Origin of the sequence: Parabacteroides sp. TM07-1AC (genome assembly GCF_003480915.1) — a bacterium.
Taxonomy (GTDB): domain Bacteria; phylum Bacteroidota; class Bacteroidia; order Bacteroidales; family Tannerellaceae; genus Parabacteroides; species Parabacteroides chongii.
Window position 1 is genome coordinate 519044 of the sequence record NZ_QUKD01000001.1, and the last position, 57671, is coordinate 576714.

Annotated in this window: 50 protein-coding genes (1 of these 50 cut by a window edge); 23 read left to right on the top strand and 27 right to left on the bottom strand. The window is 44.9% G+C overall.

Going from position 1 to position 57671, the window contains the following annotated elements; all coding sequences use genetic code 11:
• Positions 1-70: 70 nt before the first annotated feature.
• The 4 genes from DXD68_RS02195 to DXD68_RS02210 all read left to right on the top strand — a co-directional run bounded on the left by DXD68_RS02195 (position 71) and on the right by DXD68_RS02210 (position 5328).
• Positions 71-1084, top strand: a complete 1014-nt coding sequence (locus tag DXD68_RS02195; RefSeq protein ID WP_122360101.1) for an N-acetylmuramoyl-L-alanine amidase — start codon at positions 71-73, stop codon at positions 1082-1084.
• A gap of 98 nt (positions 1085-1182) precedes the next feature.
• Positions 1183-2424, top strand: coding sequence for an anaerobic sulfatase-maturation protein (locus DXD68_RS02200; RefSeq protein WP_122360102.1), 1242 nt, complete (start codon positions 1183-1185; stop codon positions 2422-2424).
• A gap of 6 nt (positions 2425-2430) precedes the next feature.
• On the top strand, positions 2431-3963 hold the full coding sequence (locus DXD68_RS02205; protein ID WP_122360103.1) for a TldD/PmbA family protein: 1533 nt from the start codon (positions 2431-2433) through the stop codon (positions 3961-3963).
• 45 nt (positions 3964-4008) lie between these two features.
• Positions 4009-5328, top strand: coding sequence for a TldD/PmbA family protein (locus tag DXD68_RS02210; protein WP_122360104.1), 1320 nt, complete (start codon positions 4009-4011; stop codon positions 5326-5328).
• 90 nt (positions 5329-5418) lie between these two features.
• Here DXD68_RS02210 and DXD68_RS02215 read toward each other — a convergent pair whose 3' ends face one another.
• Positions 5419-6420 (bottom strand): malate dehydrogenase, encoded by a 1002-nt coding sequence (locus DXD68_RS02215; protein ID WP_122360105.1) that lies wholly within the window; start codon positions 6418-6420, stop codon positions 5419-5421.
• 182 nt (positions 6421-6602) lie between these two features.
• On the opposite strand from DXD68_RS02215, the gene DXD68_RS02220 reads away from it, so the two are divergent.
• The gene (locus DXD68_RS02220) at positions 6603-8417 is read left to right on the top strand and encodes a YgiQ family radical SAM protein (RefSeq protein WP_122360106.1); all 1815 of its coding nucleotides are present in this window, start codon (positions 6603-6605) and stop codon (positions 8415-8417) included.
• A gap of 109 nt (positions 8418-8526) precedes the next feature.
• Here the strand turns inward: DXD68_RS02220 and DXD68_RS02225 are convergent, their stop codons facing one another.
• Positions 8527-10974, bottom strand: coding sequence for a S9 family peptidase (locus tag DXD68_RS02225; RefSeq protein WP_122360107.1), 2448 nt, complete (start codon positions 10972-10974; stop codon positions 8527-8529).
• A 121-nt stretch (positions 10975-11095) separates the two neighbouring features.
• On the opposite strand from DXD68_RS02225, the gene ispE reads away from it, so the two are divergent.
• Both ispE and DXD68_RS02235 read left to right on the top strand, forming a co-directional pair.
• Entirely contained in the window at positions 11096-11905 is an 810-nt protein-coding gene (ispE, locus tag DXD68_RS02230) for a 4-(cytidine 5'-diphospho)-2-C-methyl-D-erythritol kinase (RefSeq protein WP_122360108.1), read from the top strand.
• Complete coding sequence (locus tag DXD68_RS02235) at positions 11902-12477, top strand: class I SAM-dependent methyltransferase (protein WP_122360109.1); 576 nt, start codon at positions 11902-11904, stop codon at positions 12475-12477. Before ispE ends, DXD68_RS02235 begins: the two co-directional genes overlap by 4 nt.
• 36 nt (positions 12478-12513) lie before the next feature.
• Here the strand turns inward: DXD68_RS02235 and DXD68_RS02240 are convergent, their stop codons facing one another.
• Positions 12514-13092, bottom strand: coding sequence for an RNA polymerase sigma-70 factor (locus tag DXD68_RS02240; protein WP_122360110.1), 579 nt, complete (start codon positions 13090-13092; stop codon positions 12514-12516).
• Positions 13093-13244: 152 nt separating this feature from the next.
• Between DXD68_RS02240 and DXD68_RS02245 the strand changes: the two genes are divergently transcribed.
• The 4 genes from DXD68_RS02245 to DXD68_RS02260 all read left to right on the top strand — a co-directional run bounded on the left by DXD68_RS02245 (position 13245) and on the right by DXD68_RS02260 (position 21095).
• Entirely contained in the window at positions 13245-14267 is a 1023-nt protein-coding gene (locus DXD68_RS02245) for a FecR domain-containing protein (protein WP_122360111.1), read from the top strand.
• A gap of 192 nt (positions 14268-14459) precedes the next feature.
• Positions 14460-17798 carry a SusC/RagA family TonB-linked outer membrane protein gene (locus DXD68_RS02250; protein WP_122360112.1) on the top strand — a complete coding sequence of 1113 codons (3339 nt, stop codon included), beginning with the start codon at positions 14460-14462 and terminating at the stop codon, positions 17796-17798.
• Positions 17799-17811: 13 nt separating this feature from the next.
• Entirely contained in the window at positions 17812-19338 is a 1527-nt protein-coding gene (locus DXD68_RS02255; protein ID WP_122360113.1) for a SusD/RagB family nutrient-binding outer membrane lipoprotein, read from the top strand.
• Between the two features lie 194 nt (positions 19339-19532).
• The gene (locus DXD68_RS02260; RefSeq protein WP_122360114.1) at positions 19533-21095 is read left to right on the top strand and encodes a TlpA family protein disulfide reductase; all 1563 of its coding nucleotides are present in this window, start codon (positions 19533-19535) and stop codon (positions 21093-21095) included.
• Positions 21096-21211: 116 nt separating this feature from the next.
• Here DXD68_RS02260 and DXD68_RS02265 read toward each other — a convergent pair whose 3' ends face one another.
• The 14 genes from DXD68_RS02265 to rpmB all read right to left on the bottom strand — a co-directional run bounded on the left by DXD68_RS02265 (position 21212) and on the right by rpmB (position 31963).
• A complete protein-coding gene (locus DXD68_RS02265) occupies positions 21212-21592 on the bottom strand; it encodes a RidA family protein (RefSeq protein ID WP_122360115.1) in 381 nt (126 codons plus the stop codon).
• A 12-nt stretch (positions 21593-21604) separates the two neighbouring features.
• Positions 21605-22357 (bottom strand): 23S rRNA (guanosine(2251)-2'-O)-methyltransferase RlmB, encoded by a 753-nt coding sequence (gene rlmB, locus DXD68_RS02270; RefSeq protein ID WP_122360116.1) that lies wholly within the window; start codon positions 22355-22357, stop codon positions 21605-21607.
• 55 nt (positions 22358-22412) lie between these two features.
• Positions 22413-22838: a hypothetical protein gene (locus tag DXD68_RS02275; protein ID WP_122360117.1), complete on the bottom strand. Its 426-nt coding sequence runs from the start codon at positions 22836-22838 to the stop codon at positions 22413-22415.
• 63 nt (positions 22839-22901) lie between these two features.
• Positions 22902-23249, bottom strand: coding sequence for a DUF1622 domain-containing protein (locus tag DXD68_RS02280; RefSeq protein WP_122360118.1), 348 nt, complete (start codon positions 23247-23249; stop codon positions 22902-22904).
• 58 nt (positions 23250-23307) lie between these two features.
• On the bottom strand, positions 23308-24090 hold the full coding sequence (locus tag DXD68_RS02285) for a hypothetical protein (protein WP_122360119.1): 783 nt from the start codon (positions 24088-24090) through the stop codon (positions 23308-23310).
• 67 nt (positions 24091-24157) lie between these two features.
• The gene (recN, locus tag DXD68_RS02290; RefSeq protein ID WP_122360120.1) at positions 24158-25822 is read right to left on the bottom strand and encodes a DNA repair protein RecN; all 1665 of its coding nucleotides are present in this window, start codon (positions 25820-25822) and stop codon (positions 24158-24160) included.
• Between the two features lie 9 nt (positions 25823-25831).
• Positions 25832-26749, bottom strand: a complete 918-nt coding sequence (locus tag DXD68_RS02295; RefSeq protein WP_122360121.1) for a DUF4835 family protein — start codon at positions 26747-26749, stop codon at positions 25832-25834.
• Positions 26746-27948 carry a bifunctional phosphopantothenoylcysteine decarboxylase/phosphopantothenate--cysteine ligase CoaBC gene (gene coaBC, locus DXD68_RS02300; RefSeq protein ID WP_122360122.1) on the bottom strand — a complete coding sequence of 401 codons (1203 nt, stop codon included), beginning with the start codon at positions 27946-27948 and terminating at the stop codon, positions 26746-26748. Before coaBC ends, DXD68_RS02295 begins: the two co-directional genes overlap by 4 nt.
• Before the next feature lie 111 nt (positions 27949-28059).
• The gene (locus DXD68_RS02305; protein ID WP_122360123.1) at positions 28060-29211 is read right to left on the bottom strand and encodes an iron-containing alcohol dehydrogenase; all 1152 of its coding nucleotides are present in this window, start codon (positions 29209-29211) and stop codon (positions 28060-28062) included.
• Between the two features lie 5 nt (positions 29212-29216).
• A complete protein-coding gene (locus DXD68_RS02310; protein ID WP_122360124.1) occupies positions 29217-29990 on the bottom strand; it encodes a 3'-5' exonuclease in 774 nt (257 codons plus the stop codon).
• A 10-nt stretch (positions 29991-30000) separates the two neighbouring features.
• A complete protein-coding gene (gene dnaN, locus DXD68_RS02315) occupies positions 30001-31125 on the bottom strand; it encodes a DNA polymerase III subunit beta (RefSeq protein WP_122360125.1) in 1125 nt (374 codons plus the stop codon).
• Positions 31126-31347: 222 nt separating this feature from the next.
• Positions 31348-31500 (bottom strand): DUF4295 domain-containing protein, encoded by a 153-nt coding sequence (locus DXD68_RS02320; RefSeq protein WP_005638125.1) that lies wholly within the window; start codon positions 31498-31500, stop codon positions 31348-31350.
• 16 nt (positions 31501-31516) lie between these two features.
• Entirely contained in the window at positions 31517-31705 is a 189-nt protein-coding gene (gene rpmG / locus DXD68_RS02325; protein WP_005642977.1) for a 50S ribosomal protein L33, read from the bottom strand.
• A gap of 18 nt (positions 31706-31723) precedes the next feature.
• The gene (gene rpmB / locus DXD68_RS02330; protein ID WP_005638129.1) at positions 31724-31963 is read right to left on the bottom strand and encodes a 50S ribosomal protein L28; all 240 of its coding nucleotides are present in this window, start codon (positions 31961-31963) and stop codon (positions 31724-31726) included.
• A gap of 261 nt (positions 31964-32224) precedes the next feature.
• Between rpmB and DXD68_RS02335 the strand changes: the two genes are divergently transcribed.
• The 6 genes from DXD68_RS02335 (at position 32225) to DXD68_RS02360 (ending at position 39028) form a co-directional block, all read left to right on the top strand.
• A complete protein-coding gene (locus DXD68_RS02335) occupies positions 32225-32827 on the top strand; it encodes a nitroreductase family protein (RefSeq protein ID WP_122360126.1) in 603 nt (200 codons plus the stop codon).
• A 15-nt stretch (positions 32828-32842) separates the two neighbouring features.
• Positions 32843-34192: a dihydrolipoyl dehydrogenase gene (gene lpdA / locus DXD68_RS02340; protein ID WP_122360127.1), complete on the top strand. Its 1350-nt coding sequence runs from the start codon at positions 32843-32845 to the stop codon at positions 34190-34192.
• Positions 34192-34935 carry a biotin/lipoate A/B protein ligase family protein gene (locus DXD68_RS02345; RefSeq protein ID WP_122360128.1) on the top strand — a complete coding sequence of 248 codons (744 nt, stop codon included), beginning with the start codon at positions 34192-34194 and terminating at the stop codon, positions 34933-34935. The genes lpdA and DXD68_RS02345 overlap by 1 nt, the downstream gene beginning before the upstream one ends.
• 113 nt (positions 34936-35048) lie before the next feature.
• Entirely contained in the window at positions 35049-36425 is a 1377-nt protein-coding gene (locus tag DXD68_RS02350) for a dihydrolipoamide acetyltransferase family protein (RefSeq protein WP_122360129.1), read from the top strand.
• 18 nt (positions 36426-36443) lie between these two features.
• Positions 36444-38474 (top strand): thiamine pyrophosphate-dependent enzyme, encoded by a 2031-nt coding sequence (locus DXD68_RS02355; protein WP_122360130.1) that lies wholly within the window; start codon positions 36444-36446, stop codon positions 38472-38474.
• Between the two features lie 11 nt (positions 38475-38485).
• On the top strand, positions 38486-39028 hold the full coding sequence (locus tag DXD68_RS02360) for a flavodoxin (protein ID WP_122360131.1): 543 nt from the start codon (positions 38486-38488) through the stop codon (positions 39026-39028).
• 100 nt (positions 39029-39128) lie between these two features.
• On the opposite strand, the gene DXD68_RS02365 is transcribed toward DXD68_RS02360, so the two are convergent.
• From DXD68_RS02365 to DXD68_RS02390, 6 genes are all read right to left on the bottom strand, one after another.
• Positions 39129-40679 carry an alpha-L-fucosidase gene (locus DXD68_RS02365; protein WP_199715354.1) on the bottom strand — a complete coding sequence of 517 codons (1551 nt, stop codon included), beginning with the start codon at positions 40677-40679 and terminating at the stop codon, positions 39129-39131.
• Positions 40680-40775: 96 nt separating this feature from the next.
• Positions 40776-41147 carry a YbaN family protein gene (locus DXD68_RS02370; RefSeq protein WP_122360133.1) on the bottom strand — a complete coding sequence of 124 codons (372 nt, stop codon included), beginning with the start codon at positions 41145-41147 and terminating at the stop codon, positions 40776-40778.
• A 2-nt stretch (positions 41148-41149) separates the two neighbouring features.
• Positions 41150-42124, bottom strand: a complete 975-nt coding sequence (gene fmt / locus DXD68_RS02375; RefSeq protein WP_122360134.1) for a methionyl-tRNA formyltransferase — start codon at positions 42122-42124, stop codon at positions 41150-41152.
• A gap of 4 nt (positions 42125-42128) precedes the next feature.
• On the bottom strand, positions 42129-43913 hold the full coding sequence (locus tag DXD68_RS02380; RefSeq protein WP_122360135.1) for a chloride channel protein: 1785 nt from the start codon (positions 43911-43913) through the stop codon (positions 42129-42131).
• A 1-nt stretch (position 43914) separates the two neighbouring features.
• Entirely contained in the window at positions 43915-45315 is a 1401-nt protein-coding gene (locus DXD68_RS02385; RefSeq protein WP_122360136.1) for a sugar transferase, read from the bottom strand.
• Between the two features lie 2 nt (positions 45316-45317).
• Positions 45318-45878 (bottom strand): L-threonylcarbamoyladenylate synthase, encoded by a 561-nt coding sequence (locus DXD68_RS02390; protein ID WP_122360137.1) that lies wholly within the window; start codon positions 45876-45878, stop codon positions 45318-45320.
• Positions 45879-46087: 209 nt separating this feature from the next.
• Here DXD68_RS02390 and recJ point away from each other — a divergent pair, with 209 nt between their 5' ends.
• The 4 genes from recJ to DXD68_RS02410 all read left to right on the top strand — a co-directional run bounded on the left by recJ (position 46088) and on the right by DXD68_RS02410 (position 52416).
• Positions 46088-47812 (top strand): single-stranded-DNA-specific exonuclease RecJ, encoded by a 1725-nt coding sequence (gene recJ / locus DXD68_RS02395; RefSeq protein ID WP_122360138.1) that lies wholly within the window; start codon positions 46088-46090, stop codon positions 47810-47812.
• 9 nt (positions 47813-47821) lie between these two features.
• Positions 47822-49777, top strand: coding sequence for an ATP-dependent DNA helicase RecQ (locus DXD68_RS02400; protein ID WP_122360139.1), 1956 nt, complete (start codon positions 47822-47824; stop codon positions 49775-49777).
• Positions 49778-49843: 66 nt separating this feature from the next.
• A complete protein-coding gene (locus DXD68_RS02405; protein ID WP_122360140.1) occupies positions 49844-51148 on the top strand; it encodes an ABC transporter permease in 1305 nt (434 codons plus the stop codon).
• Positions 51149-51156: 8 nt separating this feature from the next.
• The gene (locus tag DXD68_RS02410; RefSeq protein ID WP_122360141.1) at positions 51157-52416 is read left to right on the top strand and encodes an ABC transporter permease; all 1260 of its coding nucleotides are present in this window, start codon (positions 51157-51159) and stop codon (positions 52414-52416) included.
• A 393-nt stretch (positions 52417-52809) separates the two neighbouring features.
• Here DXD68_RS02410 and DXD68_RS02415 read toward each other — a convergent pair whose 3' ends face one another.
• Positions 52810-53727: a ThuA domain-containing protein gene (locus DXD68_RS02415; protein ID WP_122360503.1), complete on the bottom strand. Its 918-nt coding sequence runs from the start codon at positions 53725-53727 to the stop codon at positions 52810-52812.
• Positions 53728-53863: 136 nt separating this feature from the next.
• Between DXD68_RS02415 and DXD68_RS02420 the strand changes: the two genes are divergently transcribed.
• Positions 53864-54589, top strand: a complete 726-nt coding sequence (locus DXD68_RS02420) for an SDR family NAD(P)-dependent oxidoreductase (protein WP_122360142.1) — start codon at positions 53864-53866, stop codon at positions 54587-54589.
• Between the two features lie 96 nt (positions 54590-54685).
• On the top strand, positions 54686-56338 hold the full coding sequence (locus DXD68_RS02425) for an amino acid permease (RefSeq protein ID WP_122360143.1): 1653 nt from the start codon (positions 54686-54688) through the stop codon (positions 56336-56338).
• Between the two features lie 3 nt (positions 56339-56341).
• On the opposite strand, the gene DXD68_RS02430 is transcribed toward DXD68_RS02425, so the two are convergent.
• From DXD68_RS02430 to DXD68_RS02440, 3 genes are all read right to left on the bottom strand, one after another.
• Positions 56342-56731, bottom strand: a complete 390-nt coding sequence (locus DXD68_RS02430) for a GtrA family protein (RefSeq protein WP_122360144.1) — start codon at positions 56729-56731, stop codon at positions 56342-56344.
• A gap of 113 nt (positions 56732-56844) precedes the next feature.
• The gene (locus DXD68_RS02435) at positions 56845-57567 is read right to left on the bottom strand and encodes a LytR/AlgR family response regulator transcription factor (protein WP_122360145.1); all 723 of its coding nucleotides are present in this window, start codon (positions 57565-57567) and stop codon (positions 56845-56847) included.
• A gap of 8 nt (positions 57568-57575) precedes the next feature.
• On the bottom strand, positions 57576-57671 hold the end of the coding sequence (locus DXD68_RS02440) for a sensor histidine kinase (RefSeq protein WP_199715356.1). The gene runs 951 nt beyond the window's last position; only the last 96 of its 1047 coding nucleotides appear in the window; the start codon falls outside the window, past its right edge; it ends in the stop codon at positions 57576-57578.

Consider the following 57671-nt stretch of genomic DNA (forward strand, 5'->3'; position numbering starts at 1 on the left):
TCTTTTTCTTTTTCGACATTTCTGTTATTCAACATCTTTTTTTATCTTTACCGCATTATAACCGGAAAACATGTTCGCAAGAAAAATAACACTCATACTATCAACTTTAGTTGCACTCTTTATTTTCAACGCCTCTCTCATAGCACAAGAGAAAGCATTTCCTAAGAAAGGAGAAGGAGTTACCCTTTTCTTGAAACGTCATAACCGTGTCGGAAAAGAGTATCACGATGAATTTATCAAATTAAACAAGACTAGACTCGGCAGTGGAAACTCGCTTAGAATGGGCGTTAAATACCATTTGCCGCCGTTAAAGGGCGCGGCGGCTACAACAACGAAAAAGCCTAATTACGAGCCCTTATTCGGCAAGGAATTAGCTCAATATCAAGTCACCTCCTCCGAGTTGAAAGGCTGTTGCTTCTACTTGATCAGCGGACATGGCGGTCCCGACCCCGGTGCTATCGGTAAAATGGGCAACGTAGAACTCCATGAAGATGAATACGCCTACGATGTCATGCTGCGCCTCGCCCGCAACCTGATGATGAAAGGAGCCAAAGTGCACATTATCATCCAGGATGCCAAAGACGGCATCCGCAATGACCGCTTCCTGAACAACACCAAGCGTGAAACATGCATGGGCGCCCCGATCCCGTTCAACCAGGTACGCCGCCTCGAACAACGGAGCGAAAAGATCAATTCTTTGTTCAAAAAAGATAAAGAACTTTACAAACGCGCTATCTTCATGCATATCGACAGCCGTAGTAAAAGTCATCAGACAGATGTTTTCTTCTATTATCAGGATAAAAACTCCGAAAGCAAGCATTTAGCAAAGACCATGAAGTCTACTTTCGAGCATAAATATAACAGACATCAGCCGGGACGTGGATTTACAGGAACAGTAGGCCAGCGCGGATTGTATGTTTTAAGAAAAACAACTCCCCCTTCTGTATTTGTGGAACTGGGAAATATACAAAACAGCTTCGACCAAAAACGGTTTATTCTCAGTGATAATCGCCAGGCTTTGGCAAACTGGCTGTGCGAAGGTTTTGTAACCGATTACAAACGTTACAAGAAAAAGCTGAAATAAATGCCTTGATAATGAATTATTAGCCTCTGAAATGCCGATTAATCCGCAGATTAATCGTACCTTTGTGTAATTTTATTGTTGAATCGTTTTAAATAACCATGAATAATTCTTATATATCTCCTTTTGCTAAACCCGTTTATGTGATGTTGAAACCTGTCGGCTCGGTGTGTAACCTGGCGTGCGATTATTGCTATTACCTGGAAAAGGGAAAGCTCTATCCGGAGGTAAAGAATCACATCATGAGCGAGCAGCTGCTGGAGAAATTCATCAAAGACTATCTGGAATGTCAGACGATGCCCCAGGTACTTTTCACCTGGCATGGCGGCGAAACGCTGATGCGTCCGATCAGCTTCTACAAAAAAGCGCTCGAACTTCAACGGAAATACGGTCGCGGCCGTCAGATCGACAACTGTATCCAAACGAACGGAACACTGTTGACAGATGACTGGTGTCGTTTCTTCAAAGAAAATAATTTCCTGGTCGGCATCTCGATCGACGGTCCGCAAGAGTTCCATGACGAATATCGCCGGAACCGGCAGGGTCTTCCCTCCTTCTACAAGGTGATGAAGGGAATCGAACTGCTGAAAAAACATCAGGTAGAATATAACGCAATGGCGGTGGTGAACGACTACAACGTTGATTTTCCACTGGAGTTTTATAACTTTTTCAAGGAAATAGATTGCCATTTTATCCAGTTCGCCCCTATCGTCGAACGATTGGGATTCCATCAGGACGGGACGAAACTGACCTCTCCGGAACAACAGGACGCCAATATCAAACTGGCTCCTTTCTCTGTCGATTCCGGAAAATGGGGCGATTTCCTCTGTGCCATTTTCGATGAATGGCTGAAGGAAGATGTGGGCAATTATTATATCCAACTGTTCGATGCGACGCTCGCAAACTGGGTCGGAGAACAGCCGGGCGTATGTACGCTGGCACGGACATGCGGGCATGCCGGAGTGATGGAGTTCAACGGTGATTTGTATGCGTGTGACCATTTTGTCTTCCCGGAATATAAGCTGGGCAATATCTATACGCAGACATTGACGGAGATGATGTATAGTCAAAGCCAGTTGAAGTTCGGTGCCGACAAATACGATAAACTACCCGCCCAATGCAAGGAATGTGAATTTCTTTTTGCCTGCAACGGGGAGTGTCCCAAAAACCGTTTTCTGCATACAGCCAGCGGTGAACCGGGACTAAACTATCTATGCAAAGGCTACAAAAAGTTTTTCAAACATGTAGCACCGTATATGGATTTTATGAAGAAAGAATTATTAGCCCAGCGTCCGCCCGCAAACGTGATGCAATGGGCAAAAGAGAATAGAGATACTCTATAAAACAACATGAAATACAACAGACGTGATTTTATTAAAACAGGAGGTATGGTTATGCTTGGTTCACTGGCAGTTCCGTCTTTTTTAGAAGGTTGTGCCGGTAGTACAGCCGATAAAGCTGCCGGTATCTCGTTTGCGCTGAACCATTTCGGGTTGAGCGAAGGTGACATGAGAAAGGTGTTGAATGCAGCACTGGAAAAGGGAGGAGATTATGCTGATCTTTTCTTCGAACACTCTTACCGTAATAATATCGGTTTACAGGATGGTGCGGTCAACCGTGCCTCTTCAAACATAGACTTCGGAATGGGCGTACGTGTCCTCTCCGGAGACCAGACAGGCTATGCCTACGTCGAAAATATCTCGCTGGACGAGATGCTGACAGCTGCACGTACAGCCGCACGCATCGCAAACGGCGCTGCAGGAAAAGGGCCGGCCAAACTGACCGAGGAACCGATTGTCAACAATTTCTATGGCGTACAGACTCCCTGGGACGAAATTGCCGTCAAAGAAAAAACGCCTTACCTGCAAAAGCTGAACGACCAGATATTTGCGCTCGACAAGCGTGTGCATAAGGTGATGGCTTCCCTGGGCGATACGACATCTCATATCCTGTTCTGCAACACGGAAGGACAGATGTATTACGACTATCGTCCGATGGTTACCCTGGCTGCTGTCTGCATCATGGAAGACAACGGCAAGATCGAAAACTCGTATGCTTCGCGTGCGTTCCGTATGGGTGCCGAGTTCCTGACCGATGAGATCATCAGCGAAGTGGCAAAAGAAGCGGTGGAGAAAACGGCTATCCTCTTCCAGGCGGTGAAGCCTAAGGGAGGTGAAATGCCGGTCGTAATGGGTGCCGGTGGTTCGGGTATCTTGTTGCACGAAGCGATCGGACATGCGTTTGAAGCCGACTTCAACCGTAAGAATACGTCTATTTTCTCCGACCAGCTGAATAAGAAGGTCTGCAACGAACATATCAACGTAGTGGACGACGGAACTATCCCGTTCAACCGTGGTTCTGTCAATATCGACGACGAAGGTGTGGAAGGACAAAAAACCTATATCGTGAAAGAAGGTATCTTGACAAGTTACCTGCACGACCGTATCAGTGCGAAGCATTACGGTATCCCGTCGACAGGTAACGGACGCCGCGAATCGTTCCGCCAGATGCCTATTCCCCGTATGCGTGCAACCTATATGGAAGCAGGCAATGTGACGGAAGAAGAGATGATCTCGACCGTTAAGAAAGGGATCTATGCTTCCAGCTTCACCAACGGACAGGTGCAGATCGGTGCCGGCGACTTCACTTTCTTCGTGAAAGACGGTTATCTGATCGAAAACGGTAAACTGACACAGCCGATCAAAGACATCAATATCATCGGTAACGGACCGAAAGCGCTGGCCGATATTACAATGGTCGGAAATAACTATAAGATGGATAACGGCACATGGACATGCGGTAAGGACGGTCAATCATGCCCGGTAACTTGCGGTATGCCATCCGCCCTGGTTAGTAAACTTACTGTAGGAGGAGAAAATTAAACAATTGGCAATTGACAGTTGACAATTAAAAAAGAGATTACGATTATGATAACTAACGAGAATAAAAAACTGGCTCAATGGGCCATGGAGTTCGCTTTAAAGAACGGTTGCCAGGCTTCACGTGTAAGTTTGTATAATGGTTCCAGCAGTTCGTTCGAGATCCGTGATATGAAGATCGACCGCCTGCAGCAGGCCTCCGAAAACAGTCTGGTTATCCAGTTGTTCGTGGACGGACGTTATGGTTCATTTTCTACCAATCGTCTGGATAAAAAGGAACTGGAAAAGTTTATCCGCAATGGTATCGATTCGACCCGTTATCTGGCAGAAGACAAGGCACGCACCTTGCCCGACGCTTCGCTCTATTATAAAGGCGGCGGTGCCGACCTGCAGCTGATCGACCCGAAGTTCGACTCCATACAGCCGGACGAAAAAGTAGCATTGGCGATGAATACCTGTGAAGAGATGATGGGAAAAGACGACCGTATCATTTCTGCCAATTCTTCATACAGCGACGAAAAAGACTTCAAATATATGGTTGCCAGCAATGGCTTTGAAGGCGAAGCCTGTGGATCTTCTTTCAGCCTGGTAGCGAGCGTCAGTATCCGCGGCGAAGGCGATGCCCGTCCGGAATCTTACTGGTACGATTCTTCTTTGTATTTCGATACGATGATCAAGGAAGGACTGGGAACAAAGGCGCTGGAACGTGTTTTCCGTAAACTGGGACAAAAGAAGGTGGCTTCCGGTAAATACCGTATGATCGTCGACAATATGAATTCCGGCCGTTTGTTATCTCCCGTACTGGATGCCTTATATGGTTCATCCATTCAACAGAAAAACTCTTTCCTGCTCGACAAACTCGATCAGAAAGTGTTGGGCGATAAACTGACTCTGATCGACGAACCGCATCTGGTCAAAGCTTCCGGAGCCCGTTATTTCGACGGTGAAGGAGTGGCAACCAAACGTATGCCTGTTTTTGAAAACGGTGTATTGAAAACCTATTATATCGATACCTATTCTGCCAACAAAATGGATATCAAGCCTACAATCGCTTCTCCTTCCATCCTGACGATGCAGATGGGTGACAAAGATACGAACGGCTTGATTGCATCAGTGGATAAGGGTATTCTTGTCACAGGCTTTAACGGTGGTAACTGCAACAGCACAACCGGCGATTTCTCTTATGGTGTGGAAGGCTTCCTCATTGAAAAAGGTAAACTGACACAGCCGATCTCGGAAATGAATGCGACAGGAAATATGATCTCGTTATGGAACAACCTGGCTGAAGTCGGAAACGACCCGCGCCTGTTCTCCAGCTGGCGTATTCCGTCATTGCTATTCGACGGTGTCGATTTCAGCGGATTATAAAAAGATAATTCAGAGTAAACGATAAAAAAGAGGGTGAACTTCCACTGAAAGTCACCCTCTTTTTTGTATATATATCATTAAAAAAACAGCTTATTTCATGTGAGGATTCAATGTGTGCCACAAATGAATTTCCGGAATGATCCCCATACTGATTACTTCATCACGCAGTTTGCTCAGATGTACATAACTATCTGCCAGTTCAGCATTTTCTTTAGCTGTTCCTTCTACCTCTTTATAAAAGATACCGTCTTTGGTAATTTCTGTTTCCATCGCCATCATGATATGGTCGAATTTACCGGAATAAACATAAGTACCGGCAGGCCAGCGGAATGACTCACCTCCCATAGCGGCACGGATCATTTCGATCGACAGATAAGACGGGCTCTGGAAAGAAGAACGGCCACGAAGTTCGATGATGCGTTTTCCACCCTGTATCACTTTTACTTTCAGGTCTTCCCATTGCTTGTCAGTCAGCTCTGGTGTACCGATCAGATCCAGTAACGGTTTACCGTCGACCGTAGCAGTTGAAGCAAAAACAGCCATTTGTTCGCCATGTCCTCCATAAGTACGGCAACCTTTAACCAGGTTCTGACGGATACCGAAATGCTGTGCCAAGGCTGTTTGCAAACGTGTACTGTCCAAAGCAGCCAATGTGCTTACCTGTGAAGGTTTCAGACCGGAATATAACAAGGTGATCAGTCCGGTAATATCTGCCGGGTTAAAGATTACGACTACGTGTTTTACATCCGGACAATACGAACGGAGATCCTTACCGAACTGGGCAGCGATTTCAGCATTTCCTTTCAGCAAGTCTTCACGTGTCATGCCGGCTTTACGAGCTGCACCACCGGATGAAACAACATATTTGGCGCCTCTCAATGCTTCACTGATATCTGAAGTATATGTTATATTGGCATATTCGAATCCGGACTGGAACATTTCTTCGGCAACGCCTTCCAAAGCCGGAGCAAAAGGATCATAAAGACAAATATTAGAGGTTAACCCCATCATTAAAGCTGTTTGGGCCATGTTTGAACCGATCATACCTGCTGCTCCTACGATAGTGAGCTTTTCGTCTGTTAATACTTTCATACTGTATTATTTTTTAATAATTATGTTTACTAAGAGAACACATATCTTATTGATAATGTTTACTGTTTCACCTCCGTTTTTCTTTTCGGTTACAAAGGTAAAGTATCCTTTCTTCATATGCCAATCATTAAAATCTATCCCCTATAAGCTAAAGTTATAGCTTAAAATCCTACCTTTGCAGCATGAAAACATTCAGACCGGAAGCATGGTTGCCCACCACCAAGAAAGAAGTCGAAGCACGTGGATGGGATTATATAGATGTGATTCTTTTTAGCGGGGATGCCTATGTGGACCATCCTTCGTTTGGTGCTGCCGTTATCGGACGTACCCTGGAAGCTATGGGACTGCGGGTGGCTATTGTTCCGCAGCCGGACTGGCGAGGAGATTATCGTGATTTCAAGAAACTGGGAATCCCCCGGCTTTTCTTTGGTGTCTCTCCCGGAGCGATGGATTCAATGATCAACCATTATACCGCCAATAAGCGCCTGCGCAGTGACGATGCCTATACACCGGATCGCCGGGCCGGCATGCGCCCGGATTATCCCAGTATTGTTTATACCAAAATATTAAAGGAACTCTATCCGGACGTACCTGTCATACTCGGTGGAATCGAAGCTTCTTTGCGCCGGTTGACTCATTATGACTACTGGCAGGATAAACTCCGTCCGGGTATTTTAGTCGACAGCCCTGCCGATCTCCTTATTTATGGCATGGGAGAACTTCCCATAAAAGAACTGGTTACCCGCTTGTTAGCGGGCGAATCGTTCCATTCGATAAAAGACATCCGGCAAACGGCTTATCTGACCGGTAAAGTGGAAAAAAGTCCCGATGACATCGTACTTTTCTCACATGAAGAATGTCTGCGGGATAAACTGAAACAGGCTAAAAACTTTCGCCATATCGAGGAAGAATCAAACAAATACAACGCATCACGCATTCTTCAGCAAGTCGGAAAACAGACCATCGTAGTAAATCCTCCTTTCCCTCCCATGACGGAGGCAGAGGTCGATGCTTCATTCGATCTGCCCTACACCCGTTTGCCCCATCCCAAATATAAAGGGAAAGTGATTCCGGCATTCGAAATGATCCGGTTCTCAGTCAATCTACACCGGGGATGTTTCGGAGGATGTGCTTTCTGTACAATCTCGGCGCATCAGGGAAAGTTCATCGCTTCCCGTAGCAAAGATTCTATTCTGAAAGAGATAAAGGCTATCACGGAGATGCCCGATTTCAAAGGAAATCTCAGCGACCTGGGAGGTCCTTCAGCCAATATGTATAAGATGAGAGGTAAAGATCAGAGTATCTGTGCCAAATGTAAAAAGCCTTCCTGTATCTCTCCCGTCGTTTGTAAGAATCTGAACGCAGATCATACGCCTTTACTCGATATTTATAAAGCGGTGGACAATATGCCTGGCATCAAGCGCTCGTTTATCGGTAGTGGTGTACGTTACGACCTGCTTCTGCATCGTTATGACGATGAAACCGTGAATAAGTCAGCACAAAGTTATACGGAAGAGCTGATAGCCCGACATGTATCCGGTCGCTTGAAGGTCGCTCCTGAACACACGGAAGAGAATGTTTTGAAGATGATGCGTAAGCCTTCCTTCGAGCAATTTGGGCAATTTAAGAAAATATTCGACCGTATCAATAAACAACACGGACTGAACCAGCAATTAATTCCTTATTTCATTTCCAGCCATCCGGGATGTACGGAAGAAGATATGGCAAAGCTGGCTATCGAAACTAAAAAGTTACATTTCCAGCTGGAGCAGGTACAGGACTTCACTCCTACCCCTATGACACTGGCTACAGAAATATATTACACAGGCTATCATCCTTATACATTAGAGAAAGTATATACGGCTCGCACAAAAGAGCAGAAACTGGCTCAACGACAATTCTTCTTTTGGTACAAACCGGAATTTCGCCGGCAAATCACACAGGCATTACAGAAAATGGGTAAGAAAGATTTATTGAATAAATTGTTCGGTAAGTAAAATACAATCCTTTTGTTGTTCCCCTACAGGGCTTAATTTACATTGCATTTATAAACACCCAGGGTGAAACCCTGGGCTAATTTATCTCGTCCTTACAGGACTCTAATATTTATCGTTTCGGTATATCCACCGACTTATCCGATTTACCCAACAGATGTTCTGAGAAGTAATCGACCATTCGCCAGTAGAAATACTCGTCCATATCACCGAAGCCGTGACGTTGTTGTGGTAAGAGCAGCATATCGAAACGTTTGTTAGCTCGAATCAAACCGTCTACGACACGCATCGTATTGCCCGGATGAACATTGTTGTCGATATCACCGTGGACCAATAACAAATGACCTTTCAACTGTTTAGCCAGTTCAGGATTACTCTTGATGCTGTATGTAAAGGTCGTATCGCCTTTTTCCGATACTACTTCTTTCACACCATGATGTGTTTCACTCCACCAACGATTATAGATCTTGTTATCATGGTTACCGGCACAGGATACTGCCACCTTGAAGAAGTCCGGATATTGCAGGATCGCTGCCGTCGACATAAATCCTCCGCCCGAATGACCGTGGATTCCGACGCGATGGATATCGATAAATTTATTCTTGTCAGCCAACTGGATGATGGCGGCTTTCTGATCTGCCAGTCCATAATCGCGCAGATTACCATATCCGAAGTTATGATACCATTTCGAACGGCTCGGATGACCGCCACGGTTACCGACAGAAACTACAATGAATCCAGCTTGTGCCAAACGGTCCGTACGGACACTCATACGGGTAAACGGATAGCGGGTTGCTTCCACCTGCGGACCGGGATAAACATAATCGATAATAGGATATACTTTAGTCGAGTCGAAATTGAACGGTTTATACATCACACCGTACAGATCCGTTACGCCATCGGCAGCTTTCACCTTGAACGGTTCCGGGAACTGATAACCGGCGGCAAACAATTGTGAGAAATCGCTTTCTTCCAAATCCATTACCTTCCGTCCCGTATTATCCAACAGGTCTGTCTTAGGAACCGTATTGATGCGGGAATAATTATGGACAATGAATTGTGCATTATCATCTATGCGGACATCATGGAAATAATCACCGGCTGAAACCATCTGTAAGTTGCTTCCATCCAGGTTTGCCCGGTAAAGATGTTCATAATAGGGGTTCTCGTCCTTTTCCCTTCCATTGGCAAGAAAATAAACGACACGCTTGGCTTCATCCACCTTTACGATCTGGTCGACATGCCAGGGACCTGATGTGATACGGTTTTTCAGGTTGCCTTTATCATCATAGAGATACAGATGTGCCCAGCCGTCGCGTTCACTCCAATGGATCAGTTCTTTTCCATTATTTACGGACGCCAGCGGACGGACTTCGATATAGGTATTCATACGCTCTTCGATAATCGGACGGATCGAATCTTCACCGATGGTATATGTACAGATGTCGATACGATGCAGGTCACGGCTGGAACGGGTAACGAAGAAACGGTTATTGTCACCCAACCAAATACTCGGCAGTTCCTTCATATCACGTTGTTTCTGCAAACGAGGTTGGTAAGCCATGCGGATGGTCTGGTCTTTGAAAGCCCAGGTGTTGATCTCTTTATAAGAGTTATTGTTCATATCGAACAGATACAGATGGCTGATCGGCGCTTCTTTTTCGCCCGGCATCTGGTACTTGTATGTTTCCAATGTCGGACGCGGAGTTGCCATGGCATTGATCACCCACAGGTCCTTCACCTCGCGACTGTCTGAGATAGATACGGCAAAGTGACGGGAATCGGGTGACCACAATAAGTAACCCGGATTTTTTCTTTTGCCGTTACATAATGTATCCGTATTTAAAATGCTATAAGGCTGCCCGAAACCAAAGTCTTTTACTCCGGTGGTTGTCAGCTGTATTTCCGTAACGGTACTGTCTTTGTCATCTTTTTTCAGTTTCTCGTAATCTTCACGCGACATGCGGTACAGATTCAGGTCTTTTGCATAAACAACGGTTTTACCGTCCGGCGAAATAGAAGCCCAGTCGGGATATTCCGTGTCTTTCTTCTTATCGGCTAGATACGTCAGTTTACGTGTAGGATAATCGTATGAAAAATAGAAAACCTCTTTCTTTGTCTTGTTCTCTTTATCCGTACTATCTTTCTTCGCATCCTGTGAAGAAGTTACCTGAAACGTAAAAGTACGCCCGTCCTCTCCTACCTCCAATTTCCGGATAGGTAACTGTTGAGCAATAAACGGGTCTTTTACGATTTCCGTCAGTTCTGCCGCCAGCTTATCCTGATCGAATAGAGGACGTTTCGATTTGGCAGAAGGATTAACCACATACCAGACAGTTCCGTTCCCGGTTTTATATTCATACCAAAAACAGTTACCCGCCTTAAACCAATGTGGATCTACCGAAGTAGAAAACAACATCGTCGGCAATTTATCACCGGCAAACCGCTCGGCCTGCGTATAACCCGGCAGCGGATCGTCCGCTGAATTAATTTGTGCACTCACGCCCTGAACAAGAAAAAGTCCTGACGCCAATAAGAGTAGATGTAAATGTTTTTTCATTATATATATGTTTTACACAAAAGTAGTAAATTATTTATTTACCAGACATTCATAAACAACTTGTTTATACTAATTATTTTGTCTACGTTTGTCTACAAAACATAATTAAAAAACTCTATCTATGATTTGTTTTCCTAATGCCAAAATAAACCTGGGTCTGAACGTTGTCAGCAAGCGGCCGGACGGTTACCATAATATTGAAACTGTATTCTATCCCATACCAGTAAAAGACGCACTGGAAATAGTACATGCAGAAGAGCAGTCTTTCAGTCAGACAGGCATACAAGTGGACGCGCCTGTGGAAAAGAATTTGGTTATAAAAGCATTGAACCTGCTTAAAACACACTATGATATTCCCGCTTTAGAGATTCATTTACTGAAAGCCATCCCTTTCGGTGCCGGACTAGGCGGCGGATCAGCGGATGCAGCGTTCATGCTGAAGCTGCTGAACGATTTCTGCAAGCTGAATATACAAGACGATGAACTGGAAAAGACAGCAGCAACCATCGGTGCCGACTGCCCTTTCTTTATCCGCAATACACCGGTATTTGCTTCCGGTACGGGAAATATCTTCGAACCGGTCCAGTTATCTTTACAGGGTTATTACTTCTGTCTGATAAAACCGGATGTAGCCGTATCCACTCCCGAAGCCTACTCGCTGGTTACTCCGACAGTTCCGGCTATTTCCTTAAAAGAGATCATAAATAAACCGGTTACCGAATGGAAAGACTGGATGGTAAACGATTTTGAAAAGAGTGTCTTTAGCAAATATCCGGTAATCGGTCAGATCAAAGAGAGCCTTTATCAGGCTGGAGCCGTCTATGCCTCCATGTCGGGCTCCGGTTCCTCTGTTTTCGGGTTGTTTAAAACTCCAACACAGTTAAAAGATAAATTCACCGATTGTTTTGTCTGGGAGGGACAATTGCCATGACTGTTATAGCCGATTTCTTCGACGCCCTGGCCGACCGCTGGGACGAACTTTGTATCCATGCACCGGAAAAGATCAATGACATACTTGAACATACCACGTTGCATAAAGGTCTGCGTATACTCGATGTCGGATGCGGAACCGGCGTACTGGAACAATATCTGCTGACCTATGCTCCTATCCATATTACGGGTATCGACCTCTCTCCCCGGATGATCGAAGAAGCGCGCAGGAAATATGCCACACCGATCGTCGATTTCCGTTGTATGGATGTTATGGAGCTCAATGATGAAAAGTTCGATTACATCATAGCCTATAGTGTCTTCCCTCATTTCGAACATCCGAACCTAGTGATAGGTCACCTGGCAGCTCTGCTTGTGCCGGGAGGCGAACTTGTGATCTGCCATAGCGAAGGCAGGGAACAGATAAACGGACATCACAATAAACAAGCCAACAAAATATCGTTCGGACTACCTCCCGCCCGGGAAGTCGCCGCCCTGATGGAACCCTATTTTCATATCGATGCGATGGAAGACAGTGACCAACTTTATATGGTCAGCGGAATCCGAAACTAATTAATGGGAAGTAACTGTCGAGCAGTACTTCACTTTTTATATTTTTGAATCGATGGCCATCAGGATCGGTAATAACAATGGAAGATAATCTTTCAAATGTACCCGGAGATTTTTTAATGCCTGCTGAATCCGGTAATCGACAGTCTTGGAAGATATATTCAACAAGGCAGCTATTTCATTATACGTTTTACCTTCAATACGGTTCAGGATGAAAGCCTCCCGATACGTTTCCGGAAGACGTGCCAACGCTTCGTCTATTTTTTGAGTGAGTTCTTCTACAATATAAAAATCAGGATCTTCAAACTGCGACTGTATGTTATTCTGTAAACACTCATGAACCTGTTCATGCAAACGAGTCTTGGATATATGATTGATACATTTATTTTTGACAGCCCTGAACATATAATTAGGCAGCGAAGTACCCACAATTATATTTTCCCGGCTTTCCCACAACCAGACCATAAGATCCTGAATGATCTCTTCTGCATCATCAGCTCCGACAAACGGAGTCGCATAAGCACACAATATAGGATAATACTTCAAGAAAAAAGTATCAAACGCTTTTTTATCGCCTGCCCGGATAGGCTCAAACAAGCTATCACATATTACCGTCAACTTCTATTTCCCTCCTTTTTTATAAAAAGATTAACACTAAAAATCAACCACATTTATCATTCAACTATGCAAATTTAAAAAAAAATATATTTTTTATCCAATTTGTTTAGGAACTTTCATTTTTGAACTGCCTTAATATAAACAAAGATATAATGAACCATAATAACGATATAAACGAAATTGACCTGCTTCAATACGTAAAAAACGAATTGACGGAAGAAAGACGCCTTGAAGTGGAAGAATGGATGAACAGTTCGGAAGAGAACAAAAAAATGGCCGAAGACTTTTACTACCTGTCTTTTGCAATCACCTCCTTTGAATCCATAAAACGCTCCGCTCCGCAAAAAGCACTCGAAAAAGTGAATAAGCGGATAGACCGGAAAACAAACCGGCACAACCTGCTTATCCGCCTTCAGAAGGTGGCAGCTATTTTAACATTGCCTTTACTGATCCTTTCCAGTTACCTATTGTTTGAACAGAAAGAAAAACAGGATCTGTTTTACCTGGAAGCACGGATGACACCCGGTATGGTAGGTTCTACCGTGTTGCCGGACGGCACTAAAGTCTGGCTTAACTCTTCCTCCTATCTGAGATATCCGAGTGTTTTCACAGAAAACTCCCGTGATGTCGAACTGGACGGCGAAGCCTATTTCAAAGTTACGAAAGATAAAAACAAGCCTTTTATCGTACATACCCAAAATTCATCAGTGAAGGTCCTGGGTACGGAATTCAATATAGATGCATACAGCTATAACGATTTCGTAGCCACTACACTTGTCGAAGGTTCTGTCGAATTCAGCTACAACAACAAATTCGAACAGGCCCAGACGATGCTCCTGAAGCCGAACGAACAAGCATTGTATGATAAAAAGACGTATCAGGCAGCTAAAAAAGAAACGTATGTTCCCAAGGATATCGCCTGGAGAAACGGACAGATCGTTTTAAAGGAAACTCCGCTGTCCGATATTTTATGGACATTGAGCAAACGCTTCAATGTCGAATTCGTGATAAAAGATCCGGCACTCTACAAACAATCTTACACCGGTATCTTCACCAATCAGCAGCTCGAACGTGTACTGGAACATTTTAAACGGGCATCCGGCATCCGATACAAGATCGATCATCAACTTGATAAAGACGGAGAAATCATAAAAAGCCGTGTTGAACTATTCTAAAGTCTAACAATTATTAAACGAACTATTATGAATGCAAGAGATCCATGAAAAAAAACACGAATAAATATTGGGGTATTTATTCGTGTGAAAAACAAGCACTTGTTTGGGGACAAGTAAAATTAGTTTTTACCATTAAATCATTACAAATGTATGCGAAAAAGAAGTAATATCAAAACGAAAACACTTTTACGTATGAAAATAACTGCATTATTGCTAATAGCCTCTTTTACAATAGTAAGTGCGAGCAATACGTATAGTCAGACAACGGCTCTTTCCATAGAAGCAAGGAGCCAGACCATGCAAACGGTACTTGAGCAGATAGAGTCTCAGTCGGAGTTTCAATTCTTCTATAACACGAAGCAGATCAATACAAAGAAGCTGGTATCTATCAAGGCTGCCGGTAAAAATGTTTTCTCTGTGCTGGATGAATTATTCAAAGATACGAATATCAAATATGAAGTACTGGACAAGAATATCATCCTGACTACCCGTAAAGGTGAAATAGCTTCAGCTAGTAACGTTGCCAACGCGGCACAACAGTCCGGAAAGAATATTACCGGAGTGGTACTAGATCAGAACGGAGATCCGATCATCGGTGCCAACGTGATTGAAAAAGGTACGACAAACGGTGTGGTGACCAGTATCGATGGAGATTTCACATTGAATGTACCTAATAACAACGCAGTCATCCAGGTTTCCTTTATCGGATATGACACACAGGAACTGCAGGTCGGCAACACGACTAATTTCACCATCCGACTGAAAGAATCTTCCGAAATGATCTCTGAAGTCGTTGTTACCGCATTGGGTATCAAACGTTCGGAAAAAGCATTGGGTTATTCGGTCCAGAAAGTCGGAGGCGATGAATTTACGACTGTAAAAGGAGCCAATATTGCCACTTCCCTTTCCGGTAAGATCGCCGGTGTATCCGTGATCAACACGAATGCGTTTAATGAAGACCCGACAATCCTTTTACGTGGTGAAAAACCGCTTATCGTTATCGACGGTGTCCCGTTTGAGAACACGGCTTTAGGTGATGTAGCTGCAGATGATATCGAATCGATGAGTGTACTGAAAGGTGCTACCGCGTCCGCACTGTACGGAGAAAAAGGTGCATCGGGTGCCATCATGATCACAACCAAGCGCGGAACCAAAGAAGGATTGGCTGTCAGTGTGAACAGCAACACAATGTTCAACGCCGGTTATCTGGTATTGCCGGAGGTTCAATCCTCTTACAGTAGCGGTTCAGGTGGTAAATACCTGCAGGAACTGAGCGAATATGTCTGGGGTGACAAACTGGATATCGGAAGAACTTCCGTACAATATGATCCCAATACATATGAATGGAGAGAAATGCCTTTGGTATCAAAAGGGAAAAACAACTTCAATAACTTGCTGGAAACGTCTTTCGTTACCAACAACAACGTGAACGTAACCTATAAAGGTAAGAACGGCAGCTTCAGAACTTCATTGACACATGTCTACAATAAAGGACAGTTCCCCGGAAACAAGCTGAACAACTTTACCTACACCGTTGCCGGTGACATGAAGTTCGGCAAATTTTCACTGGATGCATCCATCACCTATAACGGCAGCTACAGCCCGCAGTTCAGAGGTGAAGGGTATGCCTGGGACGGATACCTTTATAATATGATCGTATGGACCGGTACGGAATTTGACATTCGCGAATTCAAGAATTACTGGAAAGAAGGAAAAGAAGATATCGAACAGAACTGGTTGTATAAATATGACTATAACAACCCTTACTTCCTGGCTAACGAAGCGACGAAATCAAAATTGCAGAACCGCGCAAATGCACAGGTTACTCTCAACTACGAAATTACAGACTGGTTGAAAGCAACCGCACGTGTCGGCTCGGATACTTACTCGAAGAAATATGAATACAAAATACCTCTCAGCGCCCGTAACAGCCAGACTGGTAAGTTTGAAAAATACGAACGCAGAGGATACGGTATCATCGGCGATGTATTGTTGATTGCAGACAAGAAACTGGGCGACTTCAATGTCGGCGGTATGTTGGGTATGGGGTTGAACTATTTCCAGAAGGATGAGTTCGATGCAAATACGAACGGCGGACTGACAGTTCCCGGCTTCTATTCACTAAAGGCTTCGAAAGACCTACCTTCCGTGTCTACTACAGTAAAAACCAAACAAACCAACAGTGTCTACGGTAAAGTAGACCTTTCCTGGAAAAATGCGATCTTCATTGAAGCCACAGGCCGTAACGACTGGGTTTCCACACTGGCAAAATCCGAACAATCTTATTTCTACCCATCTGTATCCGGTAGTGTGATCCTGTCGGAACTGATCGATATGTCCGACTATCTGAGCTTCCTGAAATTAAGAAGTTCATGGACAGTAACTAAAACAGCCGCCGATATATATGACATCAACAAGGTGTACACAATCAAACAGAATGTATGGGACAGTAAATCCACTGCAGCCTATCCGACAATGATCCGCGATGCTACGTTAGTTCCTCAAAAGGCCAGCTCTTTTGAAGTAGGCGCTGCCGTTCATTTCCTGAATAACCGCCTGCGTTTTGACGTGGCTTACTATACGAAGCTGATGACAGATATCCAGCATGAATCTCCGTTAAGTTATACGTCCGGTTTCGAAAAGACGTTGAACAACTATGACGAAGAACGTATGAAAAAAGGATGGGAAATTACTATCTCCGGTGATGTTATCAAAACAAAAGACTGGAACTGGACCTCTTCTTTCAACTGGGGACGCGACCGTTACTACTACCACAAGATCGACGAAACCTATTCAACAGACAGACCTTGGGTTAAACCGGGCGAACGTTGGGACTGGTTCGAAGTATATGATTGGGAAAGAGATCCGAACGGAAACATCGTACACAGCGGTGGTCTGCCGGTACTGAGCGATTATCCGACAAAAGCCGGATTCGAACGTCCTAACTGGGTATGGGGTTTCAACAACCATTTAAGCTATAAGAACTTTACGCTCGATGTTTCTTTCGACGGACGTGTCGGCGGTAAAGCATATAACCGTCTGGAACAAGCGATGTGGAACTCAGGAACACATATCGACAGCGACAATAAATGGCGTTACGACGAAGTGGTGAATGGTCTGACCAATTATGTCGGACAGGGTGTCAAAGTGGTTTCCGGTTCCGTGAAATACGATTCTTACGGAAATATCCTGGAAGATACACGTGTATTCGCACCGAACGACGTGGCGGTTTCTTACGAAGCATACACCAAAAACTATCAGCCGTGGAACGGCAGCAAAAGAAGCCAGAACATACATGACCTGACTTTCCTGAAGCTGCGTGAATTATCTATCGGATACAAACTGCCGATGGAGGCTGCACAAAAGATCGGATTTGACAATATCCATGTTTCCCTGGTCGGACAGAACCTGTTTATCTGGAGTAAGGACTTCAAATATTCCGACCCGGATGCCATCACAGAAGATCATGCCGAGTTACTGAATGCTCCTTCCATGCGTTATGTTGGTTTGAATCTTAAACTTGATTTCTAAAAACTGAGTTATTATGAAACATATAAATAAATTTCTGTTACTATTCATTTCACTATCTATATTTACAGGTTGTGATAATTTTGAAAAGCTGAATACGGACCCGGATACAGCAACGACTGTCCCATCTTCGATGTTGGCTACCAAAGTGATCTATGAGGTAGTCCGGAAAGACCGTACCGTAAAAGAATATGTAAATGATGGCGTATTAGCCAAACAAATCGTATGGAACGAAGGCGTTTCAGACCTGCAGTATAATAATATCGGACGCGGCGATTTCGATGGTTTCCTACAGGTAACTAATTGCAGCGATATGGTAGCCAAGTCGCCCGGACAAAAGGGTTACGAAGGTCTGGCTCTTTTCTCCAAAGCGTACCTGCTCTATTATATCACCTTGAATATAGGAGATATACCTTATAGCAATGCCGGCGAGGGAGAAGATGGAAATACACGTCCTCCATACGAACCTCAGAAAGATGTAATGCTGAATATTCTCAGCGACCTGGACAAGGCTTACCAGGCATTCTCCGAAGCCGATGACGTAGCATTCGAAGGAGATATCATCTTCGGTGGAAATAAGGAGAACTGGAAGAAGACCATTACAGCATTCCAGTTGAAAGTCCTGATCAATCTGTCTAAAAAAGAAAGTGATTCTGATATGAACATCAAATCACGTTTTGCCGGTATCGTCCAAAACGGTTCTTTAATGACATCCAATACGGATAACTTCCAGCTGGTTTACAGAGATCAGCAAGGGATGAAATACCCTTTCAACGATTTGACATCAAACCAGACTAAATATGCAATGATGTCTTCCGTACTGGTCGACCAAATGAAAGAATATGAAGATTACCGTTTATTCTATTACGGTGAACCGTCTATCGCTAAAACAAACGAGGGCAAAGCGGAAAGTGATTTCGACGCTTATGTAGGAGTTGACCCGTCCCTTCCGTACGGAGAAGTATCGAAAGCGCATGGTGCCAATTTGTTCTGCCGTCCGAATCTACGTTACATCTCTGAAGCTCATGTAGAAGGTGAACCGCTGATACGCCTGGGATACAGTGAACAGCAATTCATCCTGGCAGAAGCTTGCCTGCGCGGCTGGATCAGTGGAAATGCCGGTGATTACTATAAAAAAGCGATCAAGGCGCATATGGAATTTGTCAGAGACTGCACACCGGAAGAATATGCTCACGGACGTGTAATGACAGACGAGTATATCAATTCCTATCTGGCTAATGCTAAAATCCAGCTGACCGGCTCCTTTGAAAAAGATCTGAAAAAACTCATTACGCAGAAATATATTTCTTATTATCTGCAGCACACGTATGAGGCTTATTATGATTACAGAAGAACCGGCTACCCTGTATTGCCGATCAATCCGGAATCAAGTAAGAATGTAACTGCTCCGGACCGTATACCTGTTCGCTACATGTATCCGGAACGTGAATACAATTACAACCGCACGAATCTAGAAGAAGCGTTAAGCCGTCAGTTCGGTGGAAGCGACAACATCAATGATGTCATGTGGATATTGAAATAAAACCGAACAGACTAAAGTCTGTCAGGAAACAAAGAAAGGGAGTGCCGGTGATCAGTTACTCCCTTTTTCGTATATATCATTAAAAAAAGACCTGTCCCATAATTTTATTGTAAAGTTAAGCAATAATATTCCGGTCATCCCGCTTGTTTATTACGAATAATTCGTAATATTGCATTTACTTAATTCATACAAATATGGTAAAAGCACTTTTTGCAGGCATATCGCTCATTCTGACGGTATCTGCACAGGCACAAAACGAGTTTACAATAAAAGGAAAGGTAACCGGATTAAAAGACAGTACCGTGATAATGCTCTACCGAAGTGACGGACGGGTCATGAGTTCGATCGCCCAGGATACAGTCTTTAATGAATCTTTCTGCTTTAAGGAGAAAACTGCGGAAGACAAGCCGGAAGCATTAATGATCATGGCGAGGGATAAAGATTTCCCCAGTACCTGGCTGGATGTATGGGTAGCTCCGAACACAGTCAGTACCGTCAGAGGCAATAATAAGTTGCTACGTACCTGGGATGTATCCAGTACTATCAAGGAACAGCAAATATTGAACCGATACAAGCAAGCTACAATCGACGAAACTAATCTGGATCAGGAGTTATCCATCGAAAGGATGAAGAAAATACCTCTTCTGCGATCCGGAAATCTTTCTACAGAGGAGAGTGAAAAGCTGAAAAGAGAAATGACCGAACTCGAAAAGAAACAAGATTCAGTAAGACACATCATCTCCAAAAAAGAGATTGAAATCATGCAGCAAACACCTGTAGAAACTATTTGGATGGACAAATTACGGGGATTAAGTATGGAGATGAAATACATGAAAGATTTTCCGTATAAAAAAGAAGTCTTTGCCCTGTATGAAAAACTATCGGATGACGAGAAACAATCAGCAATAGGTAAAGAAATTTCCGTCTATTTATATCCTCCCGTTACAGTCAAAGAAGGCGATGAAATGGCGGATGCCGACTTGTACGACCTGGCAGGGAACATCCATCATCTGGCTGATTACAAAGGGAAATATCTCCTGATTGATTTCTGGAGCCGTGGCTGTGGTCCTTGTATGATGGCTTTACCGGAAATGAAAGAGATATTCGAAACCCAAAAGGACAAAGTTACTGTTATCAGTCTGAGTACGGACACAGAAAAAGGCTGGAAAGAAGTCTCCAAGACAAAAGATATGCCGTGGGTAAACCTGAATGACTTTGGAGGAATGAGCGGACTGGCTGCAAAATATAACGTGAGAGGAATACCTCATTATGTCATTATCTCCCCCGAAGGAATCATCCTGCATTCTTGGAGCGGATACGGCAAAGGATTACTCAAACGCAAGCTCAACAAATGGATAAACAAGGCAAACCGTGTCATGACTGTAAAAAAGGAAGGGAACACGACGATCGTCGAGTCTCCGATAGAGAAATCCAGCAATACGGAAACGATAGAGATCAACCGAATAGAACTGACCGATACGGAAACTGTCTTTCACATGAAGGCATTCAATGCTCCGGGATATTGGGTAAGCATCAGCAAGGATACGTATCTGAAAACCGAAGACGGCACGCATTTTCCTTTGAAATCAGCAGACGGCATTACACCTGAAGAACGCTTCACCATGCCCGAATCGGGAGAATATTCTTTTAAACTGCATTTTCCTCCCCTGCCCGCTGACACAAAAACAGTCGATTTCATCGAAAGTGACTGCGATTCCTGCTTCAAAGTTTTAGGCTTGCCGCTGACGAAAGAATAGGATAACAGATGCCCATACAAAAAATAAGGGACTTTTGAAATGTTAAGACAGGACTTTTAAAAACGAAAGTCCTGACTTTTAACTTCAAAAGTCCCTTATTTTTTCAGCGTTGATTATCAAGCCTTTACAGCGATCACTTCGATCTCTACCAAACCATTCTTCGGTAAAGTCTTTACAGCGACAGCGGAACGGGCAGGGAAAGCGCCTTCGAATTGCGAAGCATATACTTCATTCATCGCTGCGAAATCACCCATATCAGCCAGAAATACAGTGGTCTTTACGACATCGCTGATTTCGTATCCAGCTTCCGTCAGGATAGCTTTTACATTCTTGAAAGCCTGGGCAGTTTGTTCCTTTACCGCTCCTTCCACGAAATTACCGGTAGCGGGATCGATACCAAGTTGTCCGGAAGCGAACAGCATATTTCCTACTTGTACAGCCTGGCTGTAAGGACCTATTGCGGCAGGCGCATTTGTTGTTGCAATAACTTTTTTCATTGTGTTTATCTTTTAGTTGTTTTGTTCATCGTTCATACGTTGGCGGACTACTTCATAGATCAGGATAGAACTGGCTACCGATACGTTCAGCGAACCGATCGTTCCGAACTGTGGTATTTTCACCATACTGTCGCAGATACGCAGGTTATCCATCGACACGCCTTTGTCCTCTGCTCCCATTACGATAGCGACCGGACCGTCATATTTAATAGATGTATAGTTTTCGTATGCTTTCTCGCTGGCAGCATAGACCTTCACGCCGCTTGCCTGAAGGAAACGGATGGATTCTTCAATGCTTTTCTCTTTGCAGACGGGCAGCACATGCAATGCTCCGGCTGAAGTTTTGATCGCATCCGCATTGACCGTAACGCTTCCTTTTGCCGGAATGACAATGGCATCCACACCGGCACATTCGCAGGTACGGGCTATCGCGCCGAAGTTACGGACATCCGTGATACCGTCCAGCAAGACGATAAAAGGACTCTTGCCCTGTTCGTAAACGAATGGTATAATATCTTCCAGACGCTGATAAGTGACAGCCGGAATAAAAGCGATCACGCCTTGATGATTCTTTCGCGTCAGGCGGTCCAGACGTTCTGCCGGTACACGCTGTACAGGAATCTCACGCCCTTTCAGCACTTCAAACAGTTCGCGGGAAAGTTCTCCCTGCAACTCGCGCTTTATAAGAATTTTATCTATTTCCTTATCGGCCTGAATAGCCTCGATCACGGCACGTATGCCGAATACCATTTCGTTTTCTTTCATCAAATATATATTAACTGTATGTTGTCAATTGAATGCGAATGCAAATATACAAACATTATTTTCTGTTTCGACGTTCCTTCACGCCTTGAATAAGAAATAATATTCCGGTAATGATAAGGGCAGAAGAGAGACCCGTATAAAAAACAGAGATAAAGGAGTCCGGTAATAAGCGGGAATGGCGGATTCCCATTCCTAAAATGATCATAAAAAACATCACAATCCAACCTTTGACATCAAAGAAAGAGAAAGGGCAATTCTTTTCTCCTTTTTGGGCGATACGCCGGCTATGTTTCCGGAATAAACGCAGAAATACAAAATTCAGGAATAACAGAAATACAATCACAGCCTCTCCCACTTTCAGTACTGAGTAATGTGCTTCGTGCATCCACGTAAGAATTCCGATCCGGAGAATATTAACTCCGGCTATGATCCATACGCAACCTGCTATAAATAATAATATCTGCTTATTGACTCTGAACATCCATTTACTTTTACTGCAATGCAAAAGTACGATTTTTAACGATATGTCCTAATTATTACAAGACTATGAAGCATTCTTTTCACTTTCCAATTCCTTGATTTCCTTATTCAGAAAAACAGAAAGGATAGTCCTTAAAACAACAATACCGCCAAGGATTGCCAGTTCGTCCAAACTGGGTTCCAGGACGGTTTTAAGAATATCGGAAGCGATCAGCAACTCCAATCCCAATAACAAATAAGTACCTAACTCAGCCCGCAAACGGCGGATATTGACAGTTGAATATTGTCCGGTGAATCGTTTGAGCTCATTTCCGAGAAAAGTGATAAAAGCAACCAGCGCCCCGTAAGTAACGATCAGTAAACTTACCACACTGATAGCCGTAGCCAGGATATTTAGAAAATGTGTAAACATGAGTTTATTCTTTATAATAGGAACAAACTCATGTTCAGGAAAGTTCAATCAGCAATTATCAGCTTCTGCGATACACTTCAGAACGTTTACTTTGCTGCCGTTTATTGTCGTTTTCTTTTTTATCCTTCTCTTTTTTGTCTTTATCGCGCTTATCATTGCGTTTATCATTGTTACGATAACTGTCGCTCCGCTTGTCGGATCTTTTATCTCTGTCATACCGGTCATTATTTCCCGGTTTCGAAGGTTTATTGAAATGCTGGTTATGATTTGGATTGGGGCGGTTATGATTGTCCGGACGCCACTGTCCGTTATCATGATGACCCGGGCGGTCATATTTACCCCGATACCATTTACCGTCATCAAAACGTCCATTCCATCGTCCGTTTGAATATTCCCATTGATTATGCCAGTAATGGTCTTCATAACGCCAGCAGACATCTGACGGGCGATAGTTCGGATAATGAGGATTGTTATACCAACCCTGATAATCATGGATACGCTGCGGACGTTCGCGGACAAAGCGAACATACAGACGGAACTGCGAAGGAGAAAGTACGCGTTGCAACCTGCGGTCGCGCTCCATACGCAGATTAAAGATCTTCTTTGCCGACTGGTCCCAGTAACGATAATGCTTACGGGCTTCCTTCTCTATCTTCTGACCGTATTTATGTACGATATTATGGTAATCGGCTGCCTGCCTCCCATTCAACCGCATGGCTTGTTCCATCCAGAGACAACTCTGACAATGGGGTTCATTCCAACCAAAACTGATCCAAAACTGAGCTTGTCCCGGCAAACTGCACAACAAAATCAACACACATATAAAGCTAATCCGTTTCATGACTTTTCGTTTTTAGTTAGTAATTACTACTATGACCAATTAAAGAAAGAATGGTTTAACGGTCCGATCAACGTTTGACCTTCAACAACTCTTTTGCGTTGGCTATAGATGCTCCCGTCAACGATGCGCCACTCAACATGCGCGCCACTTCCTTGATCCGTTCTTCTTTGTTGAGTTTCTTGATCCGGGTTATCGTACGTTCGGATGTATCTTCTTTATAAACAAAGAAATGATCTTTACCTTTGGCTGCAATCTGGGGTAAATGAGTAATCGTGATCACCTGCATCTTTGAACCCAGATCCTGCATAATATCCCCCATTTTATCGGCAATATCACCGGAAACACCCGTATCCACTTCATCGAAAATAATAGCAGGAAGAGCCGTGAATCCCGCAATCATTGCTTTTATACATAACATAAGGCGGGAGATTTCACCACCGGATGCTGTCTGGGCGACAGGTTGCAGTTCACCGCTCTTATTGGCGGAGAAAAGAAATCGGATATCGTCCATTCCATCGCTTTCCGGTTCCTGCCGGGAAACAAAATCCACGGCAAAACGGACATTCGGCATTCCCAGCGGAAGAACCATTTCCACCAGCTGCCTGGCTATTGCATTGGATGCAATCTTACGCTGTTCGCTTAAAACGGCTGCTTGTTGGAGCAGTTCCTGATGAGAGATATCCAGTTGCCCTTTCAGAGCATCGATCTGCTCGTCGAATGAATCGATATCGTGCAATTGTTCGGTATACTTATCCTGTATGGCTATCAGCTCCTCCACGGTGGCGACCCGATGCTTCTGCTCCAAAGTATACAGCGTATTCAGGCGTTCGTTCACCCATTCCAGACGTTCCGGATTAAATTCAATGTCTTCTTTCAGGACATCCGTCTCCGAAGCCAGGTCGTTCAGGTCGATATAAGCAGAGCGCAGACGTTCGGCTATTTCTTTGGCTTTCGGATAATACCGCTCCAACGAATCGACGGTGGAAAGGGCTTCTTTGATAAGCCGGACGCTCCCCTGTTCTTCGCCATTCAGCAATTCAGTGATTTTATATAAAGAACTCTTGATATCTTCGGCATGGGACAAGGTTTCCAACTCCTGCTCCAATTCTTCCTGCTCGCCTGCTACCAAACGGGCCTCTGCCAGTTGCTCCAGTTGGAAACGGATATAATCCTCTTCCTGCCGGTTCTGACCAGCCTTTTCTTCCAGCTCTTTCAACTCCCGCTTCAGGGATTGATAACGCCGGTATTCCTTGCGGTACAGGATCAGAAGTATTTCGTTTTCAGCCATTACATCGATCACTTTCAGCTGGAAACGGTTATCTCCCAGCAGCAGATTCTGATGTTGCGAATGGATATCGATCAGACGGCTTCCAAGCTCCTTCATTACGGTAAGAGGAACCGGTGAGTCGTTGACAAAAGCACGCGACTTACCGGAAGCGAACAATTCCCGGCGAAGGATACAAATATCCGGATCATACTCCAGGTCGTTCACATGGAAAAACTCTTCCAGCTGATATTTGGAGACATCGAAAGTAGCTTCCATCACGCATTTATCCGAGCCGTTCTTAATGCTCTTCCCGTCTGCCCGTTGCCCAAGCACCAACGAGAGGGCCCCTAAAATAATAGACTTCCCGGCTCCCGTTTCACCGGTGATGACCGAAAAGCCGTTATCGAACTGAATATCCAGGCTGTCGATTAAGACAAAATTCTGTATAAATAAAGATTTCAGCATAATACTTTTTTACTTTTTGAGCGGCTCCAGACGCGTAGTCATTGCCGGATACAGATTGGACAGCATTTTATATCCTTCCTGCTTTTCTGTCGTGGTCGCCTTGGAATAAATGGCAACGACTTCGTCCAGTTTGGAATCGGCAAACATCTGTAACAAGACAGAATTTGGCCGTGTTTTCTTCAATTCTTCCAGGGCAGGCAATAAAGAAAGGATCGTAGTACGCCCGCGATCGACATTTGCAGCCATTTCATCGAGTCCTTTCCGGTGATAATTATACCACATGTCACGATAACCCTCTGAGGAATTTTCGGTCAGCGCGGTTGCTATTGCATGGCGGTTACGGTCGCTGTCGAAGGCTTTCCACCCGTTCCATGACATTTGTGCCTGCGCCAGTGTAACGACCTGTTGTGCCTGTTGGAAGAAAGCACTTCCACCTTTCGGGGAAAAGCTGTCGAAATCAAGTCCCAGGATGGTGTACAAATAAAATATGATCGTAGCCGTAAGATTGTTATTCAAAGAATTTTCCGTATATTCCAACGGCTCGAACTCCGTATAATCGAAATCGAGCTGTGTGTCGCGGAAGTTCAACAGAGTAGTTATATAACTCGAATTATAGACCGGACGACTAGCCTGTACCTGTAATTCCGCCTTGAAACTATTATCGGAAGGCATCTCATTGATAATGATATTAAAAGTACAGTCAATCCGTTCGTTGATACCAAAGGTCGCATCCGTCCATTTCCGGTTATTGATAAACTCGATCAAAGCGTTCTGCAGCGTAGTAAACACCTGCTTGTTAGTTCCCTGGATCTTATCACTATTGATCTTCACCTGGGCGTTAAACTCATTTGCCCGATCTTGCGCCTTACCGATAAAAGGAATTGTTCCCAACAGGAACAGGAATAACAGTCTTTTAATCATTTTCATTTCAATAATGTTGCCAACTTGTTTACGATATCAGCAGCTACCCCTTGTTTGGACTTCAACGGATAACTGACCGATTCTCCCTGACGGTCGATAATGGATATTTTATTGGTATCGCAACGGAAACCGGCACCTGCATCACGAAGCGAATTCAACACGATGAAATCGAGGTTTTTCCGCTTCAACTTGCTTTCGGCATTCGTCGCTTCATTGTTCGTTTCCAATGCAAAGCCGACCAATACCTGCCCTTCCCGCTTGATAGCTCCTAAAGAAGCAGCGATATCCTTATTCGGAACCAGGTGCAGCGTCATCTCGCCCTTGCTTTCGCGTTTGATCTTTTCATCCGCTTGCGTCTCCGGACGGTAATCGGCTACTGCAGCACATAAAATACCGGCATCCGCATCCGGAAAGGCTGCCATAGCCGCCTCGTACATCTCTTCGGCGGACTCCACATCCACCCGATGTATATTCGGATGCACGGTTGTCAGCGATACCGGACCGGCAATCAATGTGACCTCCGCCCCTTGCTGTGCACAAGCCTCCGCCAGTGCAAATCCCATCTTCCCGGAAGAATAGTTACCTATAAAACGTACGGGATCAATCTTTTCGTACGTCGGACCGGCTGTTATTACAATCTTTTTTTTTTCAAGAACGGTTCGGGAAGCAAAAAACTCTTCCAAAACGGCAATGATCTTGTCCGGTTCTTCCATTCTGCCCTTGCCTACGAGATGGCTTGCCAACTCGCCTTCGGCAGGTTCGATAATATGGTTTCCGAAAGAACGGAGACGTTCCAGATTCTGTTGTGTAGAAGGATGGGCAAACATATCCAGGTCCATTGCCGGAGCCACAAACACCGGAGCTTTACATGACAGATAAGTCGTAATCAGCATATTATCTGCAATACCGTTCGCCATCTTACCGATTGTCGAAGCTGTTGCCGGAGCAACCAGCATGGCATCCGCCCATAATCCAAGATCGACATGACTGTTCCATGAGCCGTCACGGTTAGAGAAGAACTCGCTGATAACCGGCTTACTACTTAAAGCAGAAAGCGTTATCGGTGTAATGAACTCTTTTCCTGCCGGAGTGATCACAACTTGCACTTCAGCTCCTTTTTTTACCAATGCACGGATGATGTAAGCCGCCTTATAAGCCGCTATACTTCCTGTAATTCCCAGTATGATATGTTTACCTTTCAGCATCATTGTTGTTATTCAAATAAACACTCATCCGAAAGGGGTTTTAGTTTCATTCGGATGAAATCTGATTTTCTTCCGAATGAAATTTATTTTCCTCCCGGATGTATCTTTTTCTTATAAGCGCAACATCAGGATGTCGCGTGTTACCTTACTGTCAATATTATGATGTTCACCCAAATGCCAGCCCTGCTTGTCTACCGGAGCTGCAAGTGCATCCAAATCGCTTTCTTTGATGCCGCATTCGCTTAAACGGTTTTTCAGTCCCATACGACGGAAAAAGTCTTCGCAGGCCGTAATCGTTTTACGGGCACGTTCTTCTTCCGTTCCTTCAGTGATACCGAAGACAACTTCACCCATACGGGCTAGTTTGACTTGCTTTTCCTTGAACATATAGGTCATTACACCCGGCAAAAGGATAGCCAGCGTCTGTGCATGATCCAGACCGAACTGGGCTGTCAACGCATATCCCATACGGTGAGACGACCAATCCTGCGGAACGCCTTGTCCGATCCATACATTCAGCGCATTGGTGGCTGCCCACATCAGGTTGGCACGAATATCATAATCCTGCGGATGATCCAAAACCTTGATACCCTCGTCATAGATCACTTTCATCAGACCTTCGGAAAAGGCATCCTGCACTTTGGCATTCACCGGATAGGTAAGATATTGTTCTACAACATGGATAAAGGAATCGACAACGCCGTTGGCGACTTGTCTTGCCGGTAATGAATAAGTCACTTCCGGATCGAGTACGGCAAACTGCGGGAATACCAGCGAGCTTGCGAAATTCAGTTTCTCACGGGTTTCCGCACGCGAAATGACAGAACGTTCATTCATTTCGGAACCGGTTGCCGATAACGTCAATACAACGCCCAGGGGCAATGCTTTTTTGATAACGCCCCCTTTGGAAAGAATATCCCAGGGTTCGCCTTCGTAATAATAGGCTGCTGCAATAAATTTAGTAGCGTCGACAACGGAGCCACCTCCTACTGCCAGCAGGAAATCAATTTTCTTTTCTTTTACAATCTCTACCGCTTTCATGCAGGTTTCATAATGCGGATTGGCTTCGATACCCGGAAATTCGGTTACTTCAAAACCTTCCAACGCATTTGTTACCTGGTCGTAGATACCGTTTTTCTTAATACTTCCGCCTCCATAAACCATCAGTACCTTGCTTCCGGCAGGAATCAGGGCGGATAAACGTGCAATCGTACCTTTCCCGAATACTACTTTTACAGGATTGGCAAACTCAAAGTTGTTCATTGCTGTTATTTCGAATTAAAACCTCTCAATTTGATTTCGGTAAGCACTTTCTTCGTATTCAACGGGAAATCGCCATTCATGATCCAGGAGTAATAACCCGGGTCGTTCTTCAGCACCTCTTCCACCAGCTTGCCTTTGTATTTACCGAAATTGATGACTTCTTTACCATCTTCATTGTAAACCATACGGCCTGCAAAATCCACATTATTGGTGAAGCTGGAATATTTGGAAAGAAATTCCATATCGTTCTGCAAATCATCCGGATAACGGTCGAGCTGTGCTTTCAAAATCTCATAAGTCGCCATTGTATCGGCTTCTGCAGTATGAGCATTTTCCAGGCTCTTATCGCAATAAAACTTATAAGCGGCAGAAAGCGTGCGTTGTTCCATCTTATGGAAAATAGTCTGCACATCGATAAACTTACGCTTGTTCAGGTCGATATCCACTCCCGCACGAAGAAATTCTTCAGCCAGCAAAGGTATATCGAAGCGGTTGGAATTATATCCTGCCAAATCACAGCCTTCAATCTGCGCAGCCAGTGATTTTGCTATTTCTTTAAAGGTTGGGCAATCTTTTACGTCTTCATCCGTAATGCCGTGGATCGCTGTCGATTCCGGTGGAATGGGCATTTCCGGGTTGATACGTCTCGTTTTACACTCTTCTTTGCCGTTAGGGTGAACCTTCACAAAAGAGATTTCAACGATACGGTCTTTGACGATATTTATACCCGTAGTCTCCAGGTCAAAGAAGACTAACGGGTTTCTCAGGTTTAATTGCATTTTTTATTTATTAGTCATTCAACATCATTGGCATAAGCAGCATCAGCTGGTCTTCGTTCTCTTCATTTTCAGCAGGAACGATCAGGCCGGCACGTGAGGGATCTGCCAATTCAAGAATTACTTCTTCCGAATTGATGTTACTTAATATTTCAATCAGATAGGTTGCCTTGAAACCGATATTCAGTTCCGTTCCGTCAAACTGGCAAACGATCTTTTCTTCAGCGGAAGTAGAAAAATCGATATCCTGTGCGGAAACAACCATTTCGCTTTCCTTCAACTGCAGCTTAACCAGGCTGCTTGCCGGATTAGAGAACACGGATACACGCTTCAAGGCGTTCAGGAAAGACACACGGTCGATTGTTACCTTGAACGGATTGTCCTGCGGAATCACACTGTTGTAATTCGGATAACGGCCTTCTATCAGGCGGCAAACCATTTCGAAGTTTACACAGCTTACATAAGCATTGTTATCATCGAATTTGATATTCACCATCTCTGTTTCTTTACCCAGCAGATTCTTCAATAAGTTAGCCGGCTTTTTCGGCAAAATAAAAGAAGCTCTTTCGGGTGATTTCACTGACAGATTACGCAAGCGAACCAGTTTGTGTCCGTCTGATGCGACAAAAGTCAGATCATCGGTATGGATATCGAAATAGACTCCGTTCATCACCGGGCGAAGCTCATCGTCGGCTGTAGCAAAAAGCGAGCGACTGATGCCGTTCAATAACATCTGTGAATTGACGATGATAGCGATAGCATTATCATTCAACGGCTTTTGTTGCGGGTAAGTATCTCCTTTCTGGCCGATGAAATTGTATTTACCGTTCTGGAAATGGATAAAGATCTCCAGGTTCTCGTCGTTAATATCAAAAGTAAGCGGTTGTTCAGGCAGCTCCTTCAAAGGATCGAGCAGAATCTTGGCAGAAACGGCGAAAAGTCCGGTTCCTTTTGCATTCATCACCTCAACAGAAGTAACCAGACGTGTTTCAGCATCCGAAGCTGTTATAGTCAGTTTATTACCATCAAGGTCGAACAGGAAGCTGTCGAGGATCGGTAAAGAATTCTTAGACGCAATAACTTTGCTGATAGACTGCAAACGTGATAACAGCGCAGTGCTGGATACATCAAATCTCATGGTTCTTAATTGTTTATATTATTAATTTTATTATTGTACATTATTTAGTGACGCGTCGTCAACGCCCATACAAAAGTAAAAAAATATTTGATTCTATCCATTATAATCTCCGTTACTTTTCTCTTGATAGAAAAGTAACCAAAAGTAACATACCAAATATGAAAACAAAAAAAGGTCCTCCATGACGAAGGACCTCTTTTCTATATCTCTTATTACGAAAGATTATTTCGCAAAATAATCTTTTACTGCTTCGTTAGGAATCATTTCTTCCTGGAAGATGTAAGCACCAGTTTTCGGAGACTTAACCATTTTAATTACTTTTGAATAAGTACGGCCGTCACCTTTCTTAAATGTTGCAACTGCTTTTTTTGCCATCGTTTAAAATCTCCTATTACTTAATTTCTTTGTGTAAAGTCATCTTCTTCAGAATCGGATTGTACTTCATCAGTTCCAATCTCTGAGTTGTATTTTTTCTATTCTTTGTAGTGATGTATCTGGATGTACCCGGCATACCACTTTCTTTGTGTTCAGTACATTCAAGAATAACCTGAACTCTGTTACCTTTTGCTTTCTTTGCCATTTCTTCTTTTCCTCCAAATTAAGCGTTTAAATAACCTTTTTCAGCTGCTTTTTTAATTGCTGCATCTAAGCCCAGCTTATTGATAGTACGCAAGCCTGCGGCTGAAATATTCAGGCTAACCCAACAATCCTGTTCTACCCAGTAGAACTTCTTAGTAAACAGGTTAACATCAAACTTACGTTTCGTTCTTCTCTTAGAGTGAGAAACGTTGTTGCCAACCATTGCTTTCTTTCCGGTAATTTGACAAATTTTAGACATTGCTATCTTCTTTTTTTATTAACGCAATAAATTAATTACAACTCCTGCTATCTGTCTTCCCTTCCGAACTAGCATCATGATCAGAACGAAGATTCTAATAGAGTTTCTCTCTTTACAGGGCGCAAAGGTAAAAATTATTTTTGATTCTACCATACAAATCTCCGATAAATTTTACCTATACTTACATATGTATTCCTGTGCAACAAAAATACAACTTTATTGGTTTTACTAATAATAATAAACATAAATACTTACGTAAAAATGGCTAGAAATTTTAAAGAAGCAGTAGAACACAGGAGAACATACTATCACATCACTAACAGCTCTCCTATTTCAGACAATGAGATTAAAGAGATCATCGCATTTGCAGTGAAAAACGTACCTTCCGCTTTCAACTCGCAATCGTCACGGGTAGTTCTTCTTTTAGGAAAGAACCATAAGAAGTTTTGGGATATCACAAAAGAAGCATTAAAAGCGATTGTTCCGGCAGAAGCATTTGAAAAAACGCTTGCAAAGATCAATACCAGCTTCGACTGCGGGTATGGAACTATTTTATACTTTGAAGATATGGCAGTTGTAGAAAACTTACAGAAAGCTTTTCCGAGTTACAAAGATAATTTCCCTATCTGGTCACAACAAACTTCCGCCATGCATCAGTTCGCTATTTGGACGATGTTGGAAGATGCCGGCCTGGGTGCTTCCCTGCAACATTACAATCCGTTAATCGATGAAATGGTGCAAAATGAATGGAAACTCGACCCGAACTGGAAGCTGATCGCACAAATGCCGTTCGGTACACCGACCGAAGGACCGGGAGGAAAAGAATTCGACCCGATGGGAGAACGTTTCCTTACTTTTGAATAATTAAAACGAAAGGTTATGAAATATGACATAGCCATTATCGGAGGAGGACCCGCCGGCTATACAGCCGGTGAACGGGCCGCCGAGAATGGATTAAAAACAATACTCTTTGAAAAGAATGCCATTGGCGGAGTCTGCCTGAACGAAGGTTGTATTCCTACCAAGACATTATTATATTCAGCAAAAATACTGGATAGCATAAAGAGTGCCTCCAAATATGGAATACAGGCAGATGATAATCCGGGGTTCGACCTCGGCAAGATCATCGCACGAAAAAATAAGACCGTAAAGAAACTGACACTGGGCGTGAAAGCCAAATTGAACGGGAACGGTGTAACAATCGTGCAGGGTGAAGCCTTGATCCGCGGAGAAGAAGAGGGATACATCCTGATCCAATGCGGTGAAGAAGTATTTGCGGTAAAAAACATTTTGCTCTGTACCGGTTCGGAAACCGTCATTCCACCGATAAAAGGACTGTCGGATATTGCCTACTGGACATCGAGAGAAGCTCTGGACATAAAAGAACTACCCCGTTCGGTCGCCATTATCGGCGGCGGAGTGATCGGCATGGAATTCGCATCCTTTTTTCACAGCATGGGTGTAAAAGTGAAAGTCATTGAGATGATGCCCGAAATACTCGGTGCGATGGATAAGGAAATATCCGCCATGCTCCGGGCAGAATACACTAAAAAAGGTGTTGTGTTCTTTCTTGAAACCAAGGTTATTGAAGTCACTTCCGACAGCGTGATCGTTGAAAAAGACGGAAAGACGGAAACGATCGAAGCAGATAAAATACTGGTCAGTGTCGGACGAAAAGCCAATACAGCGAATCTGGGTCTTGAAACCATCGGCATCGAACTCTTGCGGAACGACGTAAAAGTAAATGAATACATGCAAACCTCCCACCCCAATGTCTATGCCTGCGGAGACGTCACCGGTTTCTCCATGCTGGCCCATACAGCATACAGGGAAGCGGAAGTTGCTATCAATCATTTGCTGGGACATGACGACCAGATAAGTTATAATGCGATTCCGGCTGTCGTTTACACCAATCCGGAAGTCGCCAGTGTCGGGAAAACGGAGGAAGAGTTGCTGGCTGCCGGCAATATATATAATGTAGTAAAGATACCGATGACCTATTCCGGCCGTTTTATGGCAGAGAACGAAGGAATCACCGGCTTATGCAAACTGATCACCGATACGGACGACCGTATCATCGGTTGCCAACTGCTGGGAAACCCGGCTTCCGAAATCATTATTACAGCCGGTATCGCTATCGAAAACGGTTTCACGACGGAAGAGTTCAAAAAGAATATCTTTCCCCATCCGACAGTCGGGGAAGTCATTCACGAAAGTTTATATATGTAATGCTCTGCATTCATAACTCTCATACAGACGCCTGGTTCAATCTGGCAGCAGAAGAGTATCTTCTGAAGAATTTCTCTGAAGACATTTTCATGTTATGGCAGAATGAACCGGCCGTCGTTATCGGTAAATATCAAAATATATGGGCGGAAGCAGATCTTGAATATGCCGGACAAAAGCAAATCAAACTGGCGCGCCGTTACTCCGGCGGAGGTGCCGTATATCACGACATGGGCAATCTGAACCTTTCTTTTATCGAAAACAGCAGTCAGATCCGCCCGACCGGATTTACCAACAGCATCATAGATTTCCTGGAGACTTACGGTTTGCATGCCTGCTCCGACGAAAGACAGGGCTTGACTATCGACGGTCTGAAAGTATCCGGTAGCGCACAAGCCATCCATAAACGGAGGATGCTGCACCATGCCACTCTTTTGTTTTCCACCGATCTAGAAACGCTCGAACATGTGCTTCACCCATCGACAGAATATACCACCGGACATGATACGGCAGCCCGTCCCTATTTCGTTCCGTCGGTAAAAAGTCCGGTGACCAATCTGTGCGGCAAACTGCCTGTCCCCATCACCATCGACAAATTCAAGCAGTCTTTGCTGACTTATTTCTCTGCGCGCAGCACAACCTTCCGACTATACGAATTCACGGACCAGGACCTGGAGGAGATTCGGTTGTTAAGGAATAAAAAATATGCTGACGAAAACTGGATATTCAATACTTACGCCCTGTAATATAGAACTTTCCATATCTCTTCCTTGTTCCATTATAACAATAGAACAGACCGAAATATTCACGGTCGATTTATTTATCCGGCGATAACAAAAAGAAATAAATTAATTATACTATGGCTACATTCGAAATAAAAATGCCCAAACTGGGCGAAAGTATTACAGAAGGAACCATTATTTCCTGGTCTGTAAAAACAGGTGATCTCATCAAAGAAGACGATGTACTTTTCGAAGTAAGTACGGCAAAGGTCAGTGCGGAAATACCTTCCCCCGTTGCCGGAAAAGTACTTGAAATATTATTCCAGGAAGGTGATACGGTTGCAGTAGGTACAACAGTCGCAGTAATCCTGCTGGAAGGTTCGGAAGAAGAGGATGCACCCGATCACAAAGCTTCAGAACAAAAAGTTGAAAAAGGAACGACAGCCGCTGCTCCTGCCGGGAATAGCAACACGATATCTTCAGGACCGGTGCCTAAAGCGCAGGCTGCCAAAGAAGACGGGAGATGGTATTCGCCTGTCGTACTCCAAATGGCCCGCGAAGCCAATCTGTCGCAAGAGGAACTGGATCAGATTCCCGGAACAGGTTACATGGGACGTTTGAGCAAAAAAGATATGAAAGATTACCTCTCCGGAAAGAAAAATACCGCTTCGGGAACGCAAGCGCAGCAGCCCTCACAGGCAGTACCAGCCAGCAAACCGGAACCTGCTCCACAAAGCAAAGCAGCTTCTGCAACTCCGGTTACTTCTGCCCCATCCGCTCCGGCTTCTGCTCCGTCAATACCCATATCGGCAAACGGCGAGGACAAAATAGTCGAGATGGATCGTGTCGGCCGGATCATTGCTGATCATATGGTCATGTCGAAGAACGTCTCACCTCATGTCACAACGGTTGTGGAAGTAGATGTAACCAAACTGGTTCAATGGCGCTCCCGCACAAAAGATGCATTCCGGAAACGCGAAGGCATCAGTCTGACCTATATGCCGGCCATCACGGAAGCGACAGCTAAAGCTCTAGCCGAATTTCCGCAGGTTAACGCCTCTGTCAACGGCTATCAGATCATTCTGAAAAAGCATATCAATGTAGGAATAGCAGTTTCACTGGATGACGGCAACCTGATTGTCCCGGTCGTACGTGATGCCGACAAGCTGAATCTGAACGGCCTTGCCGTTGCCATCGATTCTCTGGCCAATAAAGCACGTGCCAATAAACTTGCGCCGGATGATATACAAGGAGGAACTTTCACGATCACTAACTTCGGTACATTCAAGAACCTGTTTGCCACTCCGATCATCAATCAACCGCAGGTAGCCATCCTGGGTGTCGGTTATATAGAAAAGAAACCGGCTGTCATTGAAACACCGGAAGGCGATACGATCGGAATACGCCATAAGATGTATCTGTCCCTGTCATACGACCATCGTCTTATCAACGGTGCTTTGGGCGGTGCTTTCCTGCGCTACATTGCCGATTATTTGGAAAACTGGAATCTTTAATAATTAAATTACTCAAACATGAAAAAGTACGATATAAAGACTACGGATAAAGAAACCCTGAAAAAGTGGTTCTATCTGATGACACTTGGCCGGGCTCTCGACGAAAAGGCCCCTGCCTACCTGCTACAATCGTTAGGTTGGTCATATCATGCTCCATACGCCGGACATGACGGGATTCAACTTGCGATCGGGCAGGTTTTCAAAAAGGGAGAAGATTTCCTGTTCCCCTATTACCGGGACATGCTCACGGTATTATCGGCCGGAATGACTCCTGAAGAAATTATTCTGAACGGCATCTCTAAGGCGACCGACCTGACTGGTGCCGGACGGCATATGTCGAACCACTTCGCCAAAACGGAGTGGAACATAGAAAATATCTCTTCCGCAACAGGTACACACGACCTGCATGCGGCTGGTGTCGGACGTGCGATGGTTTACTACAAACACAAAGGAGTTGCTATCACTTCACACGGTGAATCCGCCACTTCCGAAGGTTTCGTGTATGAAGCGATAAACGGTGCCAGCACGGAACGCCTGCCGGTTATCTTTGTTATTCAGGACAACGGGTACGGCATTTCTGTTCCGAAGGAGGATCAGACAGCTAACCGAAAGGTGGCCGACAACTTCTCCGGTTTCAAAAACCTGAAGATTATCCATTGTAACGGTAAGGACGTATTCGACTCCATGAATGCCATGACGGAAGCAAAAGAATATGCCCTGAACCGTACACCGGTAATCGTACAGGCAAACTGCGTCCGTATCGGTTCCCATTCCAATTCGGATAAACATACTTTATACCGCGATGAAAACGAGCTGAACTATGTAAAGGCAGCCGACCCTTTGTACAAATTCCGCCGTATGCTTCTCCGTTACAAACGATTTACGGAAGAAGAACTGAAGGAGATAGAAGACAAAGCAAAGAAAGACCTGAGCGCAGCCAACCGGAAAGCATTGGCCGCACCCGATCCGGATCCTGCCACAGTCACTGACTTTGTTTTGCCCGAGCCTTATATCCCTACCAAATATACGGACGGCATACACGATGAAAACGGAGAAAAAGAAACATTGGTCACCGCCATCAACAAAACACTGAAAGCAGAATTCCGTCACAACCCGGACACGTTCATCTGGGGACAGGATATTGCCAACAAAGAGAAAGGCGGCGTTTTCAATATCTCAAAAGGAATGCAGCAAGAGTTCGGCGATGCCCGTGTCTTCAATGCCCCGATTGCCGAAGACTATATCGTTGGTACGGCTAATGGCATGTGCCGCTTCGATCCTAAAATCCATGTTGTAATAGAAGGGGCCGAATTTGCCGATTACTTTTGGCCCGCAGTAGAACAGTATGTGGAATGTACCCACGAATACTGGAGAAGTTACGGACGGTTCACTCCCAACATCACGCTTCGTCTGGCTTCCGGAGGTTATATCGGAGGAGGTTTATATCACTCCCAGACTATCGAAGGGGCGCTGACTACGTTGCCCGGTGCACGGATCGTCTACCCTTCTTTTGCCGATGATGCTGCTGGTTTACTCCGGACGAGCATGCGGTCGAAAGGCTTCACCCTGTTTCTCGAACCGAAAGCTTTATATAATGCAGTTGAAGCATCTGCCGTCGTTCCCGATGATTTTGAAGTCCCATTCGGCAAGGCACGCATCCGCCGGGCAGGCGACGATATGAGTATTATTACATATGGTAATACCACTCATCTCTGCCTGAATGTTGCCGAACGGTTACAGAAAGAGCATAACAGGAATGTCGAAGTGATCGATCTCCGTTCGCTTATTCCGTTGGATAAAGAGACTATTTTTGAATCTGTTAAAAAGACCAGTAAAGTACTGATCGTACATGAAGACAAAGTGTTCTCCGGTTTTGGAGCTGAAATTGCCAGTATGATCGGTGCCGAGTTGTTCCAATATCTGGATGCCCCGATACAGCGTGTCGGTTCGATCTTTACCCCCGTCGGATTCAATCCGATACTCGAGAAGGCTATCCTTCCCAATGAGGAGAAAATTTATAACGCTGCTAAAGAATTGTTGGATTATTAATAGAATGAAATATGAAAAAGATTGGATTATTTTATGGTTCGTCTACTGCAAAGACGGCAGCAGTTGCTCAAAAGATAAAAGATGCATTCCATGATGTTCAGATCGATATTATCCCGGTTGAAAACTCAGGAGAGAGCGATTTCGAGACATACGATTATATCATTGCGGGTTCGTCAACCTGGTTTGACGGAGAACTACCCACGTATTGGGATGAAATAATGCCGATAGTAACCTCTGCTGACCTGAAAGGAAAAAAGGTAGCCGTCTTTGGCCTGGGAGACCAGGTTAAATACCCGGATAATTTCGTCGATGCGATCGGCTATCTGGCAGAAGCTTTTGCTGAACGGGGAGCAATAGTGATAGGTCAAACCTCTACGGAAGGATATCGCTTCAATCAATCCCAAGCAGTAAAAAAAGGAAAGTTTGTGGGATTGGTACTGGACATCGAAAACCAGCCCGAAAAGACAGATGAACGGATCAAGCATTGGGTTGATCAAGTAAAACATGAATTTGAAAGTGAATCACTCTCAACAGATAATTCGTTCAATTGCTAAATCAAATAAGCAGGCAGGGTAACCAGCTTAGTTGCAGCATCAGTAACCATCCTTTCGTGGTATCGGGAACCCCGGCATTCCGATACCACGAAAGGATGGTTTATTCCTTAGCCGTTTCTTCCTCCGATGCCTTATAAAAACCTATTTCCGATATTTGAGGGATATCCCTCGATTCTTTGATTACAATACGTGCTTCACTACAACGTACCGGATCAAATCGTAGAATCCGCTTATACCCGACAGTTGTTCCTTCTGCTACCGGTATCCACTCAGTATCCACCCGGCATTCTAATACAAACTCTTCGATCCGCTGACCTTCCGTGATATTTTCCTGCAAAAGAAGACGGTCGAACTCCTGCTCTCCTTCAAAGGATATTTCTATCGTATTTGTTTTTCCGGAACCTTGCCAATAAGTTTCCAACCTGCCATCCGTCAAATCACCGATTTCACCGACAGACGAAACAGCATTCTCCAACAGATTCTTTTCAAATGTCTTTCCCAATATTCGCTTCATATTCATTAAAGAGGCGTAATCATTCTCATGGATCAATCCCCGCTTGTCCGGAGGCAGGTTCAATAGCAGCAACGAGTTTTTCCCTACCGAACTGTAATAGATATCGATCAACTTTTGAGGAGTCTTCACCGACGTATCTTCCGACGCATGGTAATACCAGCCCGGACGGACCGAAACATCTACCTCGGAAGGGTACCAGATCACACCTTTCGCATCAGCCAATAAAGTGCGGCTTCCCAAATCCTGTGCCATCTTATCTCCTTCCGGCAAGAAAGTACCGCTACCGGCTTCCTGTTGGGAAGATTCCGCGATAGCCGTCAAACTGGATATTGCCGCCGGCAATACACTCCACTCCGTATCACGTCCGTAGCCGCTCTCCGTTCCTACCCATCTCACATCCGGTCCCATAACAGCAATAACAGCCAGAGGTTGCAAGCGGCGGATCAGTTCATAATAACGCATGAAATCATATTCCTGCTTTTTCCCGTTCGGTCCTTCACCACAGGCACCGTCAAACCAGACTTCATCAACACGACCATATTGCGTCAATAGTTCGGTCAGCTGGTTAACAAAGTAATCATTATATTGCTCCGTCCCATAATCCGGATGATTCATGTCCCAGGGAGAGAGATAAACGGCAAACTTCAGACCATATTCCTTACAAGCATCAGCCACTTCACGGACCAGGTCGCCTTTTCCATCTTTCCAGGGAGTAGATGCCACCGAGAAATCGGTATAAGCCGAAGGCCATAGACAGAAGCCATCATGATGTTTGCAGGTCAGCAGGATCATTTTCATCCCAGCCTCTTTCGCCGTCCGTGCCCATTGCCGGGCATCCAGTTCTGTCGGATTGAAAACGGACGGATCTTCTTTCCCCGTTCCCCACTCTTTATCGGTAAAAGTATTTACACCATAACAGATGAAACAGGTAAACTCCATCTGCTGCCATGCCAATTGACGGTCGGAAGGTACGACATGGGCAGCCAAACGCGCCTTTTCATCGACAGAAACACCTTCCGGAAACAAACAGGAAGTTACATATATTTCTTTCTGTTTATTTCCACAGGATAATAAAGAGCAGAAAGCCAAGCCCCATAATATGAACATGGCAGACAGATGCCTTACGATCTTTTTCATGATATGTTACGATTAGAATTTTGTAAGAGCAAAAATAGATATTCTGCCCCATATATTTATTGTACAATCAGGAGCGATCATTGTAGAATCTTACGTTTATTTCTTGGTAGGGAATGACAGGATATGCCAGGTTACCCCAATGCTAATCAATATCAGCAGCACTTTCACCCAGAGATATTCGATCAGAAAGAGAGAAGTCAATATGGCAGAAAGCCACATAACAGAAATAGAGATAAGCTTCGATTGTAAAGGAATAGCTTTGTCAACCATGTAGTTTCTGATATAAGAGCCGAAATAGCGATTACTCATCGCCCGGTTGTATAACTTCTCCGAACTGCGGATATAAAACCAACAGGTCAATAACCAGAAAGGAGTAGTCGGGAGCAATGGGACAAATATGCCGATTGCTCCTAGTATCAGGAAGAAAGAACCCAGGATGATATAGATAATTCGTCTGGTTTCTCCCATTCTTATTTTATGGTATAATTTCCGATTTGTCTGTTTCCGTTCAGGAAGTCTTTTACTCCCATTCGTTTCTTACCAGCCAGTTGAAGATCCAAAAGACGGATATAACCATCCTCCACGGCGATATCGATATAACTCTTCGCATCTGTAAGAATAACACCAATGGCCTGGTTATGAGAAGCAGGACGCTTTTCGGCCTGATAGACTTTTAAAGCCTGACGACTTCCATCCGAAGCTACCAGCTCCGTCCAGGCCGCAGGATACGGAGACAAACCACGGATAAAATCATAGATTCTCTTTGACGGCTGATTCCAATCGATACGGCAGGTGTCTTTAAATATCTTGGGAGCAGGACGTAACTCGATGACATCTTTAATAAACTCTTCCTGAGGAATGGCATCGACTTTACCGGCCAGCAACAGATCGACCGTCTCCGTAACCAACCCTGCGCCTATTGCCATCAGTGCATCATGTACCGTTCCCACATTATCGGTATCGGCTATCGGAAGATGTTTCTGACGGATAATTTTTCCAGTATCGATTTCATGTGTAAGGAAGAATGTTGTAACTCCCGTTTCAGTATCCCCGTTAATAACAGCCCAATTGATCGGAGCTGCACCACGATATTGAGGCAACAAAGATGCATGCAGATTGAATGTTCCGAAGCGTGGCATATCCCACACCACTTCCGGCAACATACGAAAAGCAACCACTATCTGCAAATCGGCCTTCAGCGCACGCAGTTCATCCAGGAACGTTTCATCCTTCAGCTTCTCCGGTTGCAACACCGGGAGATTCTGTGACAAAGCATATTCCTTCACCGGACTTGCCTGTAAAACACTTCCATGACGCCCTACCGGTTTATCCGGCATTGTTATCACTCCTACTACATTATATCCGCCTTCCACCAAGGCACGCAGGCTCTCCACAGCGAAATTGGGAGTGCCCATATATACAATCCGTAACTCTTTTTTTTCCATTTTTTTAATCTCCTGAAAAGTTTTCTACCAATACTTCGCGGTATGAATTAAATATCTTTGATTTCGACATAAAGCCGACATAGCGTCCTTCTTCATCCACAACCGGCAAGTTCCATGCTTTCGTATCGTCAAAGATACCCATGATCTGCTCCATCGGTGTCCCGATCTGTATCTTTGCCGGAGCCGACACCATAAACTTGGATACATGAAACCTGTTATATAACTCCGGACGGAACATAATGTTGCGGATATTATCCAATAGCACGACTCCTAATAAAACACCCTTTTCATCGATCACCGGGAAAATATTTCGTCCGCATTTCGCAATGACTTTCACCATATCACCCAACGACATTTCCGGTGAAACGGTCTGGAAATCTTTTTCAATCACACTGTCCGTATTCAGCAAAGTCAGAACGGCACGGTCCTTATGGTGCGTAAGCAGCTCCCCTTTCTGAGCCAGACGCATTGAATAGATACTATGAGGTTCAAACATCAGAATAGTCAGATACGAACTGATGGAAACGATCATCAACGGAAGGAAAAGATCGTATCCACCGGTAAGTTCCGCAATCAGGAACACACCCGTAAGCGGAGCATGCATAACCCCCGACATGATTCCTGCCATTCCCAACAGAGCAAAGTTCTTCTCAGAAATATACATGGTGAAGGGAAAGTAATTGGAAGCATGTGCAAAAAGAAATCCGGAGATACAACCCAAATACAAGCTAGGTGCAAATATACCACCACAACCGCCACCGGCATTGGTCGCACTCGATGCGAACACTTTTGTCAGCAGGATCAGGAACAGGAATACAAGAATCCCCCAATAGGTATCATTCAGGTTATAAAACAAACTCTTGTCCATAATATGCGAGAACTGCCCGTTCAGCAGCGAACCGATCGTATCGTAACCTTCACCATACAGCGGCGGGAACAGGAAGATAAGCACACTCAGCATAACACCGCCCAGCAGGAACTTCTTCCAGTAAACGCCCAGTTTGCGGTACATTCCTTCTACCCGGTTCATCACCCGTGTAAAGTACAAAGAAACCAATCCGCAGAAAACACCCAGTAACAACACATACGGTATACGTTCAATCTCAAATACTTCAGTCTGCGAGAATTTAAACATAGCTTCCGTACCTGTAAAGATATAGGAGACCGTAGCCGCCGTCACCGATGAAATCAGCAAAGGCAATACCGATGTCATGGTCAGGTCGAGCAACAACACCTCGATCACAAAGACCAGTCCGGCAATCGGCGCCTTAAAAATACCGGCAATCGCACCGGCTGCCCCGCAACCGACCAACAGCATCAATGTCTTCTGCTCCATACGGAACAAACGCCCCAGGTTAGAACCGATAGCAGCTCCCGTCAATACGATCGGGGCCTCCGCTCCTACTGATCCGCCAAAACCGATCGTAACCGAACTCGCCACAATGGAAGTCCAGGTATTATGAGGCTTGATGCGGCTCTTGCGCTGCGAAATGGCATACAGGATCTTTGTCACCCCATGACTGATATCGTCGCGTACAATGTATTTCACGAACAAACCCGCCAGCAAAATACCGATCACCGGATAAAGCAGATACAGGTAGTTCACCCCGCTTACATCGAAATTGCCGGTAAGAAGATGTTGTATCAGATGGATCAATTGTTTCAGGATGATCGCAGACGCAGCCGTACAGATACCGACCAGAAAACTGATCACCAGAATAAAATGCTTTTCTTTTATATGCTTGTCCCTCCATAACAGGAACCTGTAAAATAAACCTTCTTTTGCCATTTCAAATACCTTTACCAGTAAACACCGTCCGCACTGTAAAAATCAATATGGTTATATCCAGTACCAACGACATATTTTCATAATATAATACATCATACTTTAAACGCTCTATCATCTTATCGACATCATTGGCATAGCCATATTTCACCATTCCCAACGAAGTGATACCCGGTCTTACATTATGCAACAAATAATAATAAGGCGCTTTTTTCACGATTTGATCGATAAAAAACTTTCTCTCAGGCCGCGGGCCGACAATCGACATATCCCCTTTCAGCACATTCCAAAACTGCGGAAACTCGTCTAACCTATATTTCCTCAGAACATGACCGAAAGGAGTGATCCTTTTATCCTTCTCCGAAGCAAGCAGAGGGCCTTTATCCTCCGCGTCGATATACATCGTCCGGAATTTATAGATATAAAAGGGCTTTCCCATATACCCGATCCGTTCCTGCCGGAAAAACACCGGTCCGGGCGAATCCTTCTTCACCCGCCAGGCTATATAAAGATACATCGGCGAGAGCAGCACCAGTACCAACGCAGATAAAACTTTATCCATCACATACTTGATATTCTTTTCAACTGCCGATAGATTATTTTCCGTCACATTCACCAAAGGAATACCCCGGATCGTCTTTATCTTCACCTGCGACAACATACTTAGCTTATCCGCCAAAACCTTTATCGGCAAACCATAATAATAAAGCGAATAAAGAATGGTAAGCTGTTTCTTGTCATCGTCCGTTTCAGCCGCCAACACCAGTTCGTCGATATTCTTGTCTGCTATAACCGATGCCAAATCAGATAACGTCCCGACCACCTCTTCTTTTTTCACCGACAGCGGCGTTACTTCATCTTCGGGTATGAACCCGGAAATATGAAATCCCAACCGGTAAAGATCGCCGGCAATACGGGCAGCCCTCGCTCCGGCTCCGATAATCAGGACATTCATCGCCCACTCCCGGCTCTTGATCTTTCGCAAACCGCTTTGTGTGATTATCAGACGGGGAATATAAGTCATAAAAAACTGTAATCCCAAAAGAGCAAAGAACAGCTCATAATAAATATGAAAAGAACGGGGCAAGTCATTCAGCACCACCACGAAAAATATAAAAACCACTCCGATCAACACAGTCACGAACGTGGAGAATAACTCCGTCAGCCTCGACTTACCCAGCGGTTTGTTGTAGTAACCTGAAAAATAATACAATATCAGCCAGAAGAATGGTACGAACAACTGTCCTTTCAAGACCTGTATGTAGGTCAGATAGTTAGTAAAAGAAGTAGCCACCTCATACATGGCCATCTCTTCAAAACGCAGCCAGTTGAATAAAAACCAGACGACCGCCGCCGATACAAAATCCGATACGATGTATTTTACTGCCTGTCTGTTTCTTTTCATTATTACCTGATCACCTGAATAAGACCTCCGGCACCCAGTTTAAGAATGTTCGACGGTTGTGCCTTGCCCATATCATCCTGACGATAAGAAACGATGTAGTCGACGCCATCCTTTATCACCTCGGACACTTCAGAGAAATTAGCAGGAGAAGGATCTCCGCTCACATTGGCTGAAGTCGAGACCAACGGCTTGCGGAAACGTTCGCATAACCGACGTGAAAACTCTTCATTGGTTATACGTATGCCGACACTTCCGTCGTCTGCCAACAGGTTTTCAGCCAGATTCTTTGCATTGGAATAAATGATAGTCAGCGGTTTATCCGCCACTTCGATCAGATCCCAGGCTATATCCGGAATATCATTCACATACATATTTAGTTTGGCCGAGCTATCCATCAGGACCAGCATAGCCTTATTGTCAGCTCTTCTCTTTAGGTCGTACACACGCTGTACGGCTTTCTCATCGGTCGCATCGCAACCAATTCCCCAGATAGTATCTGTAGGATAAAGAATTATCCCTCCCGCCTGCATCACCTCACAGGCTTTTTTTATATCTTCCGTCATTGTTTTTTAAAATATTGTGACAAATATACAGGTTTATTTTCCAACTAACTATATAAACGGGGAAATAATTATATGCCATATTCATCGATATTCTCCATTTTAATTTCTAACTTTACGGGTTCAAAAGAAGAAGGGTATTCACCCTCGATGATAATGTGATTCAATCGACACATTATCTGCGATAAGGAAAAAGAAAAAAACAATATATAATGATTAACAAATGGAATTTTCAAACCCCTACAGAAGAAGAATTACGTAAGAGAGATGCACTGGCAGCCGAAATCGGCTTCAGCCCGATCATCTGCCTGCTGCTTGTTCAGAGAGGGATCACGACGGCTGAAGAGGCCAGAAAATTCTTTAAACCCAACCTGAACGACCTGCACGATCCGTTCCTTATGCCGGATATGGATAAGGCGGTAAAGCGGTTGAACAGAGCCTTGGGGAATAAAGAAAAGATTCTGATCTACGGCGATTATGACGTGGACGGTACAACAGCCGTATCGCTTGTCTACAAGTACCTGAGACCTTATTCTTCATCCCTGGATTATTATATCCCGGACCGTTATGATGAAGGATACGGCATTTCTTACAAGGGGATCGATTATGCCTCCGACAACGGAGTCTCATTAATTATTTCACTCGATTGCGGAATCAAGGCTATCGAAAAGATCGAATATGCCAAAGGCAAAGGTATCGACTTTATCATCTGCGACCACCATATGCCGGATGATACACTGCCGGATGCCGTGGCTGTACTGGATGCCAAACGGGTGGATTCCATCTATCCCTATGAGCATCTGTCGGGTTGCGGCGTAGGCTTTAAATTTATGCAGGCATTTGCCAAAAGCAATAACTTCCCGTTCTCGGAACTGGAAAAACTGCTGGAACTGACAGCCGTCAGCATTGCTTCCGACATCGTGCCTATCACCGGTGAAAACCGTATCCTGGCCTATTATGGACTAAAACAGCTGAACAGTAACCCGAGCCTGGGACTGAAAGGTATCATCGACATCTGCGGACTGACCGGAAAAGATATAACCATCAGCGACATCGTTTTCAAGATCGGTCCTCGCATCAATGCGTCCGGACGAATGATGAACGGAAAGGAAGCAGTCGAACTGTTACTGGCAAAGGATGTGGAATCGGCGCGTGAAAAGAGCGAAAACATCAATCAATACAACGACGAACGCCGGGAGCTGGATAAGAAGATAACCGACGAAGCGAATGCCATCATCGATGAATTTGCCAATATGGAGGACCGGAAAGCGATTGTCGTTTACAACCGCGGATGGCATAAAGGCGTGATCGGCATCGTCGCTTCCCGCCTGACGGAGAAATATTACCGTCCGGCAGTCGTACTGACCAAATCGTCCGAACTGATTACCGGTTCCGCCCGCTCGGTCACAGGTTTCGATATTTACAAGGCGATCGAGAACTGCCGCGACCTGTTGGAAAACTTCGGAGGACACACCTATGCTGCCGGCCTTTCCCTGAGAGAGGAAAACCTGGATGCTTTTACCGAACGTTTCCTGAAATTGGCTGCCGACGAAATTATTCCGGAACAGATGACTCCGCAAATCGATATCGATGCGATTTTGGATCTGAAAGATATCAATGCCAAGTTCATGAGTGAACTAAAGAAAATGAATCCTTTCGGTCCGGACAACCAAAAACCGGTGTTCTGCTCGCTGAACGTAAAAGATTACGGGACAAGCAAACTGGTCGGAAAGGAACTGGAACACATCAAACTGGAACTGATAGACGACAAGTCGAACACGCCGATCCACGGTATCGCATTCGGAATGCATCAGCACAGCACACATATTAAAGGTATGAAACCTTTCAATATCTGCTACACGATCGAAGAAAATACATATAACGGTAACACGACCTTGCAGCTCATGATTAAAGACATAAAGGTCGATGACATATGAAGGAAACCGGTGGACGTCTACCATAAGATATTAGAAAAGTATTGGGGATACCCTGCTTTTCGCCCTTTGCAGGAAGATATTATTCACTCCGTTTGTGAGGGAAAAGATACACTCGGGCTGATGCCGACTGGGGGAGGCAAGTCGATTACCTTCCAGGTGCCGGCATTGGTCATGGAGGGAATATGCATTGTCGTGACCCCTTTGATCGCTTTGATGAAAGACCAGGTCGACAATCTCCGCAGACTGGGAATCAAAGCGACTGCCGTCTATTCAGGAATGACACGACAGGAGATCATCGCCCAACTGGAGAACTGTATCTTCGGCGATTACAAATTCCTGTATGTTTCTCCCGAACGGTTAGGGACCGATATATTCAAGAGCAAGCTGCAGGCGATGAACGTCAACCTGCTGGTCATCGACGAAAGTCATTGTATCTCGCAATGGGGATATGACTTCCGTCCCTCCTATCTGAGCATTGCCGATATCCGTGAGGAACTTCCCGGGGTACCGGTACTCGCCCTGACAGCCACAGCCACTCCGGAAGTGGTCAACGACATTCAGGAACGGCTGCATTTCAAGGAGAAAAATGTATTCAAGAAGAGTTTCGTACGGAAAAACCTCTCGTACATCGTACGGCAGACCGAGGATAAACTAAACTCACTGGTCTATATTTTGGGAAAAGTGCCCGGAACGGCTATCGTGTATGTACGTAACCGGAAACGGACCAAGGAAGTGGCAGTCATGCTCCAACAGGCGGGTATTTCAGCAGACTTCTTCCATGCCGGACTCAACCGGGATGAAAAGAACCTGCGTCAAAGCCGTTGGAAGAACAACGAATGCCGGGTAATCGTATCGACCAATGCATTCGGTATGGGTATCGACAAGCCGGATGTACGCCTGGTGGTTCATTTGGATATGCCCGGATCGCTGGAGGAATATTACCAGGAAGCCGGACGTGCCGGACGTGATGAACAGAGGGCTTATGCCGTTGCGTTATGCTCCAATATAGATTGTACGAAACTAAAGAAACGACTGGCGGACGAGTTTCCGGACAGGGATTTTATCTGCCGGGTCTATGAAGCCCTGGGCAATTATTATCAGATAGCGATGGGCTTCGGACTGGATACGGTACACGATTTCTCACTCGTCGATTTCTGTACGGCCTATAAGTTTTCGCATTTACAGGCACACCATGCCTTGAAGATACTGGAACTGGCGGGCTACATAGAGTACACGGAAGAACAAGAGAATGCTTCACGCCTTGTATTTACGGCTACGCGCGACGAACTTTACAAGTATCTGCATCAGGATAAGAAAACGGACGAGGTGATACAATGTATCCTCCGTTCCTATACCGGACTATTTTCGGATTACGTATATATTAATGAAGGATTGATCTCTACCCGGACCGGTTTAAGCCAGCAGGAAATCTACGATGTATTGATCGGCCTGTCCAAATACAGGATCGTAAATTATATTCCTCATAAGAAAACGCCTCTTATCATTTATACCCGGACCCGCGAAGAGCTTAAATACCTCTCCATCCCCCGTTCGGCCTATGAAGAGCGTAAAGAACGTTTCGAAAGCCGAATCAACCGGGTCATGGAATATATCAACGAAGACCGGATCTGCCGGAGCCGGATGCTGATTTCCTACTTCGGGGAAAAGGATCCTTCTGACTGTGGTTGTTGTGACGTCTGCCTGGCTAAAAACGATTCCGGTCTGAACAATCATACATTCAATGCCATACGCGACGCTTTGCTGAAAGCACTGGCGGACGGTCCGGCAGAAGCCAAAAGTCTGACGGAGAATTTACCTTTTCCTTCCGACAAGCTGATCACCGCCATTCGTTTCCTGGCTGAACATGATGAACGCTTTTCGCTGGAAGACGGAATAGTAAGCCTTACGAAAACGAACACTATGTCCGATAACGAACACAACGAAACGCAGTCGAGAACTGAATAACAATCATTTACCTTTATGGCACAGACTTTGCTATTATGAAAATCAAACAACAATAACAAAGTTCCTATGTATAAAGTCTATTTCAGGCAGGCAATGCAGATGCTGAGGCAAAACAAGTTTTTCAGCATCGTATATATAACCGGTACCGGCCTGGCCATTACAATGGTTATGGTACTGGCTATCTTATATTATTTCCGCACAGGGAATATTACGCCGGAAAGTAACCGCGACCGGATGATGATCATACAGCATGGTAAAATACTTAACAAAGAAAAAGGGCAGGGAAACGGAAGCAGCAAACTGTCCTACCCGACCATCAAAGAATGTTTTTATCCCTTGCAAAAACCGGAAGCCGTCACCGCCATCCTTCCGATCGGAGAACAGATAGAATTTATACAGGTTCAAGGAAACAACGATGTCTACAACGGGCTTGTGATGGGGACAGACGTTGCCTTCTGGAAAGTCTTCCAATTCAAATTCCTGTCGGGAAAACCTTATACGGAGGAAGAATTCACATCGGGAATCAAAAAAGCAGTCGTCAGTGAATCACTGGCCCGCCGGCTATTCAATACATCCGATGCAACCGGTAAAACATTCCTGTTAAATTTTGAAGAATACCAGGTGTCCGGTGTAGTAGAAGATGTCTCTTCCATAACAAAATACTGTTATGCCGAGATGTGGATACCCTTCACCAACCGCCCCGAACAGATACAGGGTAGTAAATGGTGCAATTATCTTTTAGGCCATATGATCGTGTGCATTCTGGCAAAAGAGCCGGGTGACTTCGATGCCATCCGGCAGGAAGCCGAAGAGCTTTGCAAACGTTACAGTGACGGAAATCCGCAATTCAACTACGTATTAAATGGCCAGCCGGACACGGTACTGCGTGCCTGGTTACACGAAGAAGACTCTTTCAACATGCCGGATTATCTGAAGATTTACCTGCAATTCGTATTAGTAGTGCTTCTGCTGTTACTGGTACCTTCCATCAATTTGACAGGTATGACTGCTTCACGCATGAAAAAACGCATGGAAGAATTGGGTATCCGCAAAGCTTTCGGTGCTCAGAACCGGACACTGCTTATGCAGATATTATACGAAAATCTACTGCTTACCTTATTAGGTGGACTGATCGGATTACTTCTTTCCTATGGCTTGATCTGTTCTCTGAAAGGATGGCTGCTGGGCAATTATGGCTGGGACGGAACTTCCCTGGTTGCTTCCATCGACCTTTCACCCGGTATGCTGATCAATCCGGCCATCTTCGGATATACCTTGCTCTTCTGCCTGGTTTTAAACCTGATGTCTGCCCTTATTCCTGCCTGGCGTGCACTCGGACGCCCCATTGTTGATGCTATAAACGATAAATAACAAGAACTATGATACAACATCTCTTAAAACTCATATGGAAACAACGCAGACAAAATGCCTGGATTGTAGCCGAATTGTTCCTTGTGTTCATTTTAGTGTGGTATATTATGGATTACTTTACCACGATCCGGTATGCCGATTCGATCGAAAATGCTTATAATATAGAAGATACTTATCAGATACGACTCACGACCGTTCCTGTAAACAGTCCGAATTACATCCGGTATGAAAACGCAGAAAAACAGCCTGTCGACCAGTATTTATCCATTATCGAACGTATCCGGCAATATCCGCAGGTAGAAGATGTTTGCCTGACACTCGACAGTAGCCCTTACAACCCCAGTTACATGGATAACCGGATGGGAAGGGACAGTTCCGAAATGGTCCAATTTCAATATTTGCCGGTTACTCCCTCCTACTTCGATGTATTCAAAGTCCGGTCTTTAGACGGAAAAGAACCCTCTTCCTTAAAAAATGCATTGACAGAAAAGGATATTGTCATTTCCCGTAAACTGGCAGAAACTCTTTTTCCCGACGGACAGGCTAAAGGACATTCCATTTACATGAATGATGACAATTCATTCCGCATAGGAGGTGTTTGCGGAGCGTTAAAACGGGATGATTACAGCCGGGAAGAAAGGGCGGCTTATTTTCTGTTGTCTACGTCCGGATTCAGTGATTGGGACGAGCGGCAACTCGCCGGATCACTGGGCATCAGCCTGCGGGCAAAGCCAGGACTTCGGCCCAAAGAGTTCATTTCCAATTTCCAGCGGGATATGAGGGAGCAGATAAATATCGGAAACTTTGTACTTTCCAAAGTGGACTCTTATGCTGATTTAAGGGACAGGCTCTATCTTACCAACGGAGTGACAGATGCCATCCGCTACCGGATAGCCTTTATGGTATTCCTGGTCTTCAATATTTTCCTGGGAATTATCGGTACTTTCTGGTTCCGCAACGAATACAGGAAACCGGAAATCGGCCTGCGCCTGGCGATCGGTTCCACACGCCGTCAGATATTACAAATGATGATCGGCGAAGGCTGGCTGCTGTTAAGCCTGGTAGCTATCCCTGCCGCTATCATTTGCATTAATATAGCCAAACTGGAATTTGTCGGGACGAATATCATGCCGGTTACGTTCTTCCGCATCTTTACCGGTTTAATTTCAACTTATCTGCTTATGGCACTCTTTATTACATTGGGCGCCTGGTATCCGGCTTACCTGTCGTCAAGAATAGCCCCGGCAGATACGCTACGGAGCGAATAAAGGACGAGACAGCGAGGTATTCTTTCAAAGGTAGTTATATACTAACAGTAAAGATACTACCCTTTCACTTGCCGACCACCGCCGTCAACCTTAACGACAGAGGTCAGTAAGCTTAACGAGCAACGTCGGTAAGCTTAACGAGCATCGTCGCAAAGCTATCAGGTAATATCTTTCGGGTTACTTGCATGCTTTTTAAAGGTTACCCGCTTGCCTACTTAAAGACTAAATTGAATAGGCTAAAGCAAAAAAGGTGAATGGTTTGATCGAACCATTCACCTTTTTTGCAAACCATTCACCAACTGTTCACCCGACCAATATCCTATATTGCAATATATTATGCCCGAAAGGTGAAGGGTGAATGGTTTTTCGCCAAATTCGTATGATATATCTATCTTATTTCTTTTCTTTATAATCTTTCCGGTAACTGCATTGCGTCTCAGTCGGGAAATCTTTCGGAACCTTCTGGGTGACTTTTCCTGTCGCTGCCCATTCTGCACCACGCAGCAACAAGACCTGGAAACCTGTACATTGCATAGCCGTATTATCTTCCACCGTAGCACCGGCATGTCCGAGCATGGTATGGAAAATACGCGCATTACCATAATCAACGGTAAAGACCAGCGGCTCCTCGCGCCCCGAACCTCCGGTTTCCTTATCCGAATAGGCCGTATAAAGCAAATCGCCTATATTGCCCGGACCACGCATGCGATCATACAGTTCATCCTTTGTATGACGCCACTTCAACGGCAATCCTTTCATGATGGGATTTTCCTTGTTACGTCCGTTCAATACATATTCATGCTGCTGGCCATGCGAACCGCCGGGACCGGCGGAGCTATCCTTGACCAGCTTTCCATCCTGCCAGTATACATATGGACCGGAATCTTCATTACGTCCTTCCCATCCTCCCAAAGCACATATCCTGTTAAACTCCGGCCATTTGGAAAAGGCATTATCTGCGGCATGATAAACGACAACTCCCCCGCCATTCTGTACAAATTCAAGGAAACGCTTATTGGTTTCTTCCGGCCATGAATCGCCGTTATAATCGAGCACGACCAATTCGTACGGTGTAAAATCCAGTACAAACCCCGACATATCCTGTCCTTGTGAAGGCGACACGGCAAAATCGACGGAGAAACGACCGGAGTTTTCCAGTATTTGTTTTAACACGACATGGCTAACCTGCCAATTATGATTGTTTTGTCCGGTGATCAGCAACGTCTTGATAGGTTTGCGTGCAGATACCGAGCACACACAGAAAAGGGAGAGCAACACAACCCATAGCTTTCCTAAGAATAAATGTTTCATGGTATAAATATGGTTTAAAGATTTGTTGCAGCAAATGTAATAAATATTGTACAAATGCCAATAAGTAAGAGGCATGACTTTGAATTAATAAAGTTTTAATTACATTTGTTCTTCTATTATTTAAACAAAAGAAATCGTGAAAAGGATTGTTATCATCGGGGCAACTTCCGGCATCGGCTACGAAGTGGCAAAGATATACCGCCAGTTGGGTTGGCGTGTCGGAGTAGCAGGACGTCGCCTGGAGCTGCTTGAGAAATTCAAAGAACAGGCACCCGGACAAATAGAAATACAGGAGCTCGATGTCACCAAGGCGGATGCAGTAGAGAAACTCCACCGGCTGATCGGAAAGTTGGGAGGCATGGACTTGTTCCTTCTCAGTACGGGTGTCGGCAGCCAGAACAGGGCATTACATCCGGACATCGAACTGGCTACGGTAAACACCAATGCCATCGGCTTTACCCGCATGGTCACTGCCGCTTTCAATTATTTCCGGGAAGAAGGTAAAGGACATCTGGCCGTTATCAGTTCCATTGCCGGGACGAAAGGTCTGGGAGCCGCCCCCGCCTATTCGGCTACCAAACGTTTTCAGAATACATATATCGATGCCCTGGCACAACTGGCAAGGATGGAGAAACTACAGATCGACTTTACCGATATACGTCCCGGCTTCGTTAAAACAGATTTGCTGAAGAATGATACATATCCTCTGCTGATGCGTCCGGAGCGGGTTGCCCAACGAATTGTACGGGCTTTGAAACGAAAAAAGCGCACTGTCATAATCGACTGGCGATATGTCGCCATTGTCTTTCTTTGGAATCTGATCCCCAAGTATATCTGGGAACGGCTGTCCATACATAATTGAATTTGTATATTTTTCCCGTAATCTCTACCTTTGTGCCCGATTATCAAAAATAAAAGGGGGACACAGGCGTGTGCCCTTACTTAAACAAATTGAAAAATGGGATTATTTATAAAGAAACCGTTAGCCGCCTTGCAGGCGGAAGCCAACGAATCGGGCAGTAAAACACTCAAACGGGTATTAGGCCCCTGGAGCCTGGTCGCCCTGGGCGTAGGGGTTATCATCGGAGCCGGACTATTCTCCATTACCGGAACCGTTGCTGCCGGATATACCGGACCTGCCATCACCTTATCATTCGCCATCGCTGCACTTGGCTGCTGTTTTGCCGGACTATGTTATGCTGAATTTGCCTCCATGATTCCGGTTGCCGGAAGTGCCTATACCTATTCATACGCCACTATGGGAGAACTGATCGCCTGGATTATCGGGTGGGACCTTGTTCTTGAATATACGGTAGCGGCGACAACGGTCAGTATCAGTTGGAGCCGGTATCTGGTCGTCTTCCTCGAAGGGCTGGGGATTCATCTGCCGCATGCTTTAACGGCTTGTCCGTGGGATGGCGGTATTGTCAATATCCCGGCTTTCCTGATCGTTGTCCTGATGAGCATTTTCCTGATCCGGGGAACGGAAGGAAGTTCGATCTTCAACGGGATTATCGTATTTCTGAAAGTTTCTGTTGTATTGGTCTTTGTCGCTTTAGGATGGAAGTATATTCAGACAGACAATTACGTTCCTTATATTCCGGCCAATACCGGCACTTTGGGAGAATATGGATTTTCAGGAGTTCTGCGTGGAGCTGCTATCGTATTCTTTGCCTTCCTCGGCTTCGATGCCGTATCGACTGCTGCGCAGGAAGCTAAAAATCCGAAACGGGATATGCCTATCGGTATTCTTGTTTCGCTGCTGGTCTGCACGATCCTTTACATGCTCTTTGCACATGTGATGACCGGAGTGGCGCACTACAGCCAGTTCAGCGGGCAGGAAGGCATTGCACCTGTTGCCGTAGCGATCTCCCACATGGGGCATGCGGATGCTGCCGGAGTGATACAGCCGGATTATCCGTGGCTGAATAAGGCGATCGTACTGGCTATCCTGTTCGGTTACTGTTCGGTCATCATGGTTACGTTATTGGGACAAAGCCGTGTATTTCTGAGTATGAGCCGCGACGGGTTGTTGCCTCCGTTCTTCTCGCATATCAATGAGAAATTCCGCACGCCGGCACGCAGTAATTTTCTGTTTATGTTGCTGGTCGGATTGCTTGCCGCATTCGTTCCTGCACAGGTTGCGGGAGAAATGACCAGTATCGGTACCTTGTTCGCTTTTACATTGGTTTGTGCCGGTGTACTGGTGGTAAGAAAGACGATGCCGGATGTGCAGCGGGCTTTCAAGACACCGCTCGTACCGTTCGTGCCGGTTGCAGGTATCGTCACCTGTCTTTGTATGATGCTTTTCCTGCCTGCCGATACCTGGATCCGCCTCGTGTTATGGATGCTTATCGGACTTGACATCTATGCATGCTACGGTATCAAACATAGCAAACTGGAATATATGCAACAGCATCGCAGAGGAAATCTGTCACTCAATATGATTGGGATAACCTTATCGGTATTATGCGTGATCACCGGGTTGTGGCATCAGCAGACGGTCGGTTGGGATGAGAGTAAGGTGTTGCTGATCATTTCATTTGTCTTTGCATTTACCCACCTGCCATTCTATATGATCAGGATATGGAAAGGGATGACACAAGCGTAGGACTTATCCCTCCATTCTCCTAAAAGTGAGCCGTTTGTTCATCGTGAAATTGACGGCTCCGTAAACAAACATGCCCAGGAATTGTGCCAGGTATTCATTCATGTCTCCGATCTCCACCATCAGTAGCAGAGACAGGAACTGAAGGCCATAGGCACATCCGAAAGCAACGAGGAAAAGAGGAATCTCCCGTTCGAACTTTCCGCTACGGGAAGAGAATATCCAGTACTTGCTCCAGCAAAAGTTATTGATCAACGCAGCTACATATCCGGCAATGTTCGACCATAGGTAATTACAGCCGATGCCACTCATCAGCACCCAGATAACCAGGGCGGTAATAAGTGCATTCAGTGTCCCCACAATGATAAAACGAAATATCCGTACCGATTCTTTCATATCAATCTCCCATAGGCCAGTTCAGCCATCTATCAGGGGCTATTTTAGGCATCTTACGTTAATTTTATTCATTTTTCCACGACAAATATACGTGATTTTAAAGAGAACGGAGCTTAATCCGTGGAATTATTCTTCATAAAAAACTTCTCGAAAAAGGCATCCCGGTAACTGTTGCCTATCGATATTTCATACTTTCCGATGAATACATCGTTGTTATCAAACGAATCAATATGGTCGGAATTAACGATATACGACTTGTTTGTCCGTAGAAAAACATCCTTCGGGAGCATCTCATGGATCGACTTCAGATTCATCTTCGTCACGATCCGCTGTTCGGGTGTCTGTATCACGACATAATCCTTCAAACCTTCGATGAACAGGATATTTTTCAGCTGTATCCTGAAATAACGCCGCTCCGCTTTCACAAAGATATGATCGGCAGAGACCGATTCCACCTGGTTTTTGCTGTTGTCCGTTTTCAACAAAGAATGATAGGCATGGGCTTTCTGTACCGCCCGTTTGAAACGTTCGATCTCGATCGGCTTCACCAGATAGTCGATCGCATCCACTTCATAACTGTCGAGGGCATATTCCGCATAGGCGGTAATGAAGATCACGAGTGTTTCAGACGGGATTGTCCGGGCAAACTCCAAGCCGTTTACGCCGGGCATCTTGATGTCGAGAAAGACCAGGTCGACCGGGCTTGCCTGCATAAACTTACCCGCAGAAACAGCATCCCCGAAACTCCCGCACAAAGACAACGCCGGTGTATCCTGTACCAACAGTTGGATGGCCTTACGGCCCAATGGTTCATCATCTACAATGATACAATTCATATAATTATCTATTTTAGTTTTAAACGGAGATTTATCGTATATGTTATGTCGGTTTCATCTATTTCCAGAGAACAATCCGTATCGTACAGAAGTTGCAGGCGACG

Excerpts from the sequence above, each read along its gene's own strand:
- DXD68_RS02195 (WP_122360101.1), top strand. The coding sequence starts at position 71 with ATGTTCGCAAGAAAAATAACACTCATACTATCAACTTTAGTTGCACTC.
- DXD68_RS02200 (WP_122360102.1), top strand. The coding sequence starts at position 1,183 with ATGAATAATTCTTATATATCTCCTTTTGCTAAACCCGTTTATGTGATG.
- DXD68_RS02205 (WP_122360103.1), top strand. The coding sequence starts at position 2,431 with ATGAAATACAACAGACGTGATTTTATTAAAACAGGAGGTATGGTTATG.
- DXD68_RS02210 (WP_122360104.1), top strand. The coding sequence starts at position 4,009 with ATGATAACTAACGAGAATAAAAAACTGGCTCAATGGGCCATGGAGTTC.
- DXD68_RS02215 (WP_122360105.1), bottom strand. The coding sequence starts at position 6,420 with ATGAAAGTATTAACAGACGAAAAGCTCACTATCGTAGGAGCAGCAGGT.
- DXD68_RS02220 (WP_122360106.1), top strand. The coding sequence starts at position 6,603 with ATGAAAACATTCAGACCGGAAGCATGGTTGCCCACCACCAAGAAAGAA.
- DXD68_RS02225 (WP_122360107.1), bottom strand. The coding sequence starts at position 10,974 with ATGAAAAAACATTTACATCTACTCTTATTGGCGTCAGGACTTTTTCTT.
- ispE (WP_122360108.1), top strand. The coding sequence starts at position 11,096 with ATGATTTGTTTTCCTAATGCCAAAATAAACCTGGGTCTGAACGTTGTC.
- DXD68_RS02235 (WP_122360109.1), top strand. The coding sequence starts at position 11,902 with ATGACTGTTATAGCCGATTTCTTCGACGCCCTGGCCGACCGCTGGGAC.
- DXD68_RS02245 (WP_122360111.1), top strand. The coding sequence starts at position 13,245 with ATGAACCATAATAACGATATAAACGAAATTGACCTGCTTCAATACGTA.
- DXD68_RS02250 (WP_122360112.1), top strand. The coding sequence starts at position 14,460 with ATGAAAATAACTGCATTATTGCTAATAGCCTCTTTTACAATAGTAAGT.
- DXD68_RS02255 (WP_122360113.1), top strand. The coding sequence starts at position 17,812 with ATGAAACATATAAATAAATTTCTGTTACTATTCATTTCACTATCTATA.
- DXD68_RS02260 (WP_122360114.1), top strand. The coding sequence starts at position 19,533 with ATGGTAAAAGCACTTTTTGCAGGCATATCGCTCATTCTGACGGTATCT.
- DXD68_RS02265 (WP_122360115.1), bottom strand. The coding sequence starts at position 21,592 with ATGAAAAAAGTTATTGCAACAACAAATGCGCCTGCCGCAATAGGTCCT.
- rlmB (WP_122360116.1), bottom strand. The coding sequence starts at position 22,357 with ATGAAAGAAAACGAAATGGTATTCGGCATACGTGCCGTGATCGAGGCT.
- DXD68_RS02275 (WP_122360117.1), bottom strand. The coding sequence starts at position 22,838 with ATGTTCAGAGTCAATAAGCAGATATTATTATTTATAGCAGGTTGCGTA.
- DXD68_RS02280 (WP_122360118.1), bottom strand. The coding sequence starts at position 23,249 with ATGTTTACACATTTTCTAAATATCCTGGCTACGGCTATCAGTGTGGTA.
- DXD68_RS02285 (WP_122360119.1), bottom strand. The coding sequence starts at position 24,090 with ATGAAACGGATTAGCTTTATATGTGTGTTGATTTTGTTGTGCAGTTTG.
- recN (WP_122360120.1), bottom strand. The coding sequence starts at position 25,822 with ATGCTGAAATCTTTATTTATACAGAATTTTGTCTTAATCGACAGCCTG.
- DXD68_RS02295 (WP_122360121.1), bottom strand. The coding sequence starts at position 26,749 with ATGAAAATGATTAAAAGACTGTTATTCCTGTTCCTGTTGGGAACAATT.
- coaBC (WP_122360122.1), bottom strand. The coding sequence starts at position 27,948 with ATGCTGAAAGGTAAACATATCATACTGGGAATTACAGGAAGTATAGCG.
- DXD68_RS02305 (WP_122360123.1), bottom strand. The coding sequence starts at position 29,211 with ATGAACAACTTTGAGTTTGCCAATCCTGTAAAAGTAGTATTCGGGAAA.
- DXD68_RS02310 (WP_122360124.1), bottom strand. The coding sequence starts at position 29,990 with ATGCAATTAAACCTGAGAAACCCGTTAGTCTTCTTTGACCTGGAGACT.
- dnaN (WP_122360125.1), bottom strand. The coding sequence starts at position 31,125 with ATGAGATTTGATGTATCCAGCACTGCGCTGTTATCACGTTTGCAGTCT.
- DXD68_RS02320 (WP_005638125.1), bottom strand. The coding sequence starts at position 31,500 with ATGGCAAAAAAAGCAGTTGCAACATTTAAGAAAGGTGACGGCCGTACT.
- rpmG (WP_005642977.1), bottom strand. The coding sequence starts at position 31,705 with ATGGCAAAGAAAGCAAAAGGTAACAGAGTTCAGGTTATTCTTGAATGT.
- rpmB (WP_005638129.1), bottom strand. The coding sequence starts at position 31,963 with ATGTCTAAAATTTGTCAAATTACCGGAAAGAAAGCAATGGTTGGCAAC.
- DXD68_RS02335 (WP_122360126.1), top strand. The coding sequence starts at position 32,225 with ATGGCTAGAAATTTTAAAGAAGCAGTAGAACACAGGAGAACATACTAT.
- lpdA (WP_122360127.1), top strand. The coding sequence starts at position 32,843 with ATGAAATATGACATAGCCATTATCGGAGGAGGACCCGCCGGCTATACA.
- DXD68_RS02345 (WP_122360128.1), top strand. The coding sequence starts at position 34,192 with ATGCTCTGCATTCATAACTCTCATACAGACGCCTGGTTCAATCTGGCA.
- DXD68_RS02350 (WP_122360129.1), top strand. The coding sequence starts at position 35,049 with ATGGCTACATTCGAAATAAAAATGCCCAAACTGGGCGAAAGTATTACA.
- DXD68_RS02355 (WP_122360130.1), top strand. The coding sequence starts at position 36,444 with ATGAAAAAGTACGATATAAAGACTACGGATAAAGAAACCCTGAAAAAG.
- DXD68_RS02360 (WP_122360131.1), top strand. The coding sequence starts at position 38,486 with ATGAAAAAGATTGGATTATTTTATGGTTCGTCTACTGCAAAGACGGCA.
- DXD68_RS02365 (WP_199715354.1), bottom strand. The coding sequence starts at position 40,679 with ATGAAAAAGATCGTAAGGCATCTGTCTGCCATGTTCATATTATGGGGC.
- DXD68_RS02370 (WP_122360133.1), bottom strand. The coding sequence starts at position 41,147 with ATGGGAGAAACCAGACGAATTATCTATATCATCCTGGGTTCTTTCTTC.
- fmt (WP_122360134.1), bottom strand. The coding sequence starts at position 42,124 with ATGGAAAAAAAAGAGTTACGGATTGTATATATGGGCACTCCCAATTTC.
- DXD68_RS02380 (WP_122360135.1), bottom strand. The coding sequence starts at position 43,913 with ATGGCAAAAGAAGGTTTATTTTACAGGTTCCTGTTATGGAGGGACAAG.
- DXD68_RS02385 (WP_122360136.1), bottom strand. The coding sequence starts at position 45,315 with ATGAAAAGAAACAGACAGGCAGTAAAATACATCGTATCGGATTTTGTA.
- DXD68_RS02390 (WP_122360137.1), bottom strand. The coding sequence starts at position 45,878 with ATGACGGAAGATATAAAAAAAGCCTGTGAGGTGATGCAGGCGGGAGGG.
- recJ (WP_122360138.1), top strand. The coding sequence starts at position 46,088 with ATGATTAACAAATGGAATTTTCAAACCCCTACAGAAGAAGAATTACGT.
- DXD68_RS02405 (WP_122360140.1), top strand. The coding sequence starts at position 49,844 with ATGTATAAAGTCTATTTCAGGCAGGCAATGCAGATGCTGAGGCAAAAC.
- DXD68_RS02410 (WP_122360141.1), top strand. The coding sequence starts at position 51,157 with ATGATACAACATCTCTTAAAACTCATATGGAAACAACGCAGACAAAAT.
- DXD68_RS02415 (WP_122360503.1), bottom strand. The coding sequence starts at position 53,727 with ATGAAACATTTATTCTTAGGAAAGCTATGGGTTGTGTTGCTCTCCCTT.
- DXD68_RS02425 (WP_122360143.1), top strand. The coding sequence starts at position 54,686 with ATGGGATTATTTATAAAGAAACCGTTAGCCGCCTTGCAGGCGGAAGCC.
- DXD68_RS02430 (WP_122360144.1), bottom strand. The coding sequence starts at position 56,731 with ATGAAAGAATCGGTACGGATATTTCGTTTTATCATTGTGGGGACACTG.
- DXD68_RS02435 (WP_122360145.1), bottom strand. The coding sequence starts at position 57,567 with ATGAATTGTATCATTGTAGATGATGAACCATTGGGCCGTAAGGCCATC.